The following is a 45,884-nucleotide window of genomic DNA, read 5'->3' as shown; positions in this document are numbered from 1 at the left end:
CCTGAAGGGCCGTCGAAGACTACGACGTTGATAGGTTGGGTGTGTAAGCGCTGTGAGGCGTTGAGCTAACCAATACTAATTGCCCGTGAGGCTTGACCATATAACACCCAAGCAATTTGCTTGCTTCGAAGCTGAAAAGCGAAAGAGCACCAGATTGCGGTGTGTGAAGACGAAACGAACCGAAAGTTCGATGTTCACAAACACCGAAAGCTGTCACATACCCAATTTGCTGAAGCGCGGCCACTTGGCCACGACTCGGTACCCGAATTTCTTGACGACCATAGAGCGTTGGAACCACCTGATCCCATCCCGAACTCAGTAGTGAAACGATGCATCGCCGATGGTAGTGTGGGGTTTCCCCATGTGAGAGTAGGTCATCGTCAAGATTAAATTCCGAAACCCCTGTTTGCTAACGCGAACAGGGGTTTTGTTTTGTCCGCAGGAAAGTGGCCGCAGCATCACCTTATAGCCTTCAAGCTGTCACCGCCTGCCGACAATGCTAAGGTCTGCCCCTAGCATTTGTATTTTTCCAAGGAAGCCTTTATGCCGGACGCGACGTCCCTCAATGCTGGTTTTATGGTGGTTCATGGGAACCGCCTCGACGAGTTGCGCAGCTTGGTTGTGAGCTGGATGCGACGTTACCCGTTGGCTCCCTTGGAAAACGAAATAGCCCTGGTACAAAGCAACGGCATCGCCCAATGGCTGAAGCTGGCGTTGGCTGAAGACCCTGAAGAAGATGATATGGGTGGCTGCGGAATCGCCGCTGCGATTGACGTGCAGCTCCCCGGCAGCTTTATGTGGCAGCTCTATCGCATGGTTCTTGGGCGCGATGAAATTCCCGCCAAGTCCTTGCTTGATAAAGCCCCACTGACCTGGCGGTTGATGCGCCTGCTTCCACAGGTGATCAACCAGCCACATTTTGAGCCCCTTCAACGCTTCCTGACCCATGACACCGACTTGCGCAAACGCTATCAACTGGCTGAGCGTCTGGCGGACCTGTTCGACCAATACCAGGTCTACCGGGCCGATTGGCTTGAAGATTGGGCAGAGGGCCGTCATCAGCTGCGAAATGTCAGAGGCGAAGCAACGCCGCTGGCCCCTGCCAACTGTTGGCAAGCGGAGTTGTGGCGTGCACTGTTGCTCGATGTGGGTGAGCAAGGCATGGCGCAGAGCCGGGCAGGCGTCCACCAACGGTTCATTGAGCGCATCAACAGCCTCGAAGCAGCGCCCCCCGGATTGCCTTCACGGGTGATCGTTTTCGGGATTTCCTCGCTTCCGGCCCAAGCCCTGGAAGCACTCGCCGGACTGGCCCGTTTCAGCCAGGTTCTGCTGTGTGTCCATAACCCATGTCGTCACCATTGGGCTGACATCGTCGCCGATAAAGACCTCTTGCGGCACCAATACAAGCGTCAGGCTCGTAAGAGTGGCATGCCGGTTGTGCTTGATCCGCAGACACTCCATCAACACGCTCATCCGCTGCTGGCTGCATGGGGCAAGCAGGGGCGTGACTATATCAACCTCCTCGACAGCTACGACGATCCCAGCAGTTATCGATCTGCTTTCCGAGAGGGCCGGATTGACCTGTTCAGTGACATTCACCCCCTGAACATGCTCAATCAGTTGCAGGACGATATTCTCGAATTACGCCCTCTGAACGAAACACGCGAGCGTTGGCCAGCTGTCGATCTTGATGATGACAAGTCGATCCGTTTTCACATTGCTCATAGCGCCCAGCGTGAAGTGGAAATCCTCCACGATCAATTGCTCGCACGCTTCAGTGCTGATCCCGATTTGAGACCGCGGGACGTCATCGTGATGGTGCCGGACATCGACAGCTACGCGCCGCATATTCGCGCCGTGTTTGCTCAACTTGAACATAAAGACCAGCGCTTCATCCCGTTCACGCTCGCAGACCAGGGGCAACGCGGCCGTGATCCGCTGCTGATCGCTGTCGAGCATCTGCTCAAACTCCCCGACAGCCGTTTCCCCGTCAGCGAAATTCTTGATCTGCTCGACGTTCCCGCGCTGCGTGCGCGATTCGGCGTTGAAGAGCGCGACTTGCCGACCCTGCATCGCTGGATCGAAGGCGCCGGAATCCGCTGGGGCATGAATGCCGAACAGAGAGCAGGCCTCGGTCTGCCCACGGAACTGGAGCAGAACAGCTGGCGTTTCGGCCTGCGACGGATGTTGCTCGGTTATGCCGTGGGAAGCGCCAGTGCCTATGAAACCATCGAGCCCTATGACGAAATCGGCGGTCTGGACGCCGCGCTCATTGGCCCGCTGGTCGCACTGCTGGATGCGCTTGAAATCGCTCATCATGAACTCACCCAACCCGTCGCACCTCAGCAATGGGCTGTTCGTTTGCAAGCGCTGCTGCAACTGTTTTTCCAGGCCAGCAACGAGCATGACGACTACCTGCTGGGCCAGCTTGAAGAGTTGCGTGAAACCTGGCTGGAGACGTGTGAGTCCGTCGGCCTGCATGACGAGTTGCCGCTGACCGTCGTTCGTGAAGCCTGGCTGGCCGGTCTTGATCAAGGCCGTTTGTCCCAGCGATTTTTGGCGGGCGCGGTCAACTTCTGCACGCTGATGCCCATGCGTGCGATCCCGTTCAAACTGGTCTGTCTGCTTGGAATGAATGACGGGGATTACCCGCGCGCCCAACCGCCCCTGGACTTCGACCTCATGGGCAGTGATTACCGCCCTGGCGATCGGTCCCGGCGCGAAGATGATCGCTATCTTCTTCTAGAGGCGCTGCTGTCGGCGCGTGATCAGCTCTATATCAGCTGGGTCGGCCGCAGCATTCGAGACAACAGCGAACGTCCGGCTTCGGTGCTGATTGGCCAACTCCGTGATCATCTTGCCAGTGGGTGGCGACTGAAAGATGACCGGGAAAACCTGCTCGAAGCCTTGACTCAGGAACACCCACTGCAACCCTTCAGCGCCCGTTACTTCCTGGAAGGCGATGAGCTATACAGCTACGCCAACGAATGGCAGGCGCTCCATCAAGCCCGTGAACAAGTCTCCGATGTCGAAGTGCTCGAAGCCTACACATTGGACGAACCGCTTAGCCTTGGCCAGCTGCAGGATTTCCTGCGAAACCCCGTGCGACATTTCTTCAGCCAGCGCCTGAAGGTCTTCTTCGAAGCCGCCGAAGTGCCCTTGGCGGATGAAGAGCCGTTCGTGCTCGACGCTTTGCAGCGCTACAGCCTGAGCAGCAGTTTGCTCGATGCCGCGCTCAGCCAGCCCGATCAGTCTGATCAGACACTGGTGTCGCACGCTATTCGCCTGCAAAACAGTGGGCTGCTGCCGATGGCGGGCTTTGGTGAATACTTGCAACGAGAGCTGATCGAACCCCTGCCGGATCTGCTGCTGCGCTATCAGCAACTTCTGACGTTGTGGCCAACCCCGCTCACCAGTGCGCTGCCGGTCAATCTGGAGTTGCAAGGTATGCGACTGGAAGGTTGGCTCAGCGGTCTTCATCAGCGCGCAGACGGTGGGCTGCTTTCAGTCACCACAATTCCCAACAGCATCGGCGCGATCAAGTCGCGCAAATGGCATCGCCTCATACGGCCTTGGGTAAATCATCTGGTCGCTTGCGCCAGTGGCCTGCCGATGACCACCGCTCTGGTGGCCAGTGATGACAGCCTGCTGCTCGCCCCTCTGGAGGAGACGCAAGCAGTGCGATTGCTCGAAGACCTGCTGCTCGCCTGGAAAAACGGTATGCGCCAACCTCTGCCGATTGCCGTGAAAACAGCCTTCGCCTGGCTCGGGCAAACCGATCCCGTCAAAGCGGATGCTGGCGCTCGCAAAGCCTATGAAGGTGATGGCCTGACGACTGATGGCGAACGTCGTGAGAGCCCGGCGTTGGCTCGTCAGTTTGCCGACTACGACGCCCTGATCGGCGACGAATCATTCCCCGGATGGTGCGAAGCGTTATACCGGCCACTGCTGCAAGCTCCATGGCGATCATTGACCAGCGAGGAGGCTCGTTCATGAGCACAAAACCACCCCTCGCCCTGGCGTTCCCGTTGCGCGGCAGTCAACTGATCGAGGCCAGCGCCGGGACCGGAAAGACCTTCACTATTTCTGCCCTTTATCTGCGCCTGGTCCTTGGTCACGGTGGCGGAGCCAGCGGTTTCGGCCGCGAGTTGCTGCCGCCGCAAATACTCGTGGTGACCTTCACCGACGCGGCCACCAAGGAGCTGCGCGAACGTATACGTACGCGTCTGGCGGAAGCGGCAAGGTTTTTCCGTGACGAAATAACCGCTCCCGATACGCTCATTGCCGAGCTTCGCGATGAGTACCCGGAACAGCAGTGGGCTGGTTGTGCAAATCGTCTGGACATCGCCGCACAATGGATGGACGAAGCGGCCGTCTCGACCATCCACAGTTGGTGCCAGCGGATGTTGCGCGAGCATGCCTTCGACAGTGGCAGCCTGTTTACCCAGACCCTGGAAACGGATCACAGCGATTTGCTCGGCGAAGTCCTGCGCGATTACTGGCGGCTGTTTTGCTATCCGATGCAGGGCGATGCATTGAGTTGGGTGCGCGGCAATTGGGGAGGCCCGGCCGCACTTCTGCCTCGATTAAGAGGTTTGTTCGCCAGCGAGCGTGAAAGCGCTGAAGGCAAGGAGCCTGCCGAGCTGATCATCGAGTGTTTGCAGGAACGTCGCGCTGCGCTGCTCGAGCTCAAGATGCCATGGCAACAATGGGCGGACGAGTTGCTCGCGATCTGTCACCAAGGCGTTGCAAGCAAGAGCGTCGATGGGCGCAAGATGCAGGCTCGTTACTTCGAGCCCTGGTTTGAAAAAATCAAAACGTGGGCCGAGGACGAACTGGCTGAACAGCTGGACATTGGCACCGGCTTCACGCGGCTGACGCCCGACGGCATGGCCGAAGCGTGGAAGGGCGAAGCCCCCCGTCATCCGGGGCTGGACGCCATGCCTGGCTTGAAGGCCAGCCTCGATGGATTGCCGACACCTGACGCAGCTGTGCTGCAACACGCCGCCCATTGGGTCGGTGCACGGTTCGAGGAAGAAAAGCGTCGCCGGGCAGAAATGGGTTTCGACGACATGCTGCTGCGTCTGGATGCAGCCTTGCAAGCTGAAGGCGGCGAGCGTCTTGCCACGTTGATCCGCGAACAGTTTCCAGTGGCCTTGATCGACGAGTTTCAAGATACCGATCCGGTGCAGTATCGAATATTCGAAACCATTTATCGCATCGAAGACAACAACCCTGAGTGCGGCCTGTTCCTGATCGGTGACCCGAAGCAGGCGATTTATGCTTTCCGCGGCGCCGACATCCACACCTATCTGCGCGCCCGCCAGGCCACGACTGGCCGGCTGCATACCCTGGGTACCAACTTCCGCTCCAGCCATGGCATGGTCGGCGCGGTGAATCACGTGTTCGAGCGTGCGGAGTCGCGCGTGACCGGGCGCGGCGCGTTCCTGTTCCGTGAAAAAGATGGCACGAATCCGGTGCCCTTCCTGCCGGTGGAATCCCAGGGACGTAAAGAGACCCTGTTCGTCGATGGCGAAGGCGTTCCCGCTTTGAACATTTGGCACCTTCCTGCCGAACAACCACTGTCCGGTGCGGTTTACCGGCAGCATCTGGCCTCGGCATGCGCGAGTCAGATCACCGCGTTGCTCAACGGCGGGCAACAAGGACAGGCGGGATTTGTCCAGGAAGGTAAAGACTTCAGAGGTCTGCTGCCCGCCGACATCGCAATCCTGGTGCGCGACGGCAAAGAAGCCCAGGCCGTGCGCGCTGAACTCTCGGTGCGTGGCGTGCGCAGCGTTTACCTGTCAGACAAGGACTCGGTGTTCGCCGCCCAGGAAGCGCACGACGTGTTGGGCTGGCTGAAGGCCTGTGCCGAACCGGATGTCGAGCGCCCACTGCGTGCCGCACTGGCCGGCATCACCCTGAACTTGTCCCTGGCAGAACTCGAGCGATTGAATCAGGACGAGTTGGCCTGGGAAGCGCGGGTCATGCAGTTCCGCGGTTATCGCGAGCTGTGGCGCAAGCAAGGCGTGCTGCCGATGCTGCGTCGATTGCTGCACGACTTCAAATTGCCTCAGGCATTGATCGCCCGCAGCGACGGCGAGCGGGTGTTGACCAATCTGCTGCACCTGTCGGAATTGTTGCAACAAGCCGCCGCCGAGCTCGATGGCGAGCAGGCGCTGATCCGTCATTTATCCGAGCATCTGGCATTGTCCGGCCAAGCGGGAGAGGAACAGATCCTGCGCCTGGAGAGCGATGAACAGTTGGTCAAGGTCGTGACCATCCACAAGTCCAAGGGCCTTGAATATCCCCTGGTGTTCCTCCCGTTCATTTGCTCGGCCAAACCGGTGGACGGCAGTCGTCTGCCGTTGCACTACCACGACGCCAACGGCAAGGCACAGGTGACGTTGAAGCCAACCGCCGAATTGATTGCGCTGGCGGATGATGAGCGTCTGGCCGAAGACTTGCGGTTGCTCTACGTGGCGCTCACCAGGGCGCAACATGCCTGCTGGCTTGGCGTGACCGATCTCAAGCGCGGCAATAACAACAGCTCGGTGCTGCACTTGTCGGCACTGGGCTATCTGCTGGGTGGCGGTAATGTACTGGCCGAATCCGCCGGCTTGAAACGCTGGCTGGAAGACCTTCAGCAAGATTGCCCGGCACTCCGCTATGCAGAGATGCCCGAGGCCACTGCCAAGCATTATCATCCGCCGCGCAACGATGCACGCTTGCTCGCTCCGCTGATTCCCAAGCGTAAGGCCAGTGAAAACTGGTGGATTGCCTCTTACAGTGCTTTGCGCATTGGCGACAGCCTGAGCATCGGTAGCGACGAAGCGCCCGAAAACCCGCAAGCGCAAAAACTCTTCGACGACGAACGCCTGGATCCAAACGCACCACGAGAAGTGGCGGCCGGTGGCGCGGACATCCATCGATTCCCCCGTGGTCCAGGCCCCGGCACCTTTCTCCATGGTTTGCTGGAGTGGGCCGGTGATGAAGGTTTTTCTGTCAGCCCGCAAGCGGTCGAGGATGCGATCGGGCGTCGCTGCAATCGACGAGGCTGGGAAGGCTGGATCATCACGCTGAGCGACTGGCTGCAACACCTGCTCAAATCGCCGCTGCACCTTGGCGCCGGGCAAGCCCCGGTGGTGTTCGAGCAGTTGACGCAGTATCGCGTCGAGATGGAATTCTGGTTCGCCAGCCATAAAGTCGACGTGCTTAAACTCGATGAACTGGTGCGCCAATACACCCACAACGGTGTGGCGCGGGTGGCGGCTGAACCGGTGATGCTTAACGGGATGTTCAAGGGCTTCATCGACCTGACGTTCGAACACGAGGGTCGCTATTACGTCGCCGATTACAAGTCCAACTGGCTCGGTGTCGATGACACGGCCTACACCGATCAGGCCATGGAGCAATCGATTCTCGACAACCGATATGACCTGCAATACGTGCTGTATCTGCTGGCCCTGCATCGCCAACTCAAGGCGCGGCTTGCCGATTACGATTACGACCGGCATGTCGGTGGTGCGTTGTACCTGTTCCTGCGCGGCACGCGTGCGTCCAGCCAAGGTGTATTTTTCGCACGACCGCCCCGTGAGCTGATTGAACGACTGGATCGTCTGTTCCAGGGCAAACCAGAGCCCAAGGCCGAGCCCGCTTGGGAACAGGGAGTATTGCTATGAGCCGCACCTTCGCCGATCTGCTGCCCACCTCACTGGCAGCAGACAGTCTCGCGGAACTTGATCCGCTCCGTCGGGCCGATGACTTGCTCCTGTTGCTCACGCGCTGGGTCGAACGCGGCTGGTTGCGCGCACTCGACAAAGCGTTTGTGGCCTTTCTGCATGAACTGGCGCCCGATGACGATCCCTTGGTGCTACTGGCTGCCGCGTTGACCAGCCACCAGTTGGGCCATGGTCATGTGTGCCTTGATTTGTTCGAAACCTTGAAAGAGCCGGATTTTGCCCTGTCGCTGCCGCCGGAAGGTGATCTGCAAGGCGGTGCGATGGTCTTGCCCTCGCAGTTGCTCGAGGCGCTGGACGGTGCGCATTGGTGCAAGGTGCTGGCTGCCAGTCAGCTGGTCGCACTGGCGGCCGATGGTAGTAAAACGGCGCAGCAAAGACCTCTGGTGCTGTCGGGCAAACGCTTGTACCTGCGCCGTTACTGGGCTTATGAAAGACGCATCGACCAGTCGTTGCGCCAGCGTCTGGCCGAGCACGAAACAACGCCGAGTGATTTGTCCGAGCGTCTCACGGGGCTGTTCGGTCCCGCCAAACCGGATGACGTCATTGACTGGCAGAAGCTCGCCTGTGCGCTGGCCACTCGCAGCGCGTTCAGCATCGTCACCGGCGGTCCCGGAACCGGCAAGACCACCACGGTCGTGCGGTTGTTGGCATTGTTGCAGGCGCCCGCGGTCGAGGCGGGAAAACCGCTGCGCATCCGTCTCGCCGCACCCACGGGCAAAGCCGCTGCACGGTTGACCGAGTCCATCAGCCAGCAAGTTCGAACACTCAAAGTCAGCGAAGCCGTCAGGGAGAAAATCCCCTCGGACGTCACCACCGTGCACCGACTGCTCGGTAGCCGTCCCGGTACCCGGCACTTCCGTCACCACGCTGGCAACCGCTTGCCTTTGGATGTGCTGGTGGTGGATGAAGCGTCGATGATCGACCTGGAAATGATGGCCAATCTGCTCGATGCCATGCCAGCCCATGCACGCCTGGTGCTGCTCGGCGACAAGGATCAGCTGGCGTCGGTAGAGGCCGGCGCCGTGCTCGGCGATTTGTGCCGCGATGCAGAGGCCGGCTGGTACAGCCCACAGACTCGCCAGTGGCTGGAAGCGGTCAGTGGTGAAAGCCTGGCGGGCAGCGGCTTGCACGAAGACGCCCACGGTACTCACCCACTGGCCCAGCAGGTGGTGATGCTGCGCCACTCCCGACGGTTCGGCGAGGGCAGCGGCATCGGTCAATTGGCGCGCTGGGTCAATCAGCAACAGCCTGAAGAGGCGCGCAAGCTGTTGACTGCGCGTAGCCATGACGACGTGTTCTCGCTGTCGCTCAAGGGCGAGCAGGACCGTGCACTGGAACGCCTGCTACTCGAAGGTCATGGCGATGGTCCATTAGGTTATCGGCATTACCTGAGTCTTCTGCGCACCCAGCGCCCGGCACTTGGCCGGCCACTTGATGATCCGTGCTGGACCGAATGGGCTCGCCAGGTCCTGGAAGCCTTCGACGCATTTCAGTTGCTGTGTGCTGTGCGTAAAGGTCCTTGGGGCGTGGAGGGTTTGAATCAGCGAGTGACGGCAGCGCTGCTCAAGGCTCGACTGATCGACAGTGATCACCAATGGTACGAAGGCCGCCCCGTGCTGATGACGCGCAACGACTACGGTTTAGGGTTGATGAACGGCGACATCGGCATCGCCCTCGAGCTGCCTGAGCGTGACGGACCCGAGGCGGGAGCACCGGTGCTGCGCGTGGCGTTCCCGCGAAATGACGGTCAGGGCGGTGTGCGATTCGTCCTGCCGAGCCGGCTCAATGATGTCGAAACCGTGTACGCCATGACCGTGCACAAATCCCAGGGCTCGGAGTTTGCTCACACCGCGTTGATCTTGCCGGACGCCCTCAATCCCGTGCTCACCAAAGAGCTCATCTACACCGGTATCACCCGAGCCAAAAACTGGTTCACGTTGATCGAGCCTCGTACGGGCGTGTTCGAAGAAGCGGTTCGGCGCAAGGTCAAGCGCTTGAGCGGTTTGATGCTGGAGCTGGAAGAGGGGCCAACCCAAACGATTGACCCGTAACGGAATCTGTCCGATGTGGCGCAGCGCTTGGCCTCGCTGGCAACAGGGCACTGTGCTATCGTTGCGGCATCATTTCGCTACATCACGAGAATCCCCGCATCATGAAGCTGGCTGTCTGGACGACAGGACGCGTCGCTGTCTGCAAGCATCTGTTGCTCGCCGGGGTTCTCTGTTTCTTGACCAATCTCGCTTTCGCACAGCCGCAAGCACCGGTAAGCATGGCAGACCAACGGGCCAGCGCCGTTACTCAAGTCGTGCTGGGCATCCTCAGCTATGCCCGCTGGCCGGTTGAACCTGCGCAACTGCGCCTGTGCATCGTAGGCCCCACCGAGTACACCGACGACCTGGTCAAGGGCACCACTCAAGCCACTGGCCGTCCCGTTGTCGTGCGCCGGTTACTGGCCGCCAACCCTTCAATCGCCACTGAATGCGATGCCGTCTACATCGGCAAATTGACCAGCGACGAACGCAGTCGACTGTTTGCTTCGCTGGCCGGGCTTGCGGTGTTGAGCATCAGCGAAGCCGACGATCCATGCACCGTTGGCAGTCTGTTCTGTCTGCGGGTCAGCGATGATCAGGTGTCTTTCGAGGTCAACCTCGACTCCGTCGCCCGAAGCGGTGTACGCATTCACCCGAGCGTGCTGCAACTGTCGCGCCGCAAATCGGCGGCGCCATGAGCCTGTTTAAAGCTGACACCCGTCCCACGTTGCGCTCGGTCATTGGCCGCGGTCATTTGGTTGTCGCGCTGGTGGCCCTGGCCATGGCCAGCGTCTCCCTGACCCTGCTCGGTGTATTGGCCTTGCGGGTCTATGCCGACCACAACCTGCACCTGATCGCACGCTCCATCAATTACACCGTGGAGGCGGCCGTGGTGTTCAACGACAAGGCCGCAGCCACCGAAGCCCTGGCGTTGATAGCCTCCACCGAAGAAGTCGCCGATGCTCAGGTGCTGGACAGTCACGGTCGGCTGCTGGCGCGTTGGCAGCGACCTGAAACAGGTCTGTTTTCCGAGCTGGAAGTCCAGATTGCCAAGACCTTCCTGGAAAAACCGATCAGCATGCCGATCGTCCATCAAGGCCGGGAGGTCGGCAGCATCGAGCTCACCGGCCATGGCGGCAGCTTGTTGCGGTTCCTGCTCAGTGGCCTGATGGGCATCATGTTGTGCACCGCTGTCAGTGCGTGGGTGGCGCTCTATCTTGCCCGTCGGCAACTGCGCGGGATCACCGGTCCATTACGCAGCCTGGCGTCTGTGGCGCACGCGGCTCGCAGCGAACGCGCCTTCGACCAGCGCGTCCCCCCGGCCGACATTGCCGAACTCGACGACCTGGGCAACGACTTCAATGCCTTGCTCGATGAACTCGAATCCTGGCAAACCCATTTGCAAAGCGAGAACGAAACCCTCGCCCACCAGGCCAGTCATGACAGCCTCACCGGATTACCCAACCGGGCCTTTTTCGAAGGTCGCTTGATGCGCGCACTGCGCAACGCCAGCAAGCTCAACGAGCGCGTCGCCGTACTGTTCCTCGACAGTGACCGGTTCAAGGAAATCAACGACAACTTCGGCCACGCCGCGGGCGATGCGGTGCTGGTGGCCGTCGCCAACCGGGTGCGTGCACAGCTTCGCGAAGACGATCTGGTCGCGCGCCTGGGCGGTGACGAGTTTGCCGTCCTGCTGACGCCGTTGCACAAAACCGCAGACGCCGAACGAATCGCCGACAATATCCTCGCCAGCATGGAAGAGCCGATCCTGATTCCGGGCGATGCCCACGTATTTACGTCCCTCAGTATTGGCGTCGCCGTTTTCCCCGATCATGGCGTCTCGCCGGGTGCGCTACTGCATGCCGCCGACGCCGCCATGTATCAAGCCAAGCGCCTTTCCCGAGGCGCGCAACACACCGCAGAGTCGGAGCACTCTGCCGTCGCAGTTCAAACCAGGAGCTAACCCCCGTGTTCTCAATGACCCAACGATCCCTTCATTTTTTCACCGTTACGCTGTTCATGGCGGTATTGGCGTTGACCGGTTGCCAGACGGCACCCCAGAAAGGCCTGACACCTGCGCAGATTGCGGTACTGAAACAACAAGGGTTCGAATTGACCGACGAGGGTTGGGCCTTTGGTCTGTCCGGCAAAGTGCTGTTTGGCAGTGACGACGACAGTTTGAATAGCGCCAGCACCGACATCGTTGAGCGCATCGGCAAGGCGCTTCTAGGCGTCGGAATCAATCGGGTTCGGGTTGACGGCCACACCGACGCGTCGGGCAAAGAGGCCTATAACGAACAGCTTTCCGTGCGTCGCGCCACAAGCGTCTCCAAGGTCCTGAGCACCGTCGGCATGAAGGAAGAAAACATTCAATTACGCGGCCTGGGCAGCAGCGTCCCGGTCACCACCAACACCACCACCGCTGGCCGAACCGAGAACCGCCGCGTAGCAATCGTCGTGTCCGCCGACTAATCGGCGAACAGCGTTTCCCGACTCTCACCCATCAACAAGCCCTGATTCTGCTCAGTCACCGCGCGTATGTAATCCCACAACAGGGTGATCCGCTTGAGCTTCCTCAAATCCTCCCGGCAGTACATCCAGAACTGCCGGGTGATGTTGATTTCTTCCGGCAACACCGGCAGTAACCGTGGATCCTGGGCTGCGAGGAAGCACGGCAGAATTGCCAGCGACCGTCCTTGCTGCGCTGCCACGAACTGCGCGATCACGCTGGTGCTGCGCAGGTTGGCGCTGGCGCCGGGCAGTGCGTTCGCCAGATACAACAGCTCTGAACTGAACGCCAGATCATCCACATAACTGATGAAGGCATGCTTGCCCAGGTCTGCCGGGCGGCGTATCGGTGGGTGTTTGTCGAGATAGTCCTGGGTCGCGTAAAGCTGCAATCGATAGTCGCAGAGTTTGCAGCACACATAAGGACCGTGCTCCGGTCGCTCCAGGGCGATGACGATGTCTGCTTCGCGCTTGGACAAGCTGATGAAGTGCGGCAGCGGCAGGATGTCCACCGAGATCGCCGGGTAGGCATCGACGAAGTGGCTGAGCTGCGGGGTAATGAAAAAGCTGCCGAACCCTTCGGTGCAACCCATGCGCACGTGACCCGACAACGCCACGCCCGACCCCGACACCTGCTCGCACGCCATGTGCAGGGTGCTTTCAATCGATTCGGCGTAACCCAGCAGGCGTTGGCCTTCTGCGGTCAGGACGAAACCGCTGGTCCGGGACTTTTCGAACAGCAACGTGCCCAATGCCGATTCCAGCGAACTGATGCGCCGCGAGACGGTGGTGTAGTCCACCGCCAGACGCTTGGCAGCGGTGCTGGCCTTGCGGGTGCGGGCGACTTCGAGGAAAAACTTGAGGTCATCCCAGTTCAACGAACCTAGAGACGTGATGTTTTTTTGCATGATGGACCGGCTTTTATGTGCGTTCTTATTAGAAGTTTGCACATCTATACTCCAAAAACCGTCCGATCACCAATTCGCGACACACGCCTCATCTCAAGGCGACTTTCTCGCCTTGGCTCCCTGATAACAACAAGTCCAGGAGACCCAACATGAACGCATCGCTCACGCCTAACGAAACCACCGTGCAAAAGGTCAAACTGTTGATCAACGGCGAGTGGGTCGAATCCCAGACCACCGAATGGCACGACATCGTCAACCCGGCGACCCAGCAAGTGCTGGCCAGGGTTCCGTTTGCCACCGCCTCCGAAGTCGACGCCGCCATTGCTGCCGCCCATAGCGCCTTCCAGACCTGGAAGCTGACGCCGATCGGCGCACGCATGCGCATCATGCTCAAGCTCCAGGCCTTGATCCGCGAACACTCCAAGCGCATCGCCGTGGTGCTGAGCAGCGAACAGGGCAAAACCATCGCCGACGCTGAAGGCGATATCTTCCGCGGCCTGGAAGTGGTCGAACATGCCTGCTCCATTGGCACCCTGCAAATGGGCGAGTTCGCCGAAAACGTTGCCAGCGGCGTCGATACCTACACCTTGCGCCAGCCCATCGGCGTGTGCGCCGGCATCACCCCGTTCAATTTCCCGGCGATGATTCCGCTGTGGATGTTCCCGATGGCCATCGCCTGCGGCAACACTTTTGTCCTGAAACCTTCCGAGCAAGATCCATTGTCGACCATGCTCCTGGTTGAGCTGGCACTCGAGGCGGGTGTGCCGGCGGGCGTCCTCAACGTCGTGCATGGCGGCAAGGACGTGGTGGACGCGCTGTGCACCCATCAGGACATCAAGGCTGTCTCCTTCGTCGGCTCGACGGCGGTGGGCACTCACGTTTACGACCTTGCCGGCAAACACGGCAAGCGCGTGCAATCGATGATGGGCGCGAAGAACCACGCGGTGGTACTGCCGGACGCCAATCGCGAGCAGACCCTCAACGCCCTGGTCGGTGCCGGTTTCGGCGCGGCCGGTCAGCGTTGCATGGCGACCTCTGTGGTGGTGTTGGTGGGCGCGGCCAAGCAATGGCTGCCGGATCTGAAAGCACTGGCTCAGAAACTCACGGTGAATGCCGGCAGCGAGCCAGGCACTGATGTGGGGCCCGTGATTTCCAAGCGTGCCAAGGCGCGCATTCTTGATCTGATTGAAAGCGGCATCAAGGAAGGCGCCACGCTGGAACTGGACGGTCGTGACATCAGCGTCAAGGGATACGAGCAAGGCAACTTTGTCGGCCCGACCCTGTTCTCCGGTGTGACCACCGACATGCAGATCTACACCCAGGAAATCTTCGGCCCGGTGCTGGTGGTGCTGGAAGTCGACACCCTCGACCAGGCCATTGCGATGGTCAACGCCAACCCGTTCGGCAACGGCACGGGCCTGTTCACCCAAAGCGGTGCGGCGGCGCGTAAATTCCAGAACGAAATCGACGTTGGCCAGGTGGGTATCAACATCCCGATTCCAGTGCCGGTCCCGTTCTTCAGCTTCACCGGTTCACGCGGCTCCAAACTCGGCGACCTCGGTCCGTATGGCAAGCAAGTGGTGCAGTTCTACACTCAGACCAAGACTGTCACCAGTCGCTGGTTCGATGACAACAGCGTCAACGACGGTGTGAACACCACCATCAACTTGCGTTAAGGAGCCGGACATGAAAATTGCTTTTATCGGTCTCGGCAACATGGGCGCGCCGATGGCGCGCAACCTGATCAAGGCCGGCCATTCGCTGAACCTGGTCGACCTGAACAAAACCGTGCTGGCTGAGCTGGAGCAACTGGGCGGCAGCATCAGCGCTTCGGCCCGTGAAGCCGCGCAAGGTGCTGAACTGGTGATCACCATGCTGCCGGCTGCTGTGCATGTGCGCAGCGTGTGGCTGGGTGAAGACGGCGTGTTGGCGGGAATTGCCAAAGGTGTGCCTGCGGTGGATTGCAGCACCATCGATCCGCAGACTGCGCGTGAAGTGGCCACCGCCGCCGCCAAGCAAGGCGTGGCGATGGCCGATGCGCCGGTGTCCGGCGGAACGGGTGGTGCGGCTGCCGGTACGTTGACCTTCATGGTCGGTGCCACACCTGAGCTGTTCGCCACCTTGCAACCGGTGCTGGCGCAAATGGGCCGCAACATTGTCCATTGCGGCGAAGTCGGCACCGGTCAGATCGCCAAGATCTGCAATAACCTGCTGCTCGGCATCTCCATGGTCGGCGTCAGCGAAGCCATGGCCCTGGGTGATGCGCTGGGTATCGACACGGGCGTGCTGGCCGGCATCATCAACAGCTCCACCGGGCGTTGCTGGAGTTCGGAGATTTACAACCCGTGGCCAGGCGTGGTCGAAACTGCACCAGCCTCGCGCGGCTATACCGGCGGATTCGGAGCCGAATTGATGCTCAAGGATCTGGGACTGGCCACTGAAGCGGCACGTCAGGCGCACCAGCCGGTGGTACTCGGCGCGGTGGCCCAGCAGTTGTATCAGGCGATGAGTTTGCGCGGTGAGGGTGGCCAGGACTTCTCGGCGATCATTAATAGCTATCGCAAGCCGCAATAAGGCAGACGCTTATCGCAATGCTGTTCACTTAGAAAAGCCTAAGGTGAGCACATTACTGTGGCGAGGGGATTTAGCGAAACGTCGCACCGCCCCGTCCGGCTGCGCAGCAGTCGTAAAATCAGCGCACGCGGTGTACCTGATACACCTCCGTCGCAGTTTTGGGGCTGCTTCGCAGCCGAACGGGGCGGTGCGACGATTCGCTGAATCCCCTCGCCACAGGGTTATCTATCGACCCAGAAAAACTGTTTTTCCGGGAGACCACGTCCAGTGATCTCCCGGTTTTTTTGCATCACGCAAACACGAAATACTTGCGCACGGTCTCAACCACTTCCCACGTGCCTTTCATGCCCGGCTCGACCACGAAAATGTCACCCGCGCGCAGATGGATCGGCGCCATGCCTTCCGGGGTAATCACGCAGTAGCCTTCCTGGAAATGGCAATACTCCCACTTCACGTATTCCACATACCATTTGCCCGGCGTGCAGATCCAGGTGCCCATGATCTTGCTGCCGTCTTCGCTGGTGTAGGCGTTGAGGTTGACGGTGTGCGGATCGCCTTCGAGTTTTTCCCATTTGCAGGCGTCGAGTACCGGCAGCGGGTGAGTGTCGCGAAGAACGGTAATAGGTGCGGTCATGTGGACTCCAGGCAATGGATGCAAGAACGAAGTCGCACCCTATAGCGCCCCTCGCACGATCAGTTGTCTGTGCTCGACATCGGGGTGTCCAGAAACGCGCAGTACCCTTAAAGACTCTCCAGCGGGCAATCGGCTCTGGCCTGTTCGATGCTGTGTTCGAACGCGACCAATTGAGCATGTTGCCGCCCTAACACCTCGATCCGTTCGCTGATTTCGAGCTTTTTGCTCGCGATGGCCTGATGCGCCAATGCCCAAGGCACTTCCTGACCTTGATGGCCGCTGAAGACCGCTTGCAACTCCTTCAACTTGAAGCCCAGTTGCTGAGCGCATTTGATGAAGATCAGCAGATCGATACTTTGCTGGTCATACACGCGGTATTTCCCCTGACGCTGGGGAGCAGGCAGCAGGCCGATTGCTTCGTAGTGACGGATGCTTTTGATCGTGGTGCCGGAACGTTGCGCCGCTTGGCCGATGTACATGAAAAATCCCTTTTATCGAGTCGGCTGCATTATCGGCAGACTCAGCCGCAGGCGATAGCCTCGGCTTGCCTGAGCCACCGCTCGCGCTGCGTCGGCTTGGAACCGAGGATCGGACCGAAGGTGAGGGTTTTGGTGGGTTTGATGCCACAGAGTTCCAGGGTGGTCTTGCGCATCTGATGCAGGCCGGGCATGCGATAGAACCAGCGGTAGTACCAGGGCGGTGTGTCCATGGTCACCAGCAAGTGCGCGCTACGGCCGCGCAGAAGCTTGTCGGGAAATGCTTTGCCTTCGCGGTATTTGAACGCGAAACCTGGCAGGAACACGCGATCGAGAAAACCCTTGAGCAAAGCCGGAATCCCGCCCCACCAGATGGGATAAACCAGCGTCAGTTGTTCCGCCCACAGGATGTCCGCCTGGGCCTGGCGCAAACCGGCTTCCAGCGGTTGGACCTGTTGATAGCCTTCCCGCAGTACCGGATCGAAATCCAGTTGACCCAGAAACAACTGGCGCACTTCATGTCCGGCGCGCAACGCCGATTGGGTGTAGCGCTCAGCCAGCGCAGAGCAAAAACTGTTGCTGGAAGGATGGCCGAGAATCACCAGAATACGCTTGCCCATTGTCACCGTCCTTGAAGAGGAAAGCGCAAGGGTAAAGTCTGCCCCTCAGGGGAGAGTCAAGGCGTTCAGCAGCGCCTTCGCGTATCCGGGCAGCAGCGCAAAATCCCGGGCGCACAGCAGCAGTTTGCGCTGGGCCCAGTGTTCTTGCAGCGGGACGCTTTTGAAGGGGCGTTCACCTGTCCAGCGGGTGACGGCGGCACGAGGCACGACCGCCAACCCAACGCCGCGAGCCACCATGCGCAGCACACCGTCGAAGCCATCGGCACGGATGCGGATCTGCAGGCGTGAACCGCTGTGCAGGGCTTGTTCTTCCAGGTAAATCGCCAAGGCGCTGCCGGCATTCAGACCGACATAATCGTGCTGCAAGGTGTCGCTGAAGCTCAAGGCTTCGAGGTCGGCCAAGGGGTGGGTGAGGGGCATGACCAGTACCAGCGGATCGTCACGAAACGCGCGGGTCTGCAAGTCATGAGTGTCGACGGCGTCGGAGATGATTCCGAGCTCCGCCGCGCCCTGGCGCAAGGCGTGGGTAATGCGGGCGCTGGGCAGCTCTTGCAGGTCAATGTCGAGGTTGGGGTGGGTGCACAGAAAATCCGCGAGCAATTCCGGCAGGTACTCGGTGATTGCCGTGGTGTTGCACAACAATCGAACCTGGCCTTTCACGCCCTTGGCGTACTCCGCCAGGTCTTGCTGCAGGCGCTCGGCCTGTTGCAGCAGGAGCCGGGCGTGATGCGCCAGTGCTTTACCGGCGGCGGTCGGCGTGACACCCCGGCGACCGCGTTGCAGGAAATCAATCCCCAGTGAAGCCTCCATGGCGCGGATCCGTGCACTCGCCGCCGCCAGGGACAAATGACTGCGCGCGGCACCGGCGGTGATGTTGCCGGTGTCTAGGACGTTCAGGTAGAGGCGCAGGTCGGTGAGGTCGAAGTGCATGGTTTTTCCATGAGTTTATGTTGCCTGAGCTGTCCTCACCGCGAGCAGGCTCGCTCCTACAGTGGAATGCAATCAAATGAGGGAGCGAGCCTGCTCGCGATGGCGTCATTAGCTATACAGAAAATCCAAGCCTCAATCAAATCAAGAGGCAACCTCAGTATAAACCAGCTTTTCAACTCCCCCATCCACGCCCACGATAACCCCATGAATACTCTCGTCGCGTTCTACCAGAATCTCGGCCTGGCCCTGTCGCTGATGGTCATCGCCACCTTCCTCCTGGCCGGCACGATCAAAGGCGTGATCGGCCTCGGCCTCCCGACCATTGCCATGGGTTTGCTCGGTCTGGCTATGGCTCCTTCGCAGGCTGCTGCGCTGTTGATCATTCCTGCGACATTGACCAACGTCTGGCAACTGGCCTTCGGTGGTCATCTGCATCGATTGATCAAACGGTTGTGGCCGATGTTGCTGGCGATTTTCATCGGCACGGGCGCGGGCACGCTGTGGATCGGCATGGCCGGTGGGCATTGGGTCGTACGAGGATTGGGCGCGGCGTTGCTGCTGTATGCGTTGAGCGGCTTGTTGCTGCCGACCTTCCACGTCGCCCCGCGCACCGAGCGCTGGCTGGGTCCGCTCTGTGGCGTACTGACGGGCGTCATCACCTCGGCCACCGGCGTGTTCGTGATTCCAGCCGTGCCGTATCTGCAAGCGCTGGGGTTGAACAAGGATGAGTTGGTGCAGGCACTGGGGCTGTCATTCACCGTCTCGACCCTCGCGCTGGCCGCCGGCCTGCTGTGGCGCGGCGCCCTCGGTGGAGGCGAGTTGAGCGCGTCGCTGCTGGCGTTGATCCCGGCAGTCGCCGGCATGCTGCTGGGTCAATGGTTACGCCAGCGCATCAGCGCCCCGTTGTTCAAGCGTGTTTTCTTCATTGGCCTCGGCGTGCTCGGCGGCCATTTGCTGATTAACGGCTAGCGGATGACGGGCTAAGCATATCAATGGCGCGGATATCGAAATCGCGCTCCAGATACTCCATGCGCATCTCGCGAAAACTCGCCATGTGCGGCAGGTTCGAGTGCACGTCGAGGTGAGCCTGGGACTGCCAGATCTCATAGAAGATAAACAGTGTCGGGTCCTGTTTATCGCGCAGCATGTGGTACTCGATGCAACCCGGTTCGGCGCGACTCGCTTGCACGTAGCCGCTGAAGAGCGCTTCGAACGCGTCCGCCTTTTCCGGACGGGTCTTGGCCTGCAGGATGAAGCCTTGAATCTCACTCACTAAAAAATCCTCGTTTAAGAATGAGTGCCAGTCTAAAGCAACAATACGCGGTCGATTCGTGCGTGCAGGTCAAATGAGTTTTGCGAATTCAGCGGTTACTCCGCGCGAGGCCGGTCGATATTCTGCCGCCATCGAATTCCAGACCTTATGAGAACTCCCCATGAAAAAAGTCCTGTTGCTCAATGGCGGTAAAAAGTTTGCCCACTCCGATGGCCTCTACAACACCACCTTGCATGAAGCCGCGCTGAGCGTACTGGACCGTGGCGGCATCGACGTCAAAGCCACCTTCATCGATGAGGGGTACGACGTCGCCGAAGAGGTCGCCAAATTCCTTTGGGCCGACGTCATCATTTACCAGATGCCCGGCTGGTGGATGGGCGCTCCGTGGACCGTCAAGAAATACATCGACGAAGTGTTCACCGAAGGCCATGGCAGCCTTTATGCCAGCGACGGTCGTACCCGTTCCGATGCCTCGCAGAAATACGGCAGCGGCGGCCTGGTGCACGGCAAGCAATACCTGTTGTCGCTGACCTGGAACGCGCCGCAGCAAGCGTTCGACGATCCGACCGACTTCTTTGAAGCCAAGGGCGTGGACGCGGTGTATTTCCCGTTCCATAAAGCCAACGAGTTCCTCGGCATGACTCGCCTGCCGACGTTCCTCTGTGTTGACGTGATGAAACGCCCGAACATCGAGGCGGATGTGGCGCGTTATGAACAGCATCTGGCCGAGGTGTTTGGCCTGTCAGCCTAAGTGTTTCAGGCTACTATCGGTCGCAACGATTGAAGAGATCGCAGCCTGCGGCAGTTCCTACAGAGTGATCATTTCCCTGCAGGAGCTGCCGCAGGCTGCGATTTTGGCGATAAGTGCAACGCTGAGAGGACACACGTGAAAGCCAGATCCGATGAATTGCAGATTTTCGTCTGCGTGATTGAATGCGGGTCGATTTCCGCTGCCGCCGAGCAGGTCGGGCAGACGCCCTCTGCCGTCAGCCGCACACTGTCGCGGCTGGAGGCCAAGCTCGACACCACCTTGATCAACCGCACCACGCGGCGCATGGACCTGACGGAGGAGGGCAAGTACTTCTTCGAGCATGCCAAGCGGATTCTCGATCAGATGGACGAACTCGAAGAGCGCCTGACCTCCCGCCAGCAAACGCCGTCCGGGCGTCTGCGCATCAACGCCGCGTCGCCCTTCATGCTGCACGCGATCGTGCCGTACATCGACGAATTCCGCCGCCTCTACCCGGACATCCAGCTTGAGCTCAACAGCAATGACTTGATCATCGACCTGCTCGAACAAAGCACCGATATCGCCATTCGTATCGGCACCCTGGCCGACTCGACGCTGCACGCCCGCTCCCTGGGTTGCAGCCCGCTGCACATCGTCGCCAGCCCGGCTTATCTGGAACAGCACGGCGCGCCCTTGGCGGTTGCGGACCTGACCGAACATAACCTGCTGGGCTTCACCCAGAACGAAGGTTTGAACCAATGGCCGTTGCGCTACGTGCATGGTGACCGCTGGCCGATCCAGGCCTCGATCAGCGCCTCCAGCGGCGAGACGATCCGGCAGCTGGCACTGGAAGGTCAGGGCATCGCCTGCCTGTCGCACTTCATGACCATCGAGGATATTCGCGCCGGTCGCCTGCATGTGCTGCTGGCGGATTTCAACAGCGGCTATCGCCAGCCGATCAACGCCGTGTACTACCGCAACTCGCAACTGGCCCTGCGGATTCAGTGCTTCCTCGACTTCATTCAGGGGAAACTGGCCGCGTACGCACTTGCAGATTTCAACGGCTGATTCGTGATCCCTGCGCAAGAGTGATTTGGGCTGCACCGTCTGTTTCCAGGGGGCCAGGTCCTCAATACTGGACACATCACTTATTCACGCAGAGAGTTTCTCCATGAACGTATTCGTTACCGGCGCTGCAGGTTTTATCGGCGGTTCTATCGCTACCGGTCTGGTCCGGGCTGGTCATACCGTCACGGGGCTGGTTCGCAGCACTGAACAAGCCAATGAGTTGAAGGCGCTGGGGATCACTCCGGTCATCGGGACGCTTGATGACAGCGCACTGCTGACCGAGCAAGCCCAGGCGGCCGACGCCGTCATCAATGCCGCCAGTAGCGACCATCGCGGCGCAGTGCAAGCCTTGCTCGACGCGCTGCGCGGTTCCAACAAAGTGTTCCTGCACACCAGCGGTTCGAGCATCGTCGGCGATGCGTCGGGCGGCAAATCCAGCGACGTCATTTACATCGAAGACAACCTGCCGGAGCCTACCGTCGACAAGGCGGCGCGCGTGGCCATCGACAACCTGATCCTCGCGGCAGCGAAAGACGGCGTGAACTCGGCCGTGATCTGCAACACCCTGATCTACGGCCACAGCCTGGGCGTCAATCGCGACAGCGTGCAATTGCCGCGCTTGCTGAAACAGGCGCGTAAAAGCGGTGTGGTGCGTCACGTCGGCAGCGGTCAGAACATCTGGTCCAATGTACACATCGAAGACGTGGTGGCCCTTTATTTGCTGGCGCTGACCAACAACGTTCCGGGTACGTTCTATTTCGTCGAAAGTGGTGAAGCGTCGTTCATCGACATGACCACGGCGATGGCCGAAGCGTTGAAACTGGGCGCGCCGCAAGACTGGCCGCTCAAGGACGCCGAAGCCGAATGGGGCTATGAAATGGCCAACTATGGCCTGGGCTCCAACAGCCGTGTGCGCGGCAAACATGCGCGCGAATTGCTGGGCTGGGTACCGAAACGCACGTCGGTGGTTGAATGGATTCGTGACGAAATGGTGTGAGTGCGCTGTAGACCGCGTCATCGTTCATCGCTAGCAAGCTAGCTCCCACAGGGGGCTTTGTTGAACACAAAATCTGTGTTCGGCAGAGATCAAATGTGGGAGCCAGCCTGCTGGCGATGGCATTTTCAGCCTCCCCGCAACTGGCCGAATTGCCCCCAATTCCGTAACATCCCCACCCTCGTTTCCGGCCACGTCCTGCGGCCCGTACAGTCTGGGTAACCCATGAAACCACAACGTCTGCGCGCCGATGTCCTGGCCGGACTCACGACCTCGTTCGCCTTGCTGCCCGAATGCATCGCCTTTGCGCTGGTAGCTCATCTCAACCCATTGATGGGCCTGTATGGCGCGTTCATCATCTGCACCCTGACTGCACTGTTCGGCGGCCGCCCGGGCATGGTCTCCGGAGCCGCCGGATCGATGGCGGTGGTCATCGTCGCGCTGGTGGTGCAACACGGCGTGCAGTACTTGCTGGCGACCGTGCTGCTGGGTGGGCTGATCATGCTGGCCTTCGGTCTGCTCAAGCTGGGCAAGCTGGTGCGCATGGTGCCGCACCCGGTCATGCTCGGCTTCGTCAACGGCCTGGCGATCATCATTGCCTTGGCGCAGCTGGAGCATTTCAAGAACGGTGAAGCCTGGCTGAGTGGCGCCCCGCTGTACCTGATGACCGGCCTGGTGGCTGCGACGATGGCGATCGTCTACCTGCTGCCACGTCTGACCCGCAGCGTGCCGCCCGCGCTGGTGGCGATTCTCGGTGTGGGGCTTGCGGTTTATTTGCTGGGCCTGCCGACCCGCACCCTCGGCGACATGGCCCACATTGCCGGCGGCTTGCCGACCTTCGCGCTGCCGGACATTCCCTGGAATCTCGAGACCCTGCGCATCATCGCCCCTTACGCCCTATTGATGGCCATGGTGGGGCTGCTGGAAACCCTGCTGACACTGAACCTCACCGATGAAATCACCGAGAGCCGTGGCTACCCGGATCGGGAATGCGTGGCGCTGGGTGCAGCCAATATGGTCTCCGGGCTGTTTGGCGGCATGGGCGGTTGCGCGATGATCGGGCAGACCGTGATCAACCTCAGCTCCGGCGGACGTGGGCGGTTGTCCGGGGTCGTGGCCGGTGTACTGATTCTGTTGTTCATCCTGTTTTTGTCGCCGCTGATCGAGCGAATTCCGTTGGCCGCGCTGGTGGGCGTGATGTTTGTGGTGTCGCAGCAAACGTTCGCCTGGGCGTCGTTGCGGGTGCTGAACAAAGTGCCGCTGAACGACGTGCTGGTCATCGTCGCCGTGACGGTCATTACGGTGTTCACCGACCTCGCCACCGCCGTGCTCTGCGGCATCGTCATCGCAGCACTCAACTTCGCCTGGCAGCAGGCCCGCGAACTGTACGCCGACGCGCACATCGAGGCCGACGGCAGCAAGCTTTACCACCTGCACGGCACACTGTTCTTCGCCTCGACCACGCCCTTTCTCAATCAGTTCGATCCCGCCAATGACCCGGCCGTGGTGACGATCGATTGCCGTCACCTGAGATTCGTCGACTACTCGGCCATCGCCGCACTGAAAACCCTGCGGGAACGTTACGCCAAGGCCGGCAAACACCTGCGCGTGTTTCACCTCTCGGAACGCTGCAAGCAAATGCTCAAGCGCGAAGGTGCAGAGTTCGCCTGACACGAGAACGCCAAACATTACAGCAGACAGTCATCGCGAGCAGGCTCACTCCCACGATGGATCTCTGTCGAACACACAATCTGTGTCCACTGAAGATCCACTGTAGGAGTGAGCCTACTCGCGATGAACGATGACGCGGTGACCCCTGTTACTGATGAAAATCCGCAGCGTCTATTTTCATTACCTGCGACGCCGCATGCCTCTAAACGACAAACCATATCCCTGAACGAAAATAACTTTCATGCGGTTTGAAAATCACGTCTCGAAATGATTTAAGAGTTTCACAACCCATTCGACGTGACCCTTTCGAGGAGTACCGCATGACACCGTCCTTCGGCTATTGGCTGCTGGTTTATGCCGCCATCGCCATCATCGCGCTGATCGTTCTGATCGCCCGTTACCGTCTTAATCCCTTCATCGTAATCACCTTGGTGTCTATCGGCCTGGCCTTGCTGGCCGGGATGCCACCTTCCGGTGTGGTCGGCGCTTACGAGGCCGGCGTCGGTAAAACCCTGGGGCACATCGCGCTCGTGGTCGCGCTGGGCACCATGCTCGGCAAAATGATGGCCGAGTCCGGCGGCGCCGAGCAGATGGCGCGCACGCTGATTGATCGATTTGGCGAGAAGAACGCGCACTGGGCGATGGTCTGCATTGCGTTCCTGGTCGGACTGCCGCTGTTTTTCGAGGTCGGTTTTGTCTTGCTGGTGCCGATCGCCTTTACCGTAGCGCGGCGTGTGGGCGTGTCGATCCTGATGGTTGGTTTGCCGATGGTTGCCGGCTTGTCCGTGGTGCACGCCCTGGTGCCACCGCACCCGGCCGCCATGTTGGCAGTACAGGCTTATCAGGCGTCCGTGGGGCAGACCTTGCTCTATGCGATTCTCATCGGTATTCCGACGGCGATTATCGCCGGTCCCCTGTACGCCAAATTCATTGTGCCGCGCATTCAACTGCCGGCGGATAATCCGCTGGAGCGCCAGTTCCTCGACCGCGAACCGCGGGATCGTCTGCCGGGTTTCGGCATCACCATGGCGACCATTTTGTTGCCGGTGGTCCTGATGCTGATCGGCGGCTGGGCGAACCTGATTTCAACGCCAGGCAGCGGCTTGAACCAGTTTCTGCTGTTCATCGGCAACTCGGTGATCGCCCTGCTGCTGGCGACCGTATTGAGTTTCTGGACCCTGGGCATTGCCCAGGGCTTCAGTCGCGAATCAATCCTCAAGTTCACCAACGAATGCCTGGCACCCACCGCCAGCATCACCTTGCTGGTGGGCGCCGGCGGTGGCCTTAACCGGATTCTGGTGGACGCGGGCGTCACCGACCAGATCGTCGGCCTGGCCCAGGAGTTTCATCTGTCGCCACTGCTCATGGGCTGGTTGTTTGCAGCGTTGATGCGCATTGCCACGGGCTCGGCCACGGTGGCCATGACCACCGCTTCGGGCATCGTAGCCCCGGTGGCCATTGGTCTGGGATATCCCCATCCGGAGTTGTTGGTGCTGGCGACGGGCGCGGGGTCGGTTATCTTTTCCCACGTGAACGACGGCGGCTTCTGGTTGATCAAGGAATACTTCAACATGACCGTCGCCCAGACCTTCAAGACCTGGACCGTGCTCGAGACCATCATCTCGGTGGTTGCTTTCGGTCTGACCGTGGGTCTTTCCTACCTGCTTTAACCGGAGCCGCCCGCCATGGACATCCTCTACCACATCCGAGCCCGTCAGGATTCCTTCAGCGCTGGCGAAGGACGCATCGCCCGGCTGATGCTCGATGACGTAGGGTTTGCCGCGTCCGCCAGCCTCGATGAACTGGCGCAGCGAGCCGAAGTGAGCACCGCGACGCTGTCTCGTTTTGCCCGCACGGTGGGCTGTCGCGACCTGCGTGATTTGCGCCTGCAACTGGCCCAGGCCAGCGGTGTCGGCAGCCGTTTTCTCGACCCGGCGGGCACGCCTGAGCAGTCTGCGTTCTACGGGCAAATCGTCGGCGATATCGAGTCGACGCTGCGCCAGCACTTGTCGGCGTTCGACGAGTCGCGCTTCGCCGATGCGGTCAAGTTGCTCGGCCAGGCGCGGATGATTCACGCCTTCGGCATGGGCGGCTGTTCGACCTTGTGCTGTGACGAGTTGCAAGTTCGACTGGTGCGTTTCGGTTACCCGATCGCGGCGTGCCACGACCCGGTGATGATGCGCGTCACCGCCGCCAGCCTGGGTGCGGAACACACGGTTATCGCCTGCTCCCTGACCGGCATCACCCCCGAACTGCTCGAGGTCATTGAACTGGCGCGCAACTACGGCGCGCGGATTCTTGCCATCACCCGGGCCGATTCGCCGCTGGCGCAATTGGCCGATGTGGTGATACCGCTGCAAGGCGTTGAAACTTCATTCATCTACAAACCCACCGCAGCGCGCTACGGCATGTTGTTCGCCATCGACGTGCTCGCCACCGAGGTGGCACTGGCCAATCCTGAAGACAATCAAGAGCGTCTGCGGCGGATCAAACTCGCCCTGGACGATTACCGCGGCGGCGATGACCATTTGCCGCTGGGAGACTGACATGAAGTACGACACGCTGATTCGCAACGCCCTGATCATCGACGGCAGCAACAGCCCCGGCTACACCGCCGACGTAGCGATTCTGAACGGGCGCATCGAGCGCATCGGTGACTTGCAACACGACTCGGCCAACGAAGAAATCGACGCGGCAGGTCGGGTGTTGGCGCCAGGATTCATCGACGTGCACACCCACGATGACACCGTGGTCATCCGCCAGCCGCAGATGCTGCCAAAACTCAGTCAGGGCGTGACCACGGTGATCGTCGGCAACTGCGGGATCAGCGCCTCGCCAGTGAGCTTGCGCGGCGATCCGCCCGATCCGATGAATCTGCTCGGCACCGCGTCAGCGTTTGTTTACCCGACATTTCGCGATTACCGCGCCGCCGTCGAAGCGGCGCAAACCACGCTGAACGTCGCCGCGCTGGTCGGCCACACCGCGTTACGCAGCAACCACCTCGACGACCTGTTCCGCACCGCCACGCCGGATGAAATCAGCGCCATGCGCGAGCAGTTGCGTGAAAGTCTGCAAGCCGGTGCCCTGGGTTTGTCCACCGGTCTGGCCTACGCCAGCGCCTTCTCGGCCTCCACCGATGAAGTGATGCAACTGACCGAAGAACTGACCGCCTTCGGTGCCGTCTACACCACCCATTTGCGCAGCGAATTCGAACCGGTGCTGGACGCCATGGACGAGGCCTTCCAGATCGGCCGTCATGCAAAAACGCCCGTGATCATCTCCCACCTAAAATGCGCTGGCGCCGGCAATTGGGGACGCAGTCCGCAACTGTTGGCAGCGCTTGAAGAGGCGGCGAAGACTCACCCGGTGGGCTGCGATTGTTATCCCTATGCGGCCAGCTCTTCGACCCTGGACCTCAAGCAAGTCACCGACGCCCATCGCATCACCATCACCTGGTCGACGCCGCATCCGGAGCTGGGTGGTCGCGACCTGATGGACATCGCTGCCGACTGGGGTGTGCCACTGCTGGACGCCGCCCGCAAGTTGCAACCGGCGGGTGCGGTGTACTACGGAATGGACGAGGCTGACGTACGCAGAATCCTCGCGCATCCGCTGTCGATGGTGGGCTCTGACGGATTGCCGGAAGACCCGTTTCCGCATCCGCGTTTGTGGGGCGCTTTTCCAAGGGTGCTTGGGCATTTCAGTCGCGACGTCGGTCTGCTCCCACTGCACACCGCCGTGCACAAAATGACCGGGCTGTCCGCCGCACGATTCGGCTTGAAGGAGCGGGGTGAAATCCGTGAAGGCTATTGGGCGGATCTGGTGTTGTTCGATCCTCTGACGGTTCGCGATGTCGCGGATTTCAAAGATCCGCAACGCGCGGCGCAAGGGATTGACGGGGTGTGGGTCAACGGTGTGTTGAGCTATCGCGATGGCCAGGCGAATGGCCGTAGGGAAGGGCGGTTCTTGGCGCGGGAAGGAGACTTGCGGGTAGGTTTTAATTAAGCGCAGTAAAGTCAAACGATCGCAGCGTGCCGCAGCTCCTACATTGACCGGGTCTAACCACACATTTCGCGGTTACCCACAAACCCAGGTAGGAGCTGCCGAGTGGAACGAGGCTGCGATCTTTTGATCAGACCATCATGCCGGCGATTCGAGGCGATCCAGCACCCGATTCACCGTCAGCTCGCCCAGCATGATGACTTGCGCAATTCCCAACAGCGCATTACGCGACGTCCCCTCCAGATGATCCACCAGATCAGTGGCCATGACATTGGCCGACGCCAGCGACTCGCAGGCATAGGCCAGCAGCGTTTCGGTATCGGCCTCGGGATTGACCGTAAAGAGGGAGCAGAGTTTGTGTGGGGTGGCTTTGATGTCGGCGAATGAGGGGGCGCGTTCGGCGGTGTTGTGAGGAGTATCTGAGACGGGTTCGTCTGATGGTGCTGCCGGATCTGCGTCTGGCGGATTGGGGGTAACTTTGACCATGGGATCTTTCCTTTAGTAGGCCGCAACCGTCTCGCGACTAAACGAAAGGGAGGCGGCTGTGCGCAAGTTAGTCGACCGGTAAAGAACCCAAATCCGGCGCATCCGAAGACGCCTCGCGCACAGCCACCATCAAGTGCAGGTAGATGCCTGACTGATGACACGTGTGCAACCGTTGGGAACTATCCGGGCGACTAAACCCGATCACTGAAAATCAGTGACCCGAACCAAGTTACCGACCCACCCCAAGCCGCACAAGCCGGCGGATTCTGGCGTACCTGTAGGTATCCACGCAAGAAACTGTAGCTTTCAAGACGTGAAGCTGACACCGATTAAACAAGCCCCGCGCGCTCCAGAACACACATGCCCAACTGTGAGAGCGAGCCTGCTCGCGATGAGGCCCGAACACCCAACTCAATCAACCAGGCAAGCCACATAATGCTGACCCACACCCGGATTCATCCTACGTATCAAGCGGAAAATTCCTGCCGTCCACTGCTTGAAAGTTTCAGTCATCAACCGCCACCCGATGAGTCTGCCGAAATTCCCCCGGCGGTATCCCGCGACGGCTCTTGAACGTGCGATGAAATGAGCGCGGTTCGGTAAACCCCAAGTACTGGGCAATGTCCTGAATCGGCAGGGCGCTATTGAGCAGGTAGTGCTCGGCCAGCTCCTGGCGCAAATCATCGAGGATCTGCTGGTACGACGTGCCCGCCTGATGCAGCTGGCGTTGCAGCGTGCGCACGGACACGGCGAACTGTTCAGCAACCTGTTCTTTGCGTGGCAGCCCTTCCTTGAGCAACTGGCGCAGGATGCTCTTGACGCGTTGCTCCAGCGACGCGTCTTCCAGCGTGGCCATCAAACCCTGCGCATGTTCTTCCAGGGTGCGCAGCAATTGCGCATCGGCCTGGCGCAATGGCAGCTGTAAATAGGGCAACGGCACTATCAGCGCCGAATAGGGCTGCTCGAACAACACGGGGCAGTCGAAGAATTCCTCGTACTGCGCCAGCGTTGTGTCGTGGGGCTGTGAATGCTCAAGCCAGACAGCGGCCGGAGACAGCTGGGTATCGGCAATCCAGCGCGCATATTGCAGCCACGAACCGAGGACATTCTCCACCAGGTGCCGGCGGATTCGCGGGCGTTGATGGCGGCAGGTCCAGATCAGGTGCACGTGTGGGTCTTGCACTTCGGCGCGGCTGACGCCCATGTCCCCCACCAGTTTCTCGAACGGCATGATGCGGCTCATGGCGTCGCCCAATGTCGCGCAATTCATGGTGATGTAGCCCAGCACGCTCCAGGAGTTGGGCAATACAAAACGCGCTGCATTGAGGCCGAACAGCGGGTCATTCGAGTGTTCACAGAAATAATCGAGCAACCGTTCATGGACCTCACCCGGCAACCGCAGGCTGTTGTCGCTCAACTGGTGCGACTGCAACCCGGCGGCCGTCAGCGCAGGCTCAATGGCAACGCCCAGTTGCTCGGCGTAGCGCAGGTACTTGAGCAACGGGGGAACTGAAGTGAAGCCGAGGGATTGCATGATCGTGTTCCTTTGATCAAGGCCCGCTTGCGCGGATGAATGCCCTGAAAGGTAGTTTGAAACCACAGCTAAAGTAAATGACTTAAACCGGCGCGGGTTTGACTCAATTGGCTACTCGAACTGGCCGGATACGACCGTGACACTTTCCAGCGGCTAGCTAGTATGGGGGCCTGAAAGATCACTGATAAAAACGATAAAAGGACACACGCATGCGACGCTGGAACGGCTGGGGAGATGCAACCACGGTGGTCGAGCTGCCGGCTCAGGGCGCGGGATTTCTCGCCGAGCGAGTGGGTGCCGGTCGTGCATTGCCCGATGCAACGCTTGAGGCAGCACTGGCCAGGGTGCCGGTCTCGCGATTGGCGGCGCATGGGCTGTATAGCGTCGAGCCGCACGATCGCCTGCTGCATGCCCGAGGCCAGAGCCTGCCGGACTGGCTGGCGTTGCGCGAAGGAGCACCGGGGATTTATCCCGACGCCGTGGCGTTCCCTGAAAGTGCCGAACAGATCCGCCAGTTGCTGACGCTCGCCGAGACCCGGGATCTGTGCCTGATTCCTTATGGCGGGGGCACGTCGGTGGCCGGGCACATCAACCCTCCGAGCTCCACGCGGCCCGTGGTTACGGTGTCCCTGGCCCGCATGAATCGCCTGACCGACCTTGATGAGCAGAGCTTGCTGGCCACCTTCGGTCCCGGCGCCAGTGGTCCGCAAGTGGAAAGTCAGCTACGTGCCCGTGGGTATACCCTCGGGCATTTCCCGCAGTCGTGGGAGCTGTCGACATTAGGCGGTTGGGTCGCCAGCCGTTCCAGTGGCCAGCAGTCGCTGCGCTATGGACGAATCGAGCAACTGTTTGCCGGTGGCACCCTGGAAACGTTTTCCGGCCCCCTGGAGATCGCGACGTTCCCGGCCTCGGCTGCCGGTCCCGACATGCGCGAAGTGGTGCTGGGCAGTGAGGGTCGTTTCGGGATCATTTCCGAGGTCAAGGTGCGGGTCAGTGCGCTGCCCGCCGATGAGCGTTTCTACGGGGTGTTTTTGCCCGACTGGCCGCAGGCGCTGCGAGCGATCCGGCAATTGGCCCAGGCACGCGTTCCGCTGTCGATGCTGCGCCTGTCCAATGCCGTGGAGACCGAAACCCAGCTGGCACTGGCCGGTCACCCTCAGCAAATTGCCTGGCTGGAAAAATATTTGGCCCTGCGTGGCGCCGCTGCAGGCAAATGCCTGCTGACGTTCGGCGTGACCGGCAATCGGCGGCAAAATGCGCTGTCCCTCACTCAGGCCCGACAGCACCTTAAAGCCTTCGGCGGGGTGTTCACGGGCACCTTGCTGGGCAAGAAGTGGGCGCAAAACCGTTTTCGTTTCCCGTACCTGCGCGAGAACCTGTGGAACGCCGGCTATGTGGTGGACACCCTGGAAACCGCTACCGACTGGAGCAATGTCGACAACCTGCTGAACCGTATCGAAACCAGCCTGCGCGATGCCCTGGCCGCTGAAGGCGAGCGTGTGCATGTGTTCACTCACCTGTCCCATGTCTACGGCGAAGGTTCGAGCATCTACACCACTTACGTGTTTCGCCCGGCGGCGGATTACCCGGCCACGCTCGCACGTTGGCAGGCGCTCAAACAGGCGGCGAGCCAGACGATCGTCGACAACCACGGCACCATCAGTCACCAACATGGCGTGGGCAAGGACCACGCGCCGTATTTGCTGCGGGAGAAGGGTTTTCTGGCGATGGACACGTTGCAGGCCCTGAGTCGGCACTTCGATCCGGCCGGGCGGTTGAACCCTGGCACGCTGTTGCAGGAGTGACGGCATGAGCCATGACTGGAATGCCGCGTGGCGACAGCGCGTGCTGCCGACACTGGGGGATGAAACCTGGGACCTGATCGTCATCGGCGGTGGCATCAGCGGCGCCGGCATCCTGCGCGAGGCCGCACGCCGTGGCTGGCGTTGCCTGCTGCTGGAACAGCGCGATTTCGCCTGGGGCACTTCCAGCCGTTCTTCGAAAATGGTCCACGGTGGCTTGCGTTATATCGCCAAGGGGCAGTGGCGCCTGACCCGTGACTCGGTCCACGAACGTCAGCGCCTGCTCGACGAAGCGCCAGGACTGGTGGAGCCCATGAGTTTCATGATGCCGCATTACCGTGGCGGCTTTCCCGGGCCACGGGTGATGGGCGGTTTGTTGACCGTCTACGACGCGCTGGCCGGGCGACGTGACCATCGTTTTCACAATGCGCAACAGCTGCGTTATCTGGCACCGGGTGTGAGGGAAGATGGCCTGTTGGGCGGCACCTGTTTCGTCGATGCCCTCACCGATGACGCGCGTTTGGTGATGCGTGTCCTGAGCGAAGCCCGGGCCGATGGCGCTACGGGGATTAACGGCCTGCGGGTGCAGCAGCTTGTACGTGATGAAGGGCGGGTGTGCGGGGTTCAGGTCGAGGATTGTGAAGGCGGCGGATCGATGCAACTGCGTTGTCGCGTCTTGGCTGTGGCGACGGGCGCCTGGGCCGAACGTCTTCGCCCATCCGACGTCCCTCGCCAGTTGCGTCCGTTGCGCGGCAGCCATGTGTTGCTGCCGGGCTGGCGCTTGCCGGTGGCTCAGGCGTTTACCTTTTTGCACGACAGCGACCGTCGCCCCGTGTTTGTTTTTCCTTGGGAAGGCGCCACGGTGGTGGGCACCACGGACCTGGACCATCACGAAGACCTGGACCAGAGCGCGAGCATCAGCGCTGAGGAACTCGACTACCTGCTGGCTGCCTGCACACAACAGTTTCCACAGGCCCAAGTGTCCGCTGCCGATGTGTTGTCGACCTGGTCGGGCGTGCGCCCGGTGGTGGGCAGCGCCGCAGGTGAGCGCCAAGGCAAACCCTCGAATGAAACCCGCGAGCATGTGCTGTGGCACGAGCCCGGTTGCGTGACGCTGGCCGGTGGCAAGTTGACGACCTTTCGCCCGCAGGCCATCGAAGTGCTCAAGGCGTGCGCGTTGATGCTCGAACGTCCTTTCGAAGATGACGGCGCACCGGTGTTCGTCGCCGTCCCTGACCTGTTGATTCCGGGGCTCAGTGGCAGCCAGTGGCGACGCCTGGCCGGGCGTCATGGTCGTGACCTGCCGAGGCTTGCGCGACTCATCGAGGCGTTGGGTCATGACACCGTTGGCGCGACGGACACCTTGTGGGCTGAACTGGCCTTTGCCTGTGATACAGAGATGATTTTGCACCTGGATGACCTGCTGTTGCGTCGTACCCGCCTGGGCCTTTTGCTGGCCCGAGGCGGCGAAGATTTCATGCCCGCCATTCGCCACCTTTGCCAGTCCCGGTTGGGCTGGGACGATGAGCGATGGCATCAGGAGGAACAGCGTTACCGGGCGTTGTGGCAACGCCATCACGGCTTGCCCGGCGGTTCGTTGTTGAACCAATAGGACCACTGCATCTGTTGCGCTGACACTCCCGAACACCTGTAGCCGCTGAGGAGCGAAGCGAGGCTGCGTTCGGCTGCGAAGCAGTCGTCAAATGTTGGATGGCGAGGACGTTGTCCTCGAACGCAGCCTCGCTTCGCTCCTCAGCTGCTACAGGTTCAACGGCTGCCCTCAACTGCAACCCCAGCATTTCAGGAACGTGCGTCACCCATACCCATTGAAGAGAGCTCCATGGATAACCACTCGAACAAGCGTTACCTGCTGGCCATCGACAATGGAACCCAAAGCGTGCGCGCGTTGCTGTTCGATCTTCAGGGCAATCTGCTGGGCAAAGGCAAGGTCGAGCTGCAAGCCTATTACTCCACGCAACCCGGCTGGGCTGAACAGGACCCGGATTATTATTGGGCGAAATTGGGGGAGGCGTGCCAGCAGGTGTGGGCGCAAACCGGGATCGATCGCACACAGATTGCCGGCGTATCCCTGACCACCCAGCGCGGCACGCTGATCAACGTCGACGCCCAGGGCAAAGCGTTGCGCCCGGCCATCCTGTGGCTCGACCAGCGTCAGACCGAGGTCGAAGGCGGCATCAAAGGCCCCTGGGGTTGGTTGTTCAAGTTGGTTGGCGCCCAAGCCACTGTGGATTATTTTCGCGCCCAGGCCGAGGCTAACTGGATTGCTCGCCACCAGCCTGATGTGTGGGCAGCGACCGACAAATTCCTGCTGCTCTCGGGGTTTCTCACCCATCGATTGTGCGGACGCTTTGTCGATTCGGTGGGCTGCTGCGTGGGCTATCTGCCTTTCGACTTCAAGCGCTTGCGCTGGGCCGCGCCCTCCGACTGGAAATGGCAGGCGCTGGCCGTGCGTCCCGAGCAACTGCCTACGCTGCTCAAACCTGGTGAGACCCTGGGCTACATCAGTGCCGAAGCGAGCTGTCACACCGGCATTCCCGAAGGACTGCCCTTGATTGCCGCCGGTGCCGACAAGGCGTGTGAGGTGTTGGGGGCCGGCGTGGTCGACACCAGCACGGTGTGCCTGTCCTACGGCACCACAGCCACAATCACCAGCACCCGGTCGCGCTATCTGGAAATCGTCCCGCTGATTCCTCCTTACCCGGCGGCGGTGCCGGATCAATACAACTGCGAGGTGATGATCTATCGCGGCTACTGGATGGTCAGTTGGTTCAAGAACGAATTTGGCCTGCGGGAAATGCAGCAGGCCAAAGAGCAGGGCGTGGAGCCGGAGCAACTGTTCGATGCCTTGGTCAACGCCGTGCCGCCGGGCTCCATGGGCCTGATGCTGCAACCCTACTGGTCGCCGGGCATCCGTGAGCCGGGTGTGGAAGCCAAAGGCGCGATGATCGGCTTCGGCGATGTGCATACCCGCGCGCACATATATCGGGCGATCCTCGAAGGCTTGGCGTATGCCTTGCGTCAGGGCATGGAGAACATCGAGAAGCGCTCGAAGACTCCCATCAAGTGCTTGCGGATTGCCGGTGGCGGTTCGCAAAGCGATGCGGCCATGCAACTCACGGCAGACATTTTCGGCCTGCCGGCGGAGCGTCCGCATGTCTACGAAGCGTCCGGTCTTGGCGCCGCGATTTGCTGCGCCGTCGGCCTTGGCCTGCACGCCGATTTCCCTTCGGCGATCGCCGCGATGACCCGGGTCGGCGCGGTCTTCATGCCTCAGCCCGAAGCGCATCAGACCTACGAACGCCTGTACAAGGACGTGTATTTGCGCATGTACCGTCAGCTTAAACCCCTGTACCAGAGCATCCGGGAAATCACCGGCTATCCCGCCTGAAGTACCTGTGGGAGCAAAGCTTGCTCGCGATGGACGTCAACGATGACGCTGTCAGCCTGATGCCCCGCGGTGTCTCACGATCATCGCGAGCAAGCTTTGCTCCCACAGGTGATCTGGTTTGCGTCCGTGGATATCACGGCGGCAATTGGTTTTTTGCGCCTTAGGGCGTGGCGCTATCGGAGAGTTTTTTTGGCGAGATTGGACAGTGTCAGGGGTGGGGGCGGTTGTTAGGCTCAACCCACTGCACATCCAATAAGAATTAAAAGCGATGAAGCTGACATTTTTCCTGCTACTGCTGTGTGGAACGGCTCCGGCGGCTTGGGGTTGGTCCAATCACACGGTGGGCAGCTACCTGGCCTTGCAAGACCTGCCCGCTTTGCGCGAAGCACCCCGGGTGGACGTCGAAACCCTGGAACAGTTTCTCGCTCAGCAATATGGCGCGGTAGCCGAGTTGCTGGAAGAACAGGAGCGCTTCGCCCGTCAGCACTTCGCTCAATACCCGCCACGCCCCGACAGCCTCAAGCTGCCCGCCGTGCCAGGGGATCATCTGCAACAGGCATTCCTCAACGCCCTGCGCATCAACCCGAAGATTCATCTGGCCATGGTTATCCAGCCGATGCCGGGCAAGGATTTGCCAGAACGCGAACACTTGAAAGCCGAGCAGGTGATGGTCGAGCAGACCCTCTCGCCCTGGAATCGCCAGCGTTTTATCCGCGTGGCACACGGCGAAAAAGTATCGGCCCTGGCGGTGCTGGCCAGTGCCGCCGACGAGCCGGATTACGGTCACGACATCAACCTGTTCAGCGACAACCCTGGCGAGGTTGCCGGGCGGTATGGCTTCGGCCCACAGCCTTTCGGTGATCCGCGTTTTCAATACAGTTCCCAAGCGCCCTTCCACATGGGCTTCTTCCATGAGAACGCGGTGGTGTACGCCGCCGCCGATTTCCTGCAGCGCAGCTGGCCGGACTGGCGTGCCTATCAGTACATGGGCCTGGCGCGCCTGGCGTTCGCCACGGGTCATCCGTATTGGGGTTATCGCTTTCTCGGCTGGGGCCTGCACCACATTCAGGACCTGACCCAGCCGTATCACGCCAAACCGCTGCCAGGCGTAGAGCTCGCTAGCATGCTGATGATGGAAGGCAAGGCCCTGGCGGGTTTTGACAGCGACAAACACGCGGCCATCGAGCGTGTCGCCACCCGCCATATGGAAGTGGAAAAGTATCAGTCCGCCTGGCTCCGTCGTTTGCTGCGGGCCGGTCAGGCACACCCGATGCTGGAGGCCTACGTCAATCTCACAGAGGACGCCAGTTACCCGCCTTACTCGGTGGATTACTTGCGCGAGGTGGTCAGCGCACAGTCCGCTGAACAGTCCGCTGCGTTTGATGAGGCCATTGGGCAGTGGCTGGAAACAGCGCCGGTCACCACCGATTTCAGCGCCGGCAATCAGGTCCAGCGCGAAGACTACAACCATCCGGCTCTCAATCAGCAGCTGTTCAGGTTACTCGGGCATTTCGGTGCGCACAGCCGGATTTACGTCAGCGCGGGACTGGTGCCGTAGTCGTTGCGGCGTCGCTGTCCAGGCAAACAAAAACAAGATCAGGGAAGGGAGAAAGATGATGAGGACTCGACTGCGCCTGTCCGGCGCGGCAATACCCGGCGTGGGCCTGGCAGGACTGCTGCAACTGTGCGCGGTCGAAGGGGTGCAGGCGGTGGAGTTCAGCGTGCTGGACCAGCAGGTCACCGGCTCGTTCGACAGTACCTTGTCTTACGGGCGCTTGTGGCGGGTGCAGGGGCGGGACAAGACCAATGATGACGTCAACACCAACGACGGCAATCGCAACTTCGATACCGGGCTGGTTTCCGAGGTGTACAAGATCACGTCGGAGCTGGAAGCCAACTACCAGAACTACGGGTTGTTCATGCGTGGCACGGCGTTTTACGACACCCAGCTGATGGATAAGCGCAACGATTATTACCGCAACAACAGCCCTTCGCAGCCGAGCCAGAGTTACCCGCAGGACAACCATTTCACCGACCAGACCCGCGACATCGCCGGTAACCGGATTGAGATGCTCGACGCCTACCTCTATGGCAATTGGGACGTAGCGTCGATGCCGGTCACGGCGCGGGTCGGGCGCCAGGTGTTCAACTGGGGCGAGGGCATTTTCTACCGCGGCGGGATCAACACCACGAACCCGGTGGACGCCGCCAAGTACCGCTTGCCGGGCGCCGAGGTCAAGGAAGTGCTGATACCGGTGGAAGCGCTCAGCTTCAACATCGGCCTGACCGATTCCCTGACGGTGGAAAGTTTTTATCAGACCAACTGGAAGGAGACCCGCATCGATCCGGTCGGCACGTTCTATTCCCAGACCGACTTGTTCGCCGATGGCGGCAACACCGCTTACAACAACTTCACCGGCACCGCGCTGGACACACCGGTACCGGGCTTCGGCAATGTGATCGATCTGTACACCGCATTGGGCAACAACCCATTGCTTAACCAGGCCCTGAGCACGACTGGCCTGTACGCCAACGGCGTGACCCCGTCCTTCGGCAATACCCTCAAGGTCGCCTCGGTCGGCAAGGATTACAACGCCCGCAACGACGGCCAGTTCGGCTTTGCCTTTCGCTACATCGCGGAAGCACTCAACAGTACCGAGTTCGGTCTGTACATGGTCAATTACCACGCCAAGGAACCGACCATCTCCGCCGATCTGGGCGGTTATCAGGGGATCGACATGGCCGCCCTGACCAACCTGTTGTCCGGTGTCGCCGGCAGTCAGGCCGGGCAACTCGCCAACGGTCTGGCGACGGCGGATGTGCTGGGCAATATTCAGGCGCATCGTCGCTATGCCGAAGACATTCGCATGTATGGCTTCAGCTTCAACACCACGGTGGGTCAGGCGTCGGTGTTCGGTGAAGTGGCTTATCGGCCGAACCTGCCTATCGGTGTCGCGGCAACCAATGACCTGATCGGCGACCTGGCCAATGGCGCTGCTGCAGCGGCTGGTGGGCAGACCATCAACATTGGCGGGCAGATGGTCACGCTCGACAGCCAGATCAACAACGCGGAGCGGGTCGAGGCGTTCAACACCTCCCTGGGCACCATCTACAACTTCGGCCCGGGCCTGTCGTTCGACTCGATGTTCGGGGTGTTCGAACTGGCGTCCGAGCACCTGCGCGGCAGCAGCCTGCATTACACCGCGTATGACGGCAGCACCCGTTACTACGCGGGCACCGGTAACTATTCCTACGTGTCCGGAGGTGATCGTGGCGATCAGGTCAACCGCGATTCCTACAGCTATACCGCGATGGTCAACGGCACCTGGAACGATGTGTACGCCGGGGTCAACGTCTCGCCCTACGTCGTCTACAAGGACGACTTCAAGGGCAACAGTTATCAGGCGGGCAACACCATCGAGGGGCGCAAGGCTTACACCCTCGGGATCAAGGCCAACTACCAGAACAAGCTGGAAGCCGAGCTGCAGTACACCGAGTTCTACGGCGGTGGCCAGAACAACGGTATTCGCGACCGAGACAACGTCGGCTTCAACCTCAAGTACTTCCTGTAAGTGCTGCGCTCCCACAGGTTTCCATTTCGGAGAACGTTCATGTTTCCTACGTCACGACTGATTAAAACCACACTGTCACTGGTCCTGAGTCTGGCGGCCGGCAGCGCGCTGGCGGCGATTACGCCCCAGGAAGCGCAGCAACTGAAAACCACGCTGACCCCGCTGGGCGCCGAACGCGTGGGCAACGCGGCCGGCACCATTCCGGCGTGGGACGGTGGCATTACCCAGGCGCCCAAGGGCTATACGCCTGGCAAGCATCATCTTGATCCGTATGCGGCAGACAAGCCGTTGTTCACCATCACCAAGGCCAACCTGGAGCAATACAAAGCCCATCTCAGCGCCGGCCAGATTGCGCTGTTCAACAGTTACCCCGACACCTTCCAGATGCCGATCTACCCCTCTCGCCGTTCGGGCTCGGCGCCGCAGTGGCTGTACGACAACACGTTCAAGAATGCTACGTCGGCGAAGCTGCTCGACGGCGGCACCGGTTTTGCCGATGCCTATGGCGGCGTGCCGTTTCCGGTGCCCAAGGATGGGGTTGAAGCACTGTGGAACCACATCACCCGCTATCGCGGCATCTACGTGGTCCGTCGCGCGTCCGAAGCACCGGTGCAGCGCAATGGCAGCTTCGCGTTGGTGACCTCGCAGCAGGAAGCGCTATTCAATTATTACCGCCCAGGCGGGCAATTTGCGGACCTGAAAAACATCCTCTTTTACTACCTGGCCTTTGTTAAGAGCCCGGCCCGTCTTGCCGGTGGTGCGGCGCTGATCCATGAGACCCTGGACCAGCTCAAGGACCCGCGTCAGGCCTGGATCTACGACGCCGGCCAACGTCGCGTGCGACGTGCGCCCAACCTCGCTTATGACACGCCAATCGCCTCGTCCGACGGCCTGCGTACCGCCGACGATACCGACCTGTTCAACGGCTCGCCGGATCGCTACGACTGGAAGCTCAAGGGCAAGCAAGAGATCTACATTCCCTACAACAGTTACAAGGTCGGCAGCCCTGATGTGAAATACGCGGAATTGCTGACACCCGGCCATCTCAACCCGAAATACACCCGTTACGAGCTGCATCGGGTCTGGGTGGTCGAAGGCACGCTCAAGCCCGGCTCGCGGCACATTTATTCCAAGCGTGTGCTGTTTCTGGACGAAGACAGCTGGGGCGCTGCCCTGGTGGATCAATACGACGGACGAGGGGAGTTGTGGCGGGTGTCGATGGGTTACCTGAAAAACTTCTACGACCTGCCGACCACCTGGAGTGCACTGGACGTGTTCCACGACTTGCAGGCGCGCCGCTACTACGTGCAGAACCTGGATAACGAAGAACCCGCCACCGTGGATTTCGCCCAGCCGATTCCGGAGGACGCGTATTTCATGCCGTCGGCGTTGCGCCAGCGCGGGACTCGCTAAAAGCAGACTGGCCGTTCGGGAGATTGCCCGATATTGGCAAGAGAGGGTGTGCTAGCCTGCAATCAATGATTTCATTGATGGCAGGAGGCGTTATGGCCAGCATCACCATTCGAAACCTTGATGAGGCGCTCAAGGAGCAATTGCGTATCACGGCGGCGCATAACGGACATTCCATGGAAGAAGAGGCTCGCCTGATTCTTGGCCGGGCCTTGGCAACTGTTGATCGCTCCGGTGGACTTGGAAGCCGGATCCACAATAGATTCAGCGCTGTCGGTGGATTGGACCTCGAGCTGCCAGAGCGATCAGAAAAGGCTGCTGCGGTGGACTTCTCTGAATGATAGTGCTCGATACCAATGTTCTATCTGAGTTCATGCGCGTTGAACCCGATGCAAAGGTTCTGGATTGGGTCGATGCGCAACCGACGCTGGAACTGGCGATCAGCGCCATCACAGTGGCTGAGATTCTTCACGGCATTGCGCGTCTGCCGTCCGGCAAGCGCAAACAGAAGCTTGAGTCTCATGCGATGGCAATGTTTGAAGAGGACTTCGTGGGAAGGATATTGCCGTTTGATGCTCATGCTGCCGTCGCATACGCGACGCTGGCCGCAGGCGCCGAAGCGAAGGGGCGAACGGCGGCCATGGCTGATGCGCAAATTGCCGCCATTTGCCTGAGTCATGGCGCTTCGATTGCCACGCGTAATGTGCGGGACTTCGAGTTTTCCGGAGTCGAAGTGATCAATCCGTGGGATGCATGAACACGCAGGCAAACAGTAAATTCGCCATCGTCGGAATGCCGCCCGTAGCAAGCCTGCTTCCACGAACCTGTGGAAGCGGGCTTGCTCGCGAATCGATCTATCAGTTGGCCCCAATGCGCGATCAAACGCGGAAGTGGCTCACCATCTGTTGCAACTGACCACCCAAACGCGCCAGTTCAACGCTCGACTTTGCCGTTTCATCGCTGGCGGCGGCGGTCTGTTCGGAGACGTCGCGCACGTTGACGATGCTGCGGCTGATCTCTTCGGCGACGGCGCTTTGCTGTTCGGCAGCCGCGGCGATCTGCTGGTTCATCGACTGGATATTCGACACCGTACGGGTGATGTTCTCCAGTGACAGGCCGGCCTTGCGCGTCAGTGCGACGCTGCTGTCGGTCAGGGTGCGGCTGTTGTGCATCACAGTCGACACTTGCTGGGTACCGTTCTGCAAACCGGCGACCAGGCCTTCGATTTCCTCGGTGGATTTCTGTGTGCGTTGGGCCAGGCCCCGCACTTCGTCGGCCACCACGGCGAAACCACGACCGGCTTCACCGGCGCGGGCGGCTTCGATGGCGGCGTTGAGGGCCAGCAGGTTGGTCTGTTCGGCGACGGCCTTGATCACGTCCATGACACTGCCGATCTTGTCGCTCTCTTGCTGCAGCACACTCATCGCTTCGGTGGAGCGCGCCACTTCGGTGGCCAGGCGTTCGATCTGCGCAATGGCTTCACTGACCACCTTATCGCCTTCACGCGCTTCGCCGTCAGCAGCCGCTGCCGCCTGGGAGGCTTGTTCAGCATTGCGCGCGACTTCCTGCACCGTGGCGGTCATTTCGTGCATGGCCGTGGCCACCTGATCGGTCTCGATTTTCTGGCTGTTTACACCGGCGCTGGTTTGTTCGGTCACGGCGGACAATTCTTCAGCGGCGCTGGCGATCTGCGTGACGCCATCGCGGATACCGCTGATCAAGTCGCGCAGGGTCACGCCCATCCGTGCGATGCCTTGCTGTAACACGCCGAGTTCGTCCCGGCGCGTGACCTTGACGTCCTGGGAGAGGTCGCCGCTGGCGATGCGTTCTACCACGGCCAGCGTGTCCCGCAGCGGACCGGTGATCTGGCGGGTGATGAGCACTGCAGCAATGACGCCCACCAGCAACGCCAGCAAGGTGCTGATCAGTTGCAGGGTGCGGGCTTGTGCGCTTTCGATGTCGCGGCGGTCAAGCTGGATCTGATACAGCTGATCGCTCAGGGACACGATGGCGGCGCCCTGGTCGGTCATTTCCTTGCGCGCCTGCACGGCATCGTTGCTGGCATTTTTATAGGCCAGCAAAGAGTTGCGGTAGTTGCCCAGCGCGGTCTCCAGCTGACGCAAGGCGTCGAGTTGGGTGTCGGCAAAATGCACATTCAGCGATTTCAGGCTGGCAATCGCCGCGTCCAGTTGGGTGACGGCTTTTTGTTCGGTCTCGGCATTGGTGGTCGCGGTGTAGCCGCGCACTTCGTAACGAGCCAGCAGGAACGCTTCCTTGGCGGCAGTGATGGCCAGGAATTGTTCAAAGCGCTGATCGCTCAGCGGCATTTGCTGCACGTGGGTGTAAAGGGTGTTGATCAGCGTGTTGGCGGTTTCAGCGTTGGCGCCCATGGCGTCGCGGGCGCTGTTGCCGGTGCGGTAGGCGCTGCGCATTTTGTTCAGGGACGTCTTATAGGCATCGATCTCGGCGCCTTGCTCCCTGAGCAGCTTGAGGTTTTCCGGGCTCTTGAATTTCGCCAGCAGCGCTTGTTGCTGGGCGGAAAACGCATCAAGCGTGGTTTGTACATTCTGTGCGGCGGTTTCGTCGCCGTTGGTCAGCATGTACTGCAGGCGAACCACACGCAGCTTGGTCAGGCCGGCGTTGAGTTGGGTGATATCGCTCATCCAGTTGCTGCGGTCAATCAGCCCGCCAAGGCTGGTCCAGCCGGTCAGAGCGAGGACGCAGGTCAGCGCCAGGACCAGGCCAAAACCCAGGCCCAGTTTCAGGTTGACGCTGATGTTACCGAACCAGCTATTCATCAAATTCCTCCAGGAACGTTGTCTGTCTTGATCGTCGGTTGGCTGGAAGATTGTTGTTTTTGAGAGCCAGCAAAAATGGGTAGCAGGTGTGTATCGGCCGCACGTTGGGTAACTGAAGATCAAAAAATCGCAGCCAATCTTTAAGCTTTTTTTCACAACCGTTTCACTCCCCGCCGACGCGGCCCTCTCTACCCTCGCGGCATCGAATGAAAGTGGTGCATGCCGACGGGGCGGCTTGATGTGGAATTAAGACTGAGTCTGTTCGGGATAAAACGCTCGATTGATGTGGGCTGGCTGAGCCGTTATCGAAACACCGCCGTAGTGCTGGCCTCGGCGCTGCTGGTCATCCCGTTGACGATATGGCTGTTGGCGCCGGCTGCCGTGCCGGACCTGTCCCACGGCAACGTCGCGGGCGCCCGGACATTGGTCGACGGGTGGGCCAAAGGCGACATGATCGTGCTGGTGCGCCACGTCGAACGCTGCGATCACTCCAGCGCCGTGTGCCTGAATGGTTTCGACGGCATTACTGATCGCTCCCGCAGCGTCGCAGTGAGCGTTGGGGCGCGGTTCGAGCAGTTGGGGCTGGAAAAAGCCGATGTCTACAACAGCCCGTTGCTGCGCACGGCGCAAACGGCCGGGTACATGTTCAATAAAGTGGGCGTGGGCGAAGACTGGCTGATCAATTGCCGGGGCACCATGCTGCGCGACGCGCTGAAGCACAAAGTGCCGGGTCGAAATCTCATTCTGGTTACCCACAGTGAATGCATGTCGCAACTGGAAAAAGACCTCAAACTTCCGGCCTCGACACTCGGTTATGGCGCGTCTTTGTTCATCACGGCTGAAGCGTTCAAAGCTCCGCGCATGCTCGGTTTCGTTGAAGCGTCGGACTGGCAATCGGTGTCCACTCAATGAGCAAATCCATGCGCTTCTATGGCTTCAATTTCGGTATTCCGCTGGCGCTCGCCGTCGTGGTGTTCCTGCTGTTCGACCTGACCCGAATCGACATCGCCTTCAACGATCTTTTCTATGACCCGGTCACGCAGACATTCCCGCTGGACCATGTGCACTGGTTCGAAAAAATCACCCACAAGTGGGCGCGCATCATTCCGAACTGGACCGGCGAAATCGCCATCATCGGTGCCTTGCTGTCGTTTTTATGGCCGCGCCTGAAGGCTGAGAAGCATTCGAAAATCATCGCGTTCCTGGAGAAGATCAAAGTTGGCCCGGTGCTGCGGTTTGCCACCAGACACCGTCGGGACTTTCTGTATGTGGTGTTCGCGTTCTCCATCAGTACCGGCGTGATCCACTACCTCAAGGGTCACACCAGCGTGTATTGCCCCATTGAAACGACGCAGTACGGTGGGAAGATCGAGCACAAGGAGTGGTATCAGAATTTCGACTTGCTGAAAGTCGCGGGTGACGGGCGCTGCTGGCCGGGCGGACATGCCTCGGGTGGCTTTACCATGCTGGCGCTGTACTTCGTCGCGCGTCGCTATCGCTGGCGCTATTCCAAAGCGCTGATGTACGGCTCGCTGGCGCTGGGCTTCGTCTACGGCACCACACGTGTCCTGCAGGGCTGGCACTACATGTCCCACACATTCTGGGCCGGGATCTTTGTGTGGCTGGCGTGTTTGCTGACGGCGCTGGCGTTTTACGGGAGAGCACGGTTGGAGCTGCCGGTGGAGCACGCATCCGTGCACTCTGCTGGTCATGCGTTATCGCAAGCAGGCGCACTTCCACGGTAGAGATGTGTTGCGCAAGAAGGCTTCGTCGAACAAGCCGGTAATGCTCAGGCGAGACGTCGCGTCCAGCGCTGATCCGGTGTTTCAAAACGCTGATTGACCAACGCGGTCAGCACGTGATCTTGCCAGCGCCCGGCGATGCTTAAAAAAGCCTTGGCGTATCCCTCTCGTTCAAAGCCCAGGCGCTCCAGCAGTTGCGCACTGCGCTCGTTGCCGGGGATGTAGTTGGCCATGATCCGGTGCAGGTTTTGTTCATCAAACATGTAATCGATAGCCCTGACCAAGGCTTCGCGCATCAGGCCCTGGCCTTCGTGTGATACGTCGATGTGGTAACCCAGGTAGCAGGCCTGAAAAGCGCCACGCACGATACTGCTGAAGTTGCAGGCCCCGATCATTTGGTTGCCGTCGTTGTTCAGTACAGCGAAATGCACCGCCAGGCCGGCTTTGAACGCGCTGGCCTGAATTTCAAGCCGTCCGCGGGTTTTTTCAGCGCAGTGATAGTCAGTCGGACGAATTGGCGACCAGGGTGCAAGGTGTTTTTGGTTGCGTTGGTAGAAGTCGCTTTCCAGGTCTGCCTGGTCGGGGCTTAGCACCGCCAGCGTCAGGCGTTGGCAGGGGAGGGTCAGCAGTGACATGGAGCGCTCCGCAAGTGAGGGGTGCCCCAGAATTGCCTAAGCGGTTGTAAAACTCAAATGACAAGCTGGTTTTCTCCAGGCAAAAAAAAGCCCGCGGGAGGGCGGGCAAACCGTAGTTTCTTGAATGAGCGAGGGCAATGTACCGTTTGACGAGGCGCGATGGGGTGAAGAAAAATTCATCTGCACGGCGCACCGTTTGCACAATGCGCTTGCTCATTCCCGTTGGCCGCTATCAGAAGTCGTACTTGAAACTGGTCATGATATTGCGCGGTGCGCCGTAGTTGGCCGACAGGGCTGGGGAGCTGTAGTACTCGCGGTCAAACACGTTGTTCACGT

Annotated in this window: 37 protein-coding genes, 2 rRNA genes and 1 pseudogene (1 of these 40 running past the window's edge); 28 read left to right on the top strand and 12 right to left on the bottom strand. The window is 60.2% G+C overall.

Features of this window, described 5'->3' with window-relative positions:
- From H7698_RS11800 to H7698_RS11765, 8 genes are all read left to right on the top strand, one after another.
- Positions 1–100 (top strand): 23S ribosomal RNA (locus H7698_RS11800); the annotation flags it as partial.
- A gap of 170 nt (positions 101–270) precedes the next feature.
- Positions 271–386, top strand: a 5S ribosomal RNA gene (gene rrf, locus H7698_RS11795).
- Between the two features lie 157 nt (positions 387–543).
- On the top strand, positions 544–3,996 hold the full coding sequence (gene recC, locus H7698_RS11790; RefSeq protein ID WP_194691474.1) for an exodeoxyribonuclease V subunit gamma: 3,453 nt from the start codon (positions 544–546) through the stop codon (positions 3,994–3,996).
- Positions 3,993–7,682 carry an exodeoxyribonuclease V subunit beta gene (gene recB / locus H7698_RS11785; protein WP_194691473.1) on the top strand — a complete coding sequence of 1,230 codons (3,690 nt, stop codon included), beginning with the start codon at positions 3,993–3,995 and terminating at the stop codon, positions 7,680–7,682. The genes recC and recB overlap by 4 nt, the downstream gene beginning before the upstream one ends.
- On the top strand, positions 7,679–9,793 hold the full coding sequence (gene recD / locus H7698_RS11780) for an exodeoxyribonuclease V subunit alpha (protein WP_194691472.1): 2,115 nt from the start codon (positions 7,679–7,681) through the stop codon (positions 9,791–9,793). The genes recB and recD overlap by 4 nt, the downstream gene beginning before the upstream one ends.
- A 101-nt stretch (positions 9,794–9,894) precedes the next feature.
- Entirely contained in the window at positions 9,895–10,470 is a 576-nt protein-coding gene (locus H7698_RS11775; RefSeq protein WP_194691471.1) for a YfiR family protein, read from the top strand.
- Positions 10,467–11,735, top strand: a complete 1,269-nt coding sequence (locus tag H7698_RS11770; protein WP_162437848.1) for a diguanylate cyclase domain-containing protein — start codon at positions 10,467–10,469, stop codon at positions 11,733–11,735. The genes H7698_RS11775 and H7698_RS11770 overlap by 4 nt, the downstream gene beginning before the upstream one ends.
- Before the next feature lie 5 nt (positions 11,736–11,740).
- Positions 11,741–12,244, top strand: coding sequence for an OmpA family protein (locus tag H7698_RS11765; protein ID WP_194691470.1), 504 nt, complete (start codon positions 11,741–11,743; stop codon positions 12,242–12,244).
- Here H7698_RS11765 and H7698_RS11760 read toward each other — a convergent pair.
- On the bottom strand, positions 12,241–13,188 hold the full coding sequence (locus H7698_RS11760; protein WP_194691469.1) for a LysR family transcriptional regulator: 948 nt from the start codon (positions 13,186–13,188) through the stop codon (positions 12,241–12,243). The two genes, H7698_RS11765 and H7698_RS11760, sit on opposite strands and share 4 nt — an antisense overlap.
- A 149-nt stretch (positions 13,189–13,337) precedes the next feature.
- Here H7698_RS11760 and H7698_RS11755 point away from each other — a divergent pair, with 149 nt between their 5' ends.
- Both H7698_RS11755 and mmsB read left to right on the top strand, forming a co-directional pair.
- Positions 13,338–14,864 carry a CoA-acylating methylmalonate-semialdehyde dehydrogenase gene (locus tag H7698_RS11755; RefSeq protein ID WP_194691468.1) on the top strand — a complete coding sequence of 509 codons (1,527 nt, stop codon included), beginning with the start codon at positions 13,338–13,340 and terminating at the stop codon, positions 14,862–14,864.
- Between the two features lie 10 nt (positions 14,865–14,874).
- Positions 14,875–15,762, top strand: coding sequence for a 3-hydroxyisobutyrate dehydrogenase (mmsB, locus tag H7698_RS11750; protein WP_194691467.1), 888 nt, complete (start codon positions 14,875–14,877; stop codon positions 15,760–15,762).
- A 289-nt stretch (positions 15,763–16,051) separates the two neighbouring features.
- Here mmsB and H7698_RS11745 read toward each other — a convergent pair whose 3' ends face one another.
- The 4 genes from H7698_RS11745 to H7698_RS11730 all read right to left on the bottom strand — a co-directional run bounded on the left by H7698_RS11745 (position 16,052) and on the right by H7698_RS11730 (position 18,422).
- The gene (locus H7698_RS11745; protein ID WP_028624747.1) at positions 16,052–16,396 is read right to left on the bottom strand and encodes a cupin domain-containing protein; all 345 of its coding nucleotides are present in this window, start codon (positions 16,394–16,396) and stop codon (positions 16,052–16,054) included.
- Positions 16,397–16,503: 107 nt separating this feature from the next.
- Complete coding sequence (locus H7698_RS11740; RefSeq protein WP_162437853.1) at positions 16,504–16,875, bottom strand: MerR family transcriptional regulator; 372 nt, start codon at positions 16,873–16,875, stop codon at positions 16,504–16,506.
- 41 nt (positions 16,876–16,916) lie between these two features.
- Positions 16,917–17,492 (bottom strand): NAD(P)H-dependent oxidoreductase, encoded by a 576-nt coding sequence (locus H7698_RS11735; protein WP_194691466.1) that lies wholly within the window; start codon positions 17,490–17,492, stop codon positions 16,917–16,919.
- Between the two features lie 45 nt (positions 17,493–17,537).
- Positions 17,538–18,422: a LysR substrate-binding domain-containing protein gene (locus tag H7698_RS11730; RefSeq protein ID WP_194691465.1), complete on the bottom strand. Its 885-nt coding sequence runs from the start codon at positions 18,420–18,422 to the stop codon at positions 17,538–17,540.
- Between the two features lie 204 nt (positions 18,423–18,626).
- Here H7698_RS11730 and H7698_RS11725 point away from each other — a divergent pair, with 204 nt between their 5' ends.
- Complete coding sequence (locus tag H7698_RS11725) at positions 18,627–19,391, top strand: sulfite exporter TauE/SafE family protein (protein WP_194691464.1); 765 nt, start codon at positions 18,627–18,629, stop codon at positions 19,389–19,391.
- Here H7698_RS11725 and H7698_RS11720 read toward each other — a convergent pair.
- Positions 19,381–19,695, bottom strand: a complete 315-nt coding sequence (locus tag H7698_RS11720) for a putative quinol monooxygenase (protein WP_194691463.1) — start codon at positions 19,693–19,695, stop codon at positions 19,381–19,383. The genes H7698_RS11725 and H7698_RS11720 overlap by 11 nt on opposite strands.
- Positions 19,696–19,855: 160 nt before the next feature.
- Between H7698_RS11720 and H7698_RS11715 the strand changes: the two genes are divergently transcribed.
- The 7 genes from H7698_RS11715 to H7698_RS11685 all read left to right on the top strand — a co-directional run bounded on the left by H7698_RS11715 (position 19,856) and on the right by H7698_RS11685 (position 28,163).
- The gene (locus tag H7698_RS11715; protein WP_194691462.1) at positions 19,856–20,446 is read left to right on the top strand and encodes an NAD(P)H-dependent oxidoreductase; all 591 of its coding nucleotides are present in this window, start codon (positions 19,856–19,858) and stop codon (positions 20,444–20,446) included.
- A gap of 135 nt (positions 20,447–20,581) precedes the next feature.
- Positions 20,582–21,493, top strand: a complete 912-nt coding sequence (locus H7698_RS11710) for a LysR family transcriptional regulator (RefSeq protein ID WP_162437859.1) — start codon at positions 20,582–20,584, stop codon at positions 21,491–21,493.
- A gap of 103 nt (positions 21,494–21,596) precedes the next feature.
- Positions 21,597–22,490: an NAD-dependent epimerase/dehydratase family protein gene (locus H7698_RS11705; protein WP_194691461.1), complete on the top strand. Its 894-nt coding sequence runs from the start codon at positions 21,597–21,599 to the stop codon at positions 22,488–22,490.
- Positions 22,491–22,712: 222 nt separating this feature from the next.
- Positions 22,713–24,158, top strand: coding sequence for a SulP family inorganic anion transporter (locus tag H7698_RS11700; protein ID WP_194691460.1), 1,446 nt, complete (start codon positions 22,713–22,715; stop codon positions 24,156–24,158).
- A 320-nt stretch (positions 24,159–24,478) separates the two neighbouring features.
- Positions 24,479–25,828 (top strand): GntT/GntP/DsdX family permease, encoded by a 1,350-nt coding sequence (locus H7698_RS11695; protein WP_162437862.1) that lies wholly within the window; start codon positions 24,479–24,481, stop codon positions 25,826–25,828.
- A gap of 15 nt (positions 25,829–25,843) precedes the next feature.
- Positions 25,844–26,704, top strand: a complete 861-nt coding sequence (locus H7698_RS11690; protein ID WP_194691459.1) for a MurR/RpiR family transcriptional regulator — start codon at positions 25,844–25,846, stop codon at positions 26,702–26,704.
- Position 26,705: 1 nt separating this feature from the next.
- Complete coding sequence (locus H7698_RS11685; RefSeq protein WP_194691458.1) at positions 26,706–28,163, top strand: N-acyl-D-amino-acid deacylase family protein; 1,458 nt, start codon at positions 26,706–26,708, stop codon at positions 28,161–28,163.
- 135 nt (positions 28,164–28,298) lie between these two features.
- Here the strand turns inward: H7698_RS11685 and H7698_RS11680 are convergent, their stop codons facing one another.
- The gene (locus H7698_RS11680; RefSeq protein ID WP_194691457.1) at positions 28,299–28,646 is read right to left on the bottom strand and encodes a DUF6124 family protein; all 348 of its coding nucleotides are present in this window, start codon (positions 28,644–28,646) and stop codon (positions 28,299–28,301) included.
- Between the two features lie 505 nt (positions 28,647–29,151).
- On the bottom strand, positions 29,152–30,180 hold the full coding sequence (gliR, locus tag H7698_RS11675; protein WP_162437866.1) for an AraC family transcriptional regulator GliR: 1,029 nt from the start codon (positions 30,178–30,180) through the stop codon (positions 29,152–29,154).
- Between the two features lie 209 nt (positions 30,181–30,389).
- Here gliR and H7698_RS11670 point away from each other — a divergent pair, with 209 nt between their 5' ends.
- The 8 genes from H7698_RS11670 to H7698_RS11635 all read left to right on the top strand — a co-directional run bounded on the left by H7698_RS11670 (position 30,390) and on the right by H7698_RS11635 (position 41,130).
- Complete coding sequence (locus H7698_RS11670) at positions 30,390–31,985, top strand: FAD-binding oxidoreductase (RefSeq protein ID WP_194691456.1); 1,596 nt, start codon at positions 30,390–30,392, stop codon at positions 31,983–31,985.
- 4 nt (positions 31,986–31,989) lie between these two features.
- Complete coding sequence (locus tag H7698_RS11665) at positions 31,990–33,594, top strand: glycerol-3-phosphate dehydrogenase/oxidase (protein ID WP_194691455.1); 1,605 nt, start codon at positions 31,990–31,992, stop codon at positions 33,592–33,594.
- Positions 33,595–33,822: 228 nt separating this feature from the next.
- A complete protein-coding gene (locus tag H7698_RS11660; protein WP_194691454.1) occupies positions 33,823–35,391 on the top strand; it encodes an FGGY-family carbohydrate kinase in 1,569 nt (522 codons plus the stop codon).
- A 268-nt stretch (positions 35,392–35,659) separates the two neighbouring features.
- Positions 35,660–36,949: a phospholipase gene (locus H7698_RS11655; RefSeq protein ID WP_194691453.1), complete on the top strand. Its 1,290-nt coding sequence runs from the start codon at positions 35,660–35,662 to the stop codon at positions 36,947–36,949.
- Between the two features lie 55 nt (positions 36,950–37,004).
- Complete coding sequence (locus H7698_RS11650; protein WP_162437871.1) at positions 37,005–38,963, top strand: DUF1302 domain-containing protein; 1,959 nt, start codon at positions 37,005–37,007, stop codon at positions 38,961–38,963.
- Positions 38,964–39,002: 39 nt separating this feature from the next.
- Entirely contained in the window at positions 39,003–40,376 is a 1,374-nt protein-coding gene (locus tag H7698_RS11645) for a DUF1329 domain-containing protein (protein ID WP_194691452.1), read from the top strand.
- A 92-nt stretch (positions 40,377–40,468) separates the two neighbouring features.
- The gene (locus tag H7698_RS11640; RefSeq protein WP_162437873.1) at positions 40,469–40,714 is read left to right on the top strand and encodes a FitA-like ribbon-helix-helix domain-containing protein; all 246 of its coding nucleotides are present in this window, start codon (positions 40,469–40,471) and stop codon (positions 40,712–40,714) included.
- On the top strand, positions 40,711–41,130 hold the full coding sequence (locus tag H7698_RS11635; RefSeq protein WP_194691451.1) for a type II toxin-antitoxin system VapC family toxin: 420 nt from the start codon (positions 40,711–40,713) through the stop codon (positions 41,128–41,130). Before H7698_RS11640 ends, H7698_RS11635 begins: the two co-directional genes overlap by 4 nt.
- A 121-nt stretch (positions 41,131–41,251) precedes the next feature.
- Here H7698_RS11635 and H7698_RS31845 read toward each other — a convergent pair whose 3' ends face one another.
- Together H7698_RS31845 and H7698_RS31840 are read right to left on the bottom strand one after the other, a co-directional pair.
- Entirely contained in the window at positions 41,252–41,956 is a 705-nt protein-coding gene (locus H7698_RS31845) for a methyl-accepting chemotaxis protein (protein ID WP_442966286.1), read from the bottom strand.
- A gap of 201 nt (positions 41,957–42,157) precedes the next feature.
- Positions 42,158–43,036 (bottom strand): annotated as a pseudogene (locus H7698_RS31840) (methyl-accepting chemotaxis protein); the annotation flags it as partial.
- Positions 43,037–43,411: 375 nt separating this feature from the next.
- Here H7698_RS31840 and H7698_RS11625 point away from each other — a divergent pair.
- The gene (locus H7698_RS11625) at positions 43,412–44,083 is read left to right on the top strand and encodes a histidine phosphatase family protein (protein ID WP_194691449.1); all 672 of its coding nucleotides are present in this window, start codon (positions 43,412–43,414) and stop codon (positions 44,081–44,083) included.
- Positions 44,080–44,916 (top strand): phosphatase PAP2 family protein, encoded by an 837-nt coding sequence (locus H7698_RS11620; protein WP_235992791.1) that lies wholly within the window; start codon positions 44,080–44,082, stop codon positions 44,914–44,916. Before H7698_RS11625 ends, H7698_RS11620 begins: the two co-directional genes overlap by 4 nt.
- 44 nt (positions 44,917–44,960) lie before the next feature.
- Here H7698_RS11620 and rimJ read toward each other — a convergent pair whose 3' ends face one another.
- A complete protein-coding gene (rimJ, locus tag H7698_RS11615) occupies positions 44,961–45,548 on the bottom strand; it encodes a ribosomal protein S5-alanine N-acetyltransferase (protein ID WP_162437877.1) in 588 nt (195 codons plus the stop codon).
- A 232-nt stretch (positions 45,549–45,780) separates the two neighbouring features.
- Positions 45,781–45,884, bottom strand: partial view of a TonB-dependent siderophore receptor gene (locus tag H7698_RS11610; RefSeq protein WP_194691485.1) — the 3' end only. It continues 2,236 nt past the right edge of the window; 104 of the gene's 2,340 nt are visible here — the last part of the coding sequence; its start codon lies off the right edge, out of view; it ends in the stop codon at positions 45,781–45,783.

This window comes from Pseudomonas sp. p50(2008) (genome assembly GCF_015351605.1).
GTDB lineage: Bacteria > Pseudomonadota > Gammaproteobacteria > Pseudomonadales > Pseudomonadaceae > Aquipseudomonas.
Note: the sequence above shows the minus strand (reverse complement) of the source record. Positions and strands in the feature narration are given on the sequence as shown.

Bases quoted from the DNA above. Each gene is read 5' to 3' on its own strand.
- recC (WP_194691474.1), top strand. From the start codon at position 544: ATGCCGGACGCGACGTCCCTCAATGCTGGTTTTATGGTGGTTCATGGG.
- recB (WP_194691473.1), top strand. From the start codon at position 3,993: ATGAGCACAAAACCACCCCTCGCCCTGGCGTTCCCGTTGCGCGGCAGT.
- recD (WP_194691472.1), top strand. From the start codon at position 7,679: ATGAGCCGCACCTTCGCCGATCTGCTGCCCACCTCACTGGCAGCAGAC.
- H7698_RS11775 (WP_194691471.1), top strand. From the start codon at position 9,895: ATGAAGCTGGCTGTCTGGACGACAGGACGCGTCGCTGTCTGCAAGCAT.
- H7698_RS11770 (WP_162437848.1), top strand. From the start codon at position 10,467: ATGAGCCTGTTTAAAGCTGACACCCGTCCCACGTTGCGCTCGGTCATT.
- H7698_RS11760 (WP_194691469.1), bottom strand. From the start codon at position 13,188: ATGCAAAAAAACATCACGTCTCTAGGTTCGTTGAACTGGGATGACCTC.
- H7698_RS11755 (WP_194691468.1), top strand. From the start codon at position 13,338: ATGAACGCATCGCTCACGCCTAACGAAACCACCGTGCAAAAGGTCAAA.
- mmsB (WP_194691467.1), top strand. From the start codon at position 14,875: ATGAAAATTGCTTTTATCGGTCTCGGCAACATGGGCGCGCCGATGGCG.
- H7698_RS11745 (WP_028624747.1), bottom strand. From the start codon at position 16,396: ATGACCGCACCTATTACCGTTCTTCGCGACACTCACCCGCTGCCGGTA.
- H7698_RS11740 (WP_162437853.1), bottom strand. From the start codon at position 16,875: ATGTACATCGGCCAAGCGGCGCAACGTTCCGGCACCACGATCAAAAGC.
- H7698_RS11735 (WP_194691466.1), bottom strand. From the start codon at position 17,492: ATGGGCAAGCGTATTCTGGTGATTCTCGGCCATCCTTCCAGCAACAGT.
- H7698_RS11730 (WP_194691465.1), bottom strand. From the start codon at position 18,422: ATGCACTTCGACCTCACCGACCTGCGCCTCTACCTGAACGTCCTAGAC.
- H7698_RS11725 (WP_194691464.1), top strand. From the start codon at position 18,627: ATGAATACTCTCGTCGCGTTCTACCAGAATCTCGGCCTGGCCCTGTCG.
- H7698_RS11715 (WP_194691462.1), top strand. From the start codon at position 19,856: ATGAAAAAAGTCCTGTTGCTCAATGGCGGTAAAAAGTTTGCCCACTCC.
- H7698_RS11705 (WP_194691461.1), top strand. From the start codon at position 21,597: ATGAACGTATTCGTTACCGGCGCTGCAGGTTTTATCGGCGGTTCTATC.
- H7698_RS11700 (WP_194691460.1), top strand. From the start codon at position 22,713: ATGAAACCACAACGTCTGCGCGCCGATGTCCTGGCCGGACTCACGACC.
- H7698_RS11695 (WP_162437862.1), top strand. From the start codon at position 24,479: ATGACACCGTCCTTCGGCTATTGGCTGCTGGTTTATGCCGCCATCGCC.
- H7698_RS11690 (WP_194691459.1), top strand. From the start codon at position 25,844: ATGGACATCCTCTACCACATCCGAGCCCGTCAGGATTCCTTCAGCGCT.
- H7698_RS11685 (WP_194691458.1), top strand. From the start codon at position 26,706: ATGAAGTACGACACGCTGATTCGCAACGCCCTGATCATCGACGGCAGC.
- H7698_RS11680 (WP_194691457.1), bottom strand. From the start codon at position 28,646: ATGGTCAAAGTTACCCCCAATCCGCCAGACGCAGATCCGGCAGCACCA.
- gliR (WP_162437866.1), bottom strand. From the start codon at position 30,180: ATGCAATCCCTCGGCTTCACTTCAGTTCCCCCGTTGCTCAAGTACCTG.
- H7698_RS11670 (WP_194691456.1), top strand. From the start codon at position 30,390: ATGCGACGCTGGAACGGCTGGGGAGATGCAACCACGGTGGTCGAGCTG.
- H7698_RS11665 (WP_194691455.1), top strand. From the start codon at position 31,990: ATGAGCCATGACTGGAATGCCGCGTGGCGACAGCGCGTGCTGCCGACA.
- H7698_RS11660 (WP_194691454.1), top strand. From the start codon at position 33,823: ATGGATAACCACTCGAACAAGCGTTACCTGCTGGCCATCGACAATGGA.
- H7698_RS11655 (WP_194691453.1), top strand. From the start codon at position 35,660: ATGAAGCTGACATTTTTCCTGCTACTGCTGTGTGGAACGGCTCCGGCG.
- H7698_RS11650 (WP_162437871.1), top strand. From the start codon at position 37,005: ATGATGAGGACTCGACTGCGCCTGTCCGGCGCGGCAATACCCGGCGTG.
- H7698_RS11645 (WP_194691452.1), top strand. From the start codon at position 39,003: ATGTTTCCTACGTCACGACTGATTAAAACCACACTGTCACTGGTCCTG.
- H7698_RS11640 (WP_162437873.1), top strand. From the start codon at position 40,469: ATGGCCAGCATCACCATTCGAAACCTTGATGAGGCGCTCAAGGAGCAA.
- H7698_RS11635 (WP_194691451.1), top strand. From the start codon at position 40,711: ATGATAGTGCTCGATACCAATGTTCTATCTGAGTTCATGCGCGTTGAA.
- H7698_RS31845 (WP_442966286.1), bottom strand. From the start codon at position 41,956: ATGACCGCCACGGTGCAGGAAGTCGCGCGCAATGCTGAACAAGCCTCC.
- H7698_RS11620 (WP_235992791.1), top strand. From the start codon at position 44,080: ATGAGCAAATCCATGCGCTTCTATGGCTTCAATTTCGGTATTCCGCTG.
- rimJ (WP_162437877.1), bottom strand. From the start codon at position 45,548: ATGTCACTGCTGACCCTCCCCTGCCAACGCCTGACGCTGGCGGTGCTA.